Source organism: Neobacillus sp. DZ-9, from assembly GCF_059587065.1.
The window spans coordinates 1-57,671 of the sequence record NZ_JCAIOL010000003.1 but is presented as its reverse complement, the minus strand read 5'-3'; the positions used below and the strand labels follow the sequence as shown (position 1 = coordinate 57,671).

Here is a 57,671-nt window from a genome sequence, read left to right as displayed (position 1 = left end):
CAGAAGTAGTCATTGCATATCTGGATGGAATTACCAATACGGAATATATTCAAACTGTTCGACAGCGATTAAAGAGTATCGATTTTGATGTTATTTTCGATAATTCTCAAATAGATCAAATCATTTCTGACAATTCAAATACTCCCTTTCCTATTTTTTTATCTACTGAGCGGATTGACAGGGTTATATATGCGATGGTATTGGGGCAAGTTGCCATCTTATCGAATGGATCCCCATACATTATTACTGGGCCAACAACGATCTTAGATTTTTTCATTTCTCCCGAAGATTATTATCTTAATTGGGTACTTGGGTCGTTTTTTCGAATCATTCGCATTATTAGTGTTATTTTCTCGTTGTTTGCTACACCAATATATGTTGCAATATTAACCTTTCATTATGAAGTTGTACCTGATGATTTATTGGAGCCCCTTATTAGTTCAAGAGCTCATGTTCCATTTCCTCCGGTATGGGAAGCTATTTTTTTGGAAATTACCATTGAATTGTTGAGAGAGGCGGGGGCACGCTTGCCGACAAAAATTGGGCAAACACTGGGTATTGTAGGTGGTATTGTTATTGGTCAAGCATCTGTACAAGCAGCTCTAACAAGTAATGTTTTACTTATAATTGTTTCATTGTCAGCACTTGCTTCTTTCACAACTCCTATCTTTAAAATGTCAAATGCAATTCGTCTCATCCGGTTTCCTCTTATTTTATTTGCAGCATTTTTGGGCGGCTTTGGAATTATCATAGGGTTCGTTCTTCTGTTAGGACATTTATTAAAGCTTAAATCCTTGGGGAATCCATATATGGTCCCTCTATTTCCTTTTAGAATAAAGAACTTTCGCGACAGTTTTATTCGATCATCATATAAGTTTACCTCTACACGAAGCAGATTTTTAAGACCTCTTTCACTAAAAAGATATACACCAAATCAAGATAAGGATGATATTAATAATGAATAGTCAAAAGCGAAAAAATATAAGGTATTTTTGTGCTCTTTTGCCTTTCATTTTGATTCTTCCTGGCTGCTCTTTTCCGCGGCAAAAAATTATCGATGATGTGCAACTTCCTAAAGTATTAGGTTTTGACAAACTTGATAACCAGTATGTTGGAACTGTACTTTATTCTGATTATACGGGTGATGAAAAAAAAGGTGGGAGCACTATTTTACAGGGGAAAGCAAGGAAATCCCAGTTAATAAAACAATCTTTAAATGCTCAATCTCCTAAACCGATAGAAATTGGAAAGTTGAACCTTTTAATCTTTGGTAAAGAACTAGCTGAAAATGGGGTATCTTATTTTGTTAAGACTGTTTGCAGGGATCCTTTGATTGGAAGCAATATGTTAATAGCTGTTTCAGAAGAGCCAGCAGGAGAATTTTTAATGAAAAATAAAGATAGAAACAGCGACTATTCTTATAAATTGATTGAACAAAATTATCGAAATCAAAATGTACCAATTCCAACTTTGCAAAGTTTTTTATTTGATTTCTATGGAGCGGGAAGAGACCCCTCCATACCTTATATAAAGATCAATCAAAAGGGTGACATTGAGGTAGACGGTCTGGCAGTGTTAAAAAAAGACAGACTTAAACTAATCTTAGATCAAAAAGAAAGCTTTATATATAAAATATTAAGAGGAAGAGTGATTAGAGGGCAAACCGAATTTAAGATACATAAGGGGCAGTCGGAGGATTCAGCAATATTAGCTATTTTATATGGAAAAAACAAAAAATCAATTATTAACAAGGGTTCGAAATCAAAGGTGACCTTCGATATAACAGTAAACGGTATGGTAAAGGATTTTCCAGACTGGTTAGATTTAAGGAAAAAACAAAATAACCTATTATTAAAAAAACAAATGGAAAAACAAATGAAAAAGGATTTTGAAAAGCTATTCGTAAAATTTCAAAAACATCAAGTCGATCCCTTAGGTATAGGTGATTTAGCAAGAGCGTATTCAAAAAAATGGAACGAAAAGGAGTTTTATGAAAAGGTGTACCCAACTATTGCAATGGATATCAATTTAAAAATAGAACTATCTCATGCAGGGATGGGCGAGTAAAAAGAAAAGGTGATTGACCATGAGTAAACAATTAAATGCAAGCTTGACAGTATCTCCCTTTTTTTTGTTTTTTCTCATTCACAGTACCCAAACAGGTGTAGGCTTGTTGAATTTTCAAAGTAAAATAATAAAGGGAGCAGAACAGGATGCATGGGTTTCAATTGTATTAGTTGGAATCAGTTTTCATCTCATTATTTGGCTGCTATATTTTTTATTAAAGAGATCAAATAATGGAGATATTATGTCCTTACATCAACAATTATTTGGGAAACGGCTAGGAAACGTATTAAACATTTTTTTTTATAGCTATATGCTTTTAATTGTTTCCACGATAATTAGGTCCTATTTATCAGTTCTGGTTACTTGGGTTTTTCCTTATACCCCTATTTGGTATTTATCACTTATTATGATTTTGGTGATTTCATATTTAGTTGTTGGAGGCTTTAGGGTTATTACCGGTATTTGTTTTTGGGGGATGTTAATCCCTTCGCTCCTTCTGTTTACGCTATATTTCCCAATCAAATATGCTTATTGGACGAATTTATTACCTGTTTTTAATCACAGCTTAAATGACTATTTTGTATCAGCAAAAGAAAGTATCCTTATGTACTCAGGACCAGAATTTTTACTTATTTATTTTCCTTTTATTAAAAATAATCAAATTTCCCAAAAATGGGCACACATTTCACAAGCTTATACAACCATTTTATATCTATTTATTACAATCATATCATTTGCTTATTTTAGTCATGGGCAGCTTGATCATGTTACTTGGCCAACCCTCATGATGTCAAAAATTATCCGCTTTCCATTTATTGAAAGATTTGAATATATCTATATATTTTTATGGCTCTTGGTGATCCTCCCCCCTTGTTGTATGGCATTGTGGGGGTCGATTCGAGTTTTGAAAGAATCGTTTAAATTTAAACCTAGATTGTCATTAGGGATATCCATTATTATCGTTCATTTCATGGTTATTAATGTCAAAAGTAAAATGGATGTCGAGGAATTAGGGACTTTTATAACAATTGTCTCAACCAGCTTTCTATATATTTATATACCAATATTGTTTATTTTTTTTCTCATCATACAAGCATTTAAAAAAGCAAGAGTGTTGGGATAGATTAGTTTCAATATACTAATAAATTTATAAGATCAAAATGAAAGAGAAAAGGGTATCTGAGTATAAACTCGATACCTTTGTCTCTTTATTGGTAAAATACTGTTTAGAATGATAATCTTCAAAAGCCAAAATAATTGCTGGTTTCAGTTAAACAAATACTACATATTCTTTATTCTTGTTAGTCCGAGAGCCTGATTTTCCCATAAGATATTTTCAACGGTTTTGCATTCATGTTCTTCACAGCGAATCATTAAAACAATTTCTGATGTAATATTTTTGACTCCATGTTTATTTTTTTTAACTAACATCATTTTTATAAGAAACCCTAAAAGCAAACCACTAACAGCACCAATAATTCCCCATATAATTGGACCCCATTTTAAAATATAACCATAAATGGCTCCTAAGAGCATCAAACATGTACCAAGTATTGCTGCTGAATCAAATAGACTTAAGCCATCTGCCCTATGAATGGTATCAAATAGTTTCCTTTGTTCACTTCTTTTATCTAGAGGGGCAGCCAGTATCCTTTTATTTGAAAAATCATTTTGTTCCAGTTCCGAAATGGCCAGCTCAATAAAAATTGAGTTTTCAAAGGAAGCGATGACTAACATAATGTTTACACCTCTTTCAAATGGGAGTTTTAAAATTAATATTTTGGTATTTCTTCCGTAAGTATTTTGACATTTCTTTTTCAAACAATTTGTTGAGCTCAACCGTTGATGAATAGGCATCGTAAATGATAAAAAAATATATGGATGGAAAATAAAGTGCCCATTGCATATTTATAACCTCTTTAGCTTTTACAAAATCACCTAACATTGATAAGTGAATGGCAGACAAAATATGACCATAATAACAGATTGATACTGTATAGAGAAATATAAAAAATCCCGAAATAACATTATGAATATAAAGGTGACCAAGACCAGGAAATAATACGGACCATGCTAAAGCTACCAATGGTTTACGTTTATCCAAGTAGTTCAAGTCCCACGATCCCATTTTTTTATTCATAATAGGTGCGTCCTCTCTATCTGCTAATACATATTGTTTGTTCAGATCCACCGTGGATCTATACCCGTCCCATATTCCAAACATATATATTGCCACGTAAAGAATTAACCATCGTTCATTCAAAGCTACTTTTGCAGCTTCAAAATCACCCAATAAGGAATATAAAATCCCAAGGTTCACATGTGCAATTCCATTAATAAAGGTTTCCCATAAAATTAAAAGAAACCCTGCTGCGTATCTATGCTGCAATAGATGTCCAAATCCCGGATATGAAAATGAAAAAAAGGCTACGACCCACGGATTTTTCAAATGAAGTTGTCCAGTTGTAAATTGCGATAAAAAAGCCCTTTGTCTTCGATAGGGAGGAAATTGATTCATCATTTGTACCTCTTTTGTAGGATAATCCTCATACTTTTTAATAATGTCCAATTGTGGGATATATTGCTATTATGTATTTAGGTAATATTGTGGAATTAGCATCAAAAGAAGACCTACTTAATCAACCCCTGCACCTTATACCAAGGCACTCATTTCAGCTGTACCAATGCCAGATCTTTGTATTTCATCTTCATTAGTTTAACCAGTCATTTCCTTCATATGTAATAGGGAATGAGAAGAATCTGATGGATAAAAAAAGAACCACAAGTTGTTGGTTCTAATCTTACAGGCAATGAATACTTCATTTACAAAAAAACCATCAGAAGCCGGATTATGTAAATAACTAAATAGTGAAATGGCATACTATACGAAACACTGTGATTTAATTAACGTTTAAGAGGAAAAAAGGATGGTGTGTGATGGAACAGCAGCTTCCTCCAGGCCAATTTGAAACAGAAAAATGGCCAATCCTGCACGTAGGGGATGTACCCGAGTTTAATGAAACCACATGGAATTTCAGACTCTTTGGTGAGGTAAAAGAAGAAAAGTTCTTATCCTATAAAGAAATCATGGAGCTTCCGAAGACCATTTCAAGCGTTAACATGCATTGTGTTACCACCTGGTCTAAATTTGATACAACGTTTGAAGGAATTGCACTTAGAGAGTTATTGAAATTTGTCGAAATGAATGAAGAGGTAAAATACATTAAAATTTACGGGTATTACAATGGAGATAAGTTTGGTTATTCAGCAAATCTGCCGCTCGAGCCTTTATTAGGGGACGATTCTTTGTTTGTATATCGTTGGAAAGATAAAAATCATGATTGGCAGGATATTGATCCAAAACATGGTTATCCACTAAGATTTATTCCACCAGAAGTATTTTATCTATGGAAAGGCTCTAAGTGGGTGTCAGGGATTGAGTTTATGAAAGTAAACGAGGCCGGTTTTTGGGAAGAACTTGGCTATTCGATGACAGCCAATCCATTTAAAGAAGAACGCTACCGTTAGCACAGTTTTCCCTACGAAATATCCGTTCGCAGCCTTCCCGGTTATTAAGGGAGGGCTGCATTGTTTTATAAAAGAATTTATCTTGAGGATTTCTAATTAGGTAACATATAAGCCCATTTTATAACCAAGCCATTTCAGATTTAAAGAAAAATCGAATAAGTTTAGGCGCGACTTAAACTAAAATATCCTTTATATGAAGAACCTTGACCGGTAAGCGATGGTGTCTCTATCTTGTAGGGAATTTGATTTTTAAGGAGGTATTCGTTTGGTCTTGCCGAAAGCTGAACGAGGTCCTTTAATGGAAGTACAATCGTTGACTGTCCGATTAAGTCGTCACCTGTGCCAAGTAGACTGTTTATCCCTTTTGCGACAGGTGTTACAAGTGCTTTCAAGATAGGGGCTGCAGCCCCTGCGACAAGTGGACCGCCTAACGCAGCTACTCCTGTAGTTGCGGCTGTGGCAGCAGTAGAAACAGTTGAATGGACTGTCTTATAATACTTATTTGGATCTCCTTCATCGTGTTCCATTAAAACAAATGTTATGTTTAAGCCATAAGGTTTTCCACGATAGAGTTCTATATGATCCGGGAAACTTTCACCTTTGTCAACATCTGTGTAAAGTTTAGTCAGGGATGTTGAAACACTTACAGGTTCATTGTCCCTTCCAGTAGGAGCCGATACGCTAATGGTTGCATAAACCTCATCAGATCCAGGTCCACTAGTCGGACCAAAGCAATGAATCCCTTTATAAGTCAACACCACTTGATCGATTTCGATAGCACCTGTCTCGGGCCACCAATAGATCTCACCCTGCTCAAAACGCATTACTTTGCCTTCGTCATATTTTATTGGTAATTCATCAGTAACAGGCCAACCCAGCCAGCTCTCGACTCCACCTAATGCATGATACTTCTCATTAATTGCACCATAAACCCAATAAGCAGGTCCTTTTGCTTTCTTAGAATAAATAGCACCATTCTGATAGCGGATTCGATAACCTGTCTCTATCTCTTCCACATAAGAAATTGCCGCTCCCGGAGCACCATTTAACGATTTCCATTTATCTTCAATGGTTGTTTTTGCCGTATCTTTCGGATCTTCCATAAAATGCATTGGAGAGAACCACTTAAACGATTCCCAATGGGGTCGAAATGCTTCATAATGTTCGTAAGCACTAGTTTGCGGTGTGGAGTAGATGTGTATTTCGGGGTATCCCGCAAACCCTCTTTGTAGGTTATTGTTATAACATAGCCATATTTCTTCAATTGAACGAGGGTAACATGGTGTATAAGGATAGTAATATGGGATAACGGATATTGTTCTAGGAAGCGAGTAGAGATGGTACATTGGACAGGGACTTGTTGATGAAGATTGATGATAATACAATACTGTCCCTCCTTATTCATTTTCATTTCTTGATAATATATTCGTTAAAAGATGTAATGAGGGTTGTCACTATCTAAATTAGGCTGTTCTGTATAGCATTCTATTACTAGTGTTTTGAATATGATTAATAGCCTCCCCAGTTAAAAAGGGGAGGCTGCTTGGTTTTCTTTAACAATTGTTCAGCAATTCTGTCAATATTTTTATCCTATCCCTTTAAACACACCACGCAAATAGAATAATAGGGGAGTTGACTCAAAAATTCATCTTCGATTGTCCGCCATCGACGTTTATGCTGGCTCCGACAATCCAGGAAGCTTTTTCTGAGGCCAGGAATGCTGCGACATTCGCGATTTCTTCCGGAGTGCCGAAGCGGCCAGCAGGAATATCCTTTTTTACAAATTCTTTGATTCCCTCAGGATCCTCGTTCATACGTCTTATCCAGTTACCAGTCTCGTGCAAAATACTTCCAGGGGCAATGCTGTTGACTCTGATGCCATAAGGAATTACTTCGTCAGCCATCGACTTCGTAAAGCTGATGAGTGCAGATTTTGCATTATTATAGGTAACTTTTCCTCCGCTTTCTCTTCCATAAACAGAGGTAATATTAATGATCGAACCCGAACGCTGATTTTTCATATGTTCAACAACTAATTTGCTTAAATGGACGGCTGAAAAATAATTCAACTCCATTGCTTGATAAAAAAGAACCATTTCGGTATCTGTCGCTTTGGCTCCATTGCTTCCGCCGGCATTGTTGATGAGGACATCAATCGTACCTTTTTGCTCGATAAACGTTTGAATTAAGTTTTCCCGTTCCTCTTCATTGGTTAGATCGGCTTGATAAATAGATACTGTGCCGCCTAAATCTGTTTTTGCTTGTTCTAAAAAATCAAGATCGCGTGCTGTAATGGTGACATTGGCTCCTTCATCAATAAAGGCACTGGCTATGGCTTTCCCAATTCCCTTGGAACCGCCGGTAATGAGGACATTTTTACCTTTTAATTGTAAATCCATTAATACAAACTCCTTTTATGTAGATAGTTGGAAAGCTATGATAATTGTTAATTTTGATTTTACTAATAAAAAAGTGCCAATAATTCTAAATAAAAAAGATTAAACCTGCGATCCATCAAAGCCAATCGCGTCATTGGCCAATCCGATTTCAAATTGGTATTTGTCTACATAAAAACAATAGAAAAAAAGCAAGAAATATGAAATCACTTGCTTATTATGAGCTTTAATCGCTTGAGGTAAGGCTCTCTGCCAACTTCAAGTCGTACTTGTAGGCAGCCATCGCCAGTTCATACCTCAACTTTTTGCCCGCTTCCACGAAATCTGCATCCTTCACAAGACCTGATAATGAATACCTATGTCCCCTGAAATCCACGTTCAGTTCGGTGATTTGGTTGAATTTGAAACTCTCCACGGGAATGTCGTGCTCATCCTTCAACAAGTATTCTCCGTATTTCTCGTTGCAGGTTTGAGCCACTTCCTCCATCACCTTGAAGGCATCGTCCGGATTTTGCCTATAGTTGAGGACTAGGCTTTCGTTCACCCGGCGCCTTCCCCGGTTCCCGTTCTGAAGTTCCATGATGCTGCTATAGGAGACCGTATAGAGGTATCCATCATACTGGCGGATCTTCAGGTGGCGCATGCTGATTTCCTCGATTTTCCCCTGACGGTTTCCATTGATAATGACATAATCCCCATGGTGGATCTGGCGCTCAAACAAGTAGGTCAGCCCCATAATGTAATCACGAATGATATGCTGGAGGATCAATGCTAAGGCACCGGCCACGACTACCGAACCAGTAACTAGCTTTGCCAGGTCGAAGAAATGGCTAAGCACATAAATAAAGAAGAACACAAGTCCCAATACCTTTGTCACCTGATTGGCGAAATGCATTAATGTTTCTTCCCGCTTTACATCCAAGAAGCTCGTTTTGTCAAATAAAAGCTTGATGGATTTGCGGATCAAATAAACCGTAAGTATTATCAGCAATGCCACCGTTAAAATTTTTACGGGCAACTGCTGGAACAGTCCTAAGAAAAACATCCTATCAACTCCCACCTTTTTACACTATACCAAAGTTTTGCGTTAGGAGAAAAAATTAAAAATCATCCTTTCCCAGCAAACCATAACGAAAGCATTGCTCCATTATAAAAAGAAACCCTATCCGGGCTTCTTGAGGAACGATTATTTTGTCAGTAATTTGTTTTCCGCTGCAGTAGGTACAAAAATAAAAAAAATAGAGTTTTTTAAACATCGGTCGTTTTATTGAACAAGAAGGGAATATGTGACTTGGAGCGAATTAATCTATGTAAAGAAATTCATTTTGGAGGTATTTAATGTACCCTATATTAAATCAAATCGGAGCCATTTTTATCCCTGTAAGTAATGTGAAGGAAGCACGTAATTGGTATTGTGACATATTAGGGTTACCTGCAGATGGTGAGATATTATATGGTCATTTATATATCATTCATATGAATGGAACTAGAATTGTTTTAGATAGCAAAATTTATTCAGAGGATAATATTTTCAAAACCCCACCTTTTCATTTTAACACTAACAATATTGAACAAGCATATGAGTATATGAGGGGTAAAAATGTTGAATTAACAACTGGTGTTGAGCATACCCATTGGTTTAAATTCAAAGATCCTGATGGGAATCATCTAATGGTGTGCGAGTGTTAACCTTGTTTCACTAAAGGGTGCAAGAGTTGAAGATTGGGATAGCTGCGGCGATCCTTTTTTTATTGCATTAACTTGGCAGGTTAGCATTCCTGTAGATCGTTAAATATCAGGTTTGAAAAAAATAGAGCCCCTCAGTAAGATACGAGTATAGAGTCCAATCTAACTCAGAGTCTTAAGGAGGAAGCCCTAATATGAATTTTAAAATGCAAGACAAACAAAATCAACTAATAGAAAGAATTTCCGATACACATCTAATTGTAGGTGTGGATATTGCCCAACAATTACACGTTGCTCGAGCTGTTAACTTTCGTGGAATAGTAGTTGGAGATCCTCTTACATTTGAAAATAATGAAGAGGGGTTCGTAAAACTATTAAGGTGGATTCAAAACTTACAAAAACTAAAAAACTTAGATTCAACAATTGTGGGGATGGAACCAACAGGACATTACTGGATTAACCTATCCAAATGGCTGGATAAACAAAACATTGAGGTAGTTACAGTGAATCCCCACTTGGTAAAAAGGAATAAAGAGAATCGTGACAATACTCAATCGAAGAGTGATAAGAAAGATGCCCTCGTTATAGCGGATATGGTGAAAAACGGATATTATTCCTTTGTTCGTCCAGCATCAGAATCATTTGAGAAACTTAGAGTTCTAATTTCTAACCGTGATGTAATTGTTAAACGTCTCGTGATGTCTATTAATCAAATAAATCGATGGGTGGATGTGGTTTTTCCAGAACTCAGACAAGTGTTTAAAGATGTTTCGTGCAAAGGAGCTATCGCAACCCTTCGTTTATTTCCTACACCGGATGAAATATCTTCACTAGAAACTCTAGATGTCATGAGGGGGTGGAAGTCTTTAATGAAACGACAACCAGGACCCAAAAAGGCTCAATTACTAATCAATCTAGCAAAATCCTCTATTGGGATCGGACAAGCTCTTGATGCTTATAAATTCCATTTAGAACAATTATTAGAGGAATATGACCTCGCTGTAAAACAACTCGAAAGAGTTGAACAACAAGTTAAAGAAGTTCTATACACAATACCATTTGCAAAAAAACTACTCATGATTAAGGGAATAAGTGAAATTTCATTAGCCGGGATATTAGGTGAATCAGGCGATCTAAGTGGTTTCTCGCACGGAAACTCTCTATTACGTCATGCGGGATTACATTTAGCTGAAGCAAGTTCAGGCAAATGGAAAGGTCAGATTGTCATTTCAAAGCGTGGAAGGTCCAGACTACGACGATTCCTATACTTAGCAACTAATAAATAATGTTTTAATTCTATGCTGCTAAAGGGATTAATACTTGGACTTTATTTGGACAGTAAGACTCGTTTCGTCGTGCTATTCCTACAAAAATCCTTGCTAGTTTACCTATCAATTTCATGATTGATTTCATTTTCTTTAACTTCTTTACCTTCACATTTTATTAAATGTATCTTTCAAAATAGGTAACTTTAATTTTGAATGTTGTCTTATTCGTAGGATTTCAAATATGTACGGAGTACCAGGTTTATTCAACAAAAGGGCACAGTGACCCATCAGGTTAGCATAACTGGCCTCCACCCCTTGGATAGGCATGACGAAGGAATGAGAGGGCAATTGACCCGTTGAGACATGGGAGGGAAAGCCTCCAGGGGCGGCGTGGAGATGTACATTATATGGTAAAATATGGAGTGGTAGCTGACTCCTTTATTTAACTATGCCTTCACGAATCCAAAATGATCTGAACTCATTTCATTTATCCGAAAATCCAATTAAAAGGGTTATGAAATCCTGCGAATAAGGGAACATTCGAGAGATATTCGTATTAAACTGAGGGAGTTGAATAAAAGTTGCGTATCGTTTATGCAACTTTTATTCAATTTAACCTAGAAAATAGACAAAGATATCAGTCGGGATAAGAGATAATTATAAAGAATCTAACTAATTCATCAGAAGAGTTTATATAAATGTGATCAGTATTTGCATTAAATTTAATAGTCTCATCAGTGTTTAATTCAAACTTCTCACCTTGAATATCGAGTGTAAGTATACCTCGTTGTATTAGTACATATTCCTCACCTGTATGCCTTTCGGATATATGACTAAAACCAGGTTTAAGGTCTACAGTGAAAATTTCAAACTTTTTTTCTGGATGAAATGGGTAAACAGAATATACAAGATAATTTCCATCATCATCAATCAATGGGTTCAGTTGATTGATGTTTATTTTTTCAATTTGTGGCTTATCATTTTCCTTTAAAAAAGCAGAAAAGGATACTTGTAATCCATTTGCAATTTTCCAAAGAGTGGTGACAGTTGGATTTGATTTTCCATTTTCAATTTGGGCTAACATTGCTTTACTAACTCTAGTCAGTTCCGACACATTTTCTAAGCTCAATCCTCGCTTTTTTCTTATTTCTGCAAGATTATTAGCTATAACCCCTTGAATGAATTCCATAAAAAATCTCCTTGACTCTTTTTTGTATTCATTATAACATTCATACAAACAACATAACAGACGTATGTTTAATATAGCAGACGAAAAGGTGGTGCAACTATGAATGAATTAGCAAAAGAAATAAATAGCGAAGAAAATCTCTCTACATTTTCTCAAGGGGTAAAAGATTGCATTCCAACTTTAATTGGCTACATTAGTATTGGAATTGCAATGGGGATTGTTGGAGCATCATCCAATCTAAGTATACTAGAAGTTGCTCTTTTATCGGCATTAGTTTATGCTGGTGCATCACAATTTATTATTTGTGCACTGTTAGTATCAGGTAGTCCAATTTCAGTCATTGTATTTACAACTTTCATTGTGAATTTGCGGCATTTTTTATTAAGTATGACACTGGCTCCGCACTTTACAAAATATACTTTAATGAAAAATATCGGGATTGGAGCTCTTGTAACAGATGAGTCATTTGGTGTTGCCATTAATAAAATTGCTAAAAGAGAAATTATTAATGACCAATGGATGAATGGCTTGAATATAACAGCCTATTTATTCTGGATTTTATCATGTATGTTAGGTGTCATTTTTGGCAAATGGATTTCAAATCCAGAAGTATTTGGATTAGATTTTTCTTTAACAGCTATGTTTTTGGCATTGCTTGTTTTGCAATTACAAAATATTGATAATGGTAAATTGAAGTTTTATCTATCATTAATTGTTTATGTAGTTTTATTAATGTTAGTTCTATGTATGATTGTTCCTTCTTATATAGCTATTATTATATCAACAATAATTGTTGCAACAATTGGGGTGATAAAAGACAAATGAGTATTAATTTATCCATTTTATTAATCATTTTAGGGTGTGCCATTGTGACCTTCATTCCGAGAATTATTCCATTTATAGTTATAAGAAATATTCAGCTCCCGAAAATTGTAGTCAAATGGCTTTCATATATACCTATTTGTATTTTTGCTGCACTTATCGTCGATAGCTTTATCATCGAAGATGAATCGTTATTATCAATTGATTGGAGTGTTCTTACTGCTATTATACCAACTCTTATTGTAGCAATATGGACGAAGAGTTTGTCCGTTACAGTTATAGTGGGCATCGTATGTATGGCTACTGTTAGGTTTTTGTTTTAATGGAAGCCAACGATTGTGAAGAAATGAATATAAACTAACGGGTTGCGATTGTTCAATAAGAGCAGTCGCTTTTTCTTGGTCGCTGCGGTGACTATTGGGTGCTTTAGTAGATTTAGGGTTCCTTGCACACAAATTCAAAAAATGCTATCATAAAAATGGCTTATTTTTGTTCGGTGTAAAGGATAGTATAAGTAATAACTTTTCGTCTTGATGATCACTGAGAGCAAGGATAGTAATACATTGTGTGTGCAAACACACTAGGAGGCAACAAACATGGAAAAAGGTAAAGTAAAATGGTTTAATGGCGAAAAAGGCTTTGGATTCATCGAACGTGAAGGTGGAGAAGACGTATTCGTTCATTTCTCAGCTATTCAAGGCGAAGGGTTCAAAACATTAGAAGAAGGTCAAGAAGTGACTTTTGATGTTGAGCAAGGTCAACGTGGAGCACAAGCAGCTAACGTTCGTAAGGCCTAATTATTATGCTAAACATGGACAGACTCATTTTTAGAGTCTGTTTTTTATTTTTACTAAAAAACAAAAAAAACCACTCATTAATGAGTATATTTATTGCAATATGCTTGGTTAATAACCGAGTAAAATGACTAAAACTAACTAGATAGGTAACTCAACCTAGAATAATAATGGGGTGATTTTATGAGTAAAGCTAAAGGTAAAGGTGGAACAGGGAGAGGAACAGACAAGAAGGGTTGGAATCGTTGGCAAGCTAGTGCAAACAAAAAAAAGAGTGCAAAACCTTATATAAGTAAAGGTACAAAAAAGACGGATGTTGAAAATGACCCCAAAAGCAATAGTTAAGTCACTTTTCCAAAATATAGTGAATGCTGAATAAATACAATTATTTAATGACCCGAACGAACATATTTTACACATCTAATATGTTCGTTCCTTTTTTTATGTGTTTACGTTATTTACCCTAAATATAATAATAATAAAGAATATTTCATTTTCATATAATATTATGCTTTTGTATCTACTTCATTTCTTTTCAAAATCATTTCTTTATACGAAATAATTTTATGTTCTAACATTTTATTCGTTTCTTTCAGTGTTTTTAACTGGTTTTCGATGGAACTTTTATGATCTTCTAATAGTTTTAATCGATTAATGGCTGTATGTTCTCCTTCAGTATACAAGAAAGCATACTCTTTGATTTTTGTGATCGGCATTTGCGTCTCTTTTAATTTTAAAACAAATTTTAGCCATTGAAGATGCGATTCTGTATATTTTCTTTCTCCATGTTCATTCCGGTCTGGAAGAATAATATTTTCTTTTTCATAGTAACGTAATGTATGTGTGCTAACACCTACTAGTTGTGCCACTTCGCCAATTGTATACATAAAACCCTCCACTTTTAACCAATGCTAATCAAGTGTGAAAAATAGTTTGACTTAGAGTTTACTCTAACCACTATAATAAATCCGTAAAAGTTAATAATCAATTTTTGTTAGTATAACAAAATATTAGGAGGCAATAAAATGAAAAAATATACAGTTATTACAGGTGCAAGTTCTGGTATTGGTTATGAAACAGCTCTTGCTTTTGCTGCTCGTGGTAAAAATTTAGTCATTGTGGCACGTAGAATTGAGGAGCTTGAAAAACTAAAATCAGAGATCGTGAAAGTAAATGCAGAATTAGATGTCGTTATAAAAACTGTTGATTTATCAAATACGAAAAATGCTTATACATTATTTGAAGATTTAAAGGAATATGAAATTGAAACGTGGATTAATAACGCAGGATTTGGTAATTTTGCATCAGTTGGAGAACAAAATTTAACTAAAATTGAGAGAATGCTTAATTTAAATATCGAGGCTTTAACTATTTTAACCTCTCTTTATGTGCGTGACTATTCAACAGTTGAAGGAACACAATTAATTAACGTTTCATCAGGTGGGGGTTATACGATTATTGGAAATGCAATCACATACTGTGCTTCTAAATTCTATGTAAGTGCCTTTACTGAAGGGCTTGCACATGAATTAAAAGAGAAGGGTGCAAGCATGAAAGCAAAAGTATTAGCTCCTGCTGCAACTGAAACTGAATTTGCAAAAGTATCGAATGATTTAGAAGAAAATGTTAAGCTTGAAGGACTTCTTCCTAAATACCATACTGCCAAAGAAATGGCTGGATTTATGCTTGATCTTTACGATAGCGAAAAAGTAGTCGGAATTGTAGATGGTCTTACTTATGAATTTCAATTAAAAGATCCAATTTATCCTTATGCAGTAAGAATGAGAAGCTAATAAGGTTGATTTATCATCGTTATTCAAAAATTTCTGGATTATTATCTTAATAATTTTAGGTATATAAAAAGTTCTTTACTAATTGTATTATCGTATCAAAAAGAGGTTCTTCCATTAGGAGAACCTTTCATTTATTTGTACATCTAACGGGGACAAGAGTTTAAGAACTAGCTGCCATTTTTGCGGCTTTTTGTTTATTCAATTAAAGGGGCAGTTTAGCTTAAGAAGTAAGGGGATAATAAATTAAACAAGAGATCGTTGAGATCACTTGTTTAATTTAAATCTAATTTTCTGCCAACTCCTTCCTATTGGGAGCGTGTGGTGGTTCTTCCATCCATCCCCTTTCTATTAAAATGTCGGCGCCCTCCTTGCCATACTGTAATATTTCAGGAATTAGTTTTGAATATTCAATAGCAAGGTCTATTCGTGCTGATGTAGCTAATGCATGACCAATATAGGTTAATCCTTGTGTATTGAGTATAGTTACAAGGTTCATGATAAGCTTTTCTGAAAAAGGAGATACAGTAGAAGTTGTCACTTCTGAGTTAACCATTATAGTGCCAAGCAGATCATCCTTGATTAAAGTTTGGTTTAGGAAATGAATTTGTTTTTGAGCTAAGTCTTTTCCTTTTGTCAAAAATTTTTTTATTTGTTCATCTTTCACACCTTGAATAAATCCAGTTAGTAAGACTACAGCAAAATAGTTCCTTTCAATGTTAAAAAATATTTCAGATAGTTCAAGAACATTTAGAGGGCGTTTCTTTTCGAACCACTTGGATAAAAATGTTTCTTTATTTTTAACAAATTCAACTTTATCGGGATAAGGGATCATTGTTGGGCGATCGTATATCCCTTTTGAAAGCATTAGATTTACTGATGTATTATAAAGGTCCAATGTGGAAGTTAAACACTTAGAGAAGAAAGATCGAATATCTTCGCGGGCAACATTAGAAACTAGCATACTATAGGCCATCAAACCCATACGACTCACTCCGTAGGCGTAGCTTACAGGAAATAAATCGAAAAACAAAGGTGGAGCTGAAAGATCAATGTCTTCATCGGAAAATCCCTTGGGAATAGGGAAATTCTCCTTTTCAAAAATATTCTTGATTTCCTCAATATGTTTTTGTGATATATCTAATGTTAGTTTAATTATGGATTTAACATCTTCATTGTTCGACTGTTGCAGGAAATGCTTAGAGAGACAGATTGATGCGCTATCCATTATATAAGTAGCCCATAATCCTGCAATTTCTGTTGATGATAAACCAACAATATGTTTTGTACTCATTGAAGATCTCCTCTTAATATTGGATTTTCTAATTTAAGTATTACTCATACCAAAACAACTTATTCTTCATTCCATAATTGTGTAGAATAAGCGAAAGGGAAAAGGAGAAAAACGGAATTTTTTGAATTGAAGTGTACAAGAGTGGGAGAAGAAAACCACTCTACAATATTACAAATTCGGTACATGATTGAGATTGAGAAAACGAAGGGAATAAGATTGAAGGTAGTAGTAAAGTTTGTGAAGTAATGTAATTAAACGAACGGGTGCTTAAGTTAACCATGTGGTAGCTACGGCAGATAGTTGAAAAAGGAATGGCTAATAAAAAGAAAACTCACTACTGTTGAGCGAGTTTTGTTTTTTCATGTTCCAACATGAATTAAAGATAGTTTTGCTAAATACACTTATCTTTCTACCAGTTCTAGCTTCTCACCATTTGGACCTTGGAAAAAGGCGATTTTAACTGTATTATTTAAAATGCTTCGAGGTTCTTCATCTACTAATTTGACGCCTGCTTTTTTAAAACGTACGAGCTCAGCTTCAATGTCTTCTACAGTAAAGGCCAAGTGGTTAACGATTCCTTCGTTTTCAACCGGACCGCCGTAGACAAGTTCAACCTCTACACTCGGCTGCTCTGGAAAAAATAAAAATGCAAGCTCAACAGTGTCATTTAACCACTCTCTATTTCTTAAATCTAAACCGAGGATCTTTTGATAGAACTCTAAAGACTCGTCCATGTCATTGACCATTATTCCCACATGTTCCATTTTCACAATGCATTCCTCCAAACGGTAAATAGTATGTATCGTACATTTATATAAAAGTCTATATTTGACTGTTCCAATAGCGAAAAATTCAATTTATATATGTAACGGGTGCAAGATTTTAAGATGAGGTCTGTCATTATTACAGCCTATGCTTATTCGACTATCGGGGCAGGTTTGTTAAAGAATAAATTTTTCACAAATTGCATTTTTATTTTAAGTTATCGCTTTTTCCAGAACAATGCCTTTTCCTAGCAATATCCAAATCCTCCACACAAATTGACCCTCCATTAGGTAGGGGATGCATTTATTTATCGTTAACCACTTACAGAAATTCTACCGTCAAGTGAGAATTCTTGCTAGACCAAACGCAACTCCTGCAGCAAGTCCTCCAGTAATCATTGTTTGAAAAGCACTCTTCACAGGAGAAGTTCCTGTAAACCTTCCTTTTACAAATCCAAAAATCAGTAAGGCAAAAAGTGTGACAATTACAGAAACCATTAATGCTGTTGCAGGTTTATGAAAGATAAAATATGGAAACAAAGGGATTAACCCTCCGACAATATAAGAAATAGCAATGGTAATCGCACTGTTTCTCGCTCTTGTCGGCTCCGGCTTTTCTAGCCCCAATTCAAATTTCATCATAAAATCCACCCATTTTTCAGGGTTCTTTTTCATGGTTTCAGTAATCGATTTGATTTGGTCTTCTTCAAGACCATAGTCTCTGAAAATTTCAGATACTTCCTCTTCTTCACGTTCTGGTAGTTCTATTACTTCGCGCCGTTCACGGGCAAGTTCAGATTCGTAATGTTCCGCATCTGTTTTTCCTGCCAAATATCCGCCAAGTCCCATTGCAATTGAGCCTGCTGCAATTTCAGCGCCTCCGGCAGTGAGAATTAATGTTGTTGTATCAACAGCACCAGACAAACCAGCAGCTAATGCAAACGGTACGGTTAATCCGTCTGACATACCAATGACAACATCTCGAATGAAGTCAGATCCAGAAAAATGTTCTTCTACGTGATGCAAGTGTTGATCCATTTTTTTACCTCCAATTTAACTAATCTAACACCCATATGCGCTAATTTTAGTTGGTTTTATTGTTTTCATAACTCCTCCTAAAAGGAAAAAGGTTTTTATAGTATTTACTGTAGCTTTCATAAAATTCTACTAATAAAATGGAGCATCTTATTGGTCAAATCTATTATCAATAAGTATAACGTCTAGACTTGAAATTACTATATGGGCTATTAAGGTGATCCTTATTTGATGAAGAAAATATTCCAAAGTCATTTATTAAAAACTTTAATTTAGTATTCAGTGAGAAAAAAAGTTAGTGGCCTAAAAGTACTGGCTTCTTTGTCTTATTCATATTAACCTATTTTTTCAATTAATTTATAATTAAGAATTCATTAATATAGAAAATGTATTCATTTTTCGTGCTAAATTGAATTCAAATAAAATTGAAGGTTATTTTAACTAATGGAGGGAAAAATAAAGTGATGGTTTCGTGATTTATAATAAGTGCTTCTGGATAATTCTTTTTTTTGAGAAAAAGATTATGAAGAATTATACTTATAAAAACGGGTGCGATTGTTCAATAAGAGCAGTCGCTTTTCTTGTTCCGCTAACGGGCAGGATAGTTTAATTATAAATGATCTAATTTCTATTGTTAATATTATTGTAGAATCACTTTAAAAGGGGGATAAAAATGCTTCAGATATTGAAAAAATCAGGTAATTTGATAATTGTTATACACGAAATCTATGGCATTAATCAACATATAAAGAATTTTTGTGATTTATTATCAAAACAGGATTTTGATGTTATCTGTCCGAACTTATTAGAACGAGAACAACCATTTGATTATTCTGAAGAGGAGATTGCCTATCTCAATTTTTTGGAGAATGTAGGGTTCTCTCATGCTGTACATAAAATAAAGAATTTATTATTAGGTGTTAAAAATAAATACCAAAAAATATATCTTATTGGATTTAGTGTTGGGGCAACTGTTGCTTGGTTGTGTAGTGAGGAAGAGAACCTTGATGGGGTTGTGGGATACTATGGGTCGAGAATTAGGAATTTCACGCAAATAGTCCCACTATGTCCTACAATTTTATTCTTTCCTCAAGAGGAACAATCCTTTAGTGTGGATGAGTTAATTTCAAATTTAGATAAAAAGAATATCGAGATATATAAATATTATGGACAACACGGATTTAGTGACCCATACTCTACAAGATTTAATGAAAAATCATCCAAAAACGCTTTTAATGAAATGCTAAACTTCTTAAAGAAACATTGATTAATAAACAAGGTTGTTATTCAAAACGGTTGCTTGAGTTTAATAAAGGGATTGCTGCGGCGATCCCTTTTCCTGGTGGGCTCTAACGGAGCAGTTTGGTTGAACAAGCACGGATGATAAACTAATGCAATTGCGGATAAGGCTACGCCAGAGAATGTGAAAGAGATATTTCGAAGAGCTGCAGCTGATGAACAAAACTATACGGTGAAGTTTCTTTACTATTTTACTATACATAATTAACAGTCGAAAGCACCCAGAATAACCTATTGCGGGGTTCTTTTTCATTTCTAAAGGATAAATTTAGAGATTTTTACAGAACATAAATAGAATATTTTAAACATAGGAGTTCATTTATGAAACGACCTTTATTTAATCATGAATCAAATGAACAGCCTTCAGACATCGGAAAATCTGCATTCGAGTCCCGTATAGAGTTTATTAAGAATGCTTTCGGTAACACAGAGGATTTGTTAATGCTTCCTATTCTATATCAACTGGAGAAAGGAATTCTTTTCTATTTAGAAACCATTTCCGATTCGGAGAAAATCCAAGAAAGTATATTAGTTCCTTTAAGTAAAAATCCAGAATTAGACTTTGGTGAAATTCCATATACTGCTGAAACAAAAAGTAAGATTATGCTCGAAGATACCATAAATGCATTGTTACAAGGAAATACCATTTTGATTGTTCAAGGAGAGGATTATCTCTTTTCATTTAATACAAAGAAAGACTTTTCACGAAGTCCCAAAGAACCCGATAGTGAAAAAACAGTAAGGGGATCACATATAGGATTTGTTGAAAGTTTATCGACAAATTTAGGCTTTATCAGGCAAGGGATCGAGAGTAAACATCTAAGAATTAATTATCATCGTACAGGTCAATATACAAACACCCAAATAGGCGTTATTTATATGGAAAGTATTGCAAACCTTACTTTGGTCAAGAGACTTGAAGAAAGACTTCAAACTCTATCCACAGATATGACTTTTAGCCCCGGGTACTTAGAAGAGTTAATTGAGGATCAGCCATTATCTCCATTTCCACATGTTCTTTACACGGAAAGACCAGACCGGGCTATTGCCCAATTAATGGAGGGAAGAATTGTTGTAATGTCTGAAGGAAGTTGTGATGTTCTTGTTCTTCCTGTATCATTTTTTTCCTTCTTTCAAACGACGGATGATTACAACAGCCGGATTCTTACGGGCTCTACTTTTCGGCTTTTAAGAGTAACGGGCTTTATTCTCTCACTTCTATTACCAGCTTTATATATTGCAGTTATCGGATTCCACTTTGAAATTATCCCGAATGAAATTTTAGTTCTTGTAAAAAACTCGGTAGAGAACATTCCATTTCCACCTTTAATCGAGGCAATGATTATGGCGTTCACGATTGAATTAATCAGAGAAGCAGGAATTCGCCTGCCTTCACCAATAGGACAAACCATTGGGATTGTCGGTGGTCTCATCATCGGGGATGCAATTGTTTCTGCCGGATTAGTTTCAAATATTATGGTTATCGTGATTGCCCTTACTGCTATATCATCCTTTTCGATTGCATCCTATGAAATGAGTAATACAGTCCGGCTGTTAACCTTTCCAATTATGCTTTCTGCTGCTACCTTTGGTTTTGTTGGAATCATCTTTTCCTTAATGTTTATCGTTGGTCACCTTTGTAAACTTGAGTCACTTGGAACACCGTATTTTACACCTGTTGCTCCGTTTAATGTTCAAGGGATGAAGGATTCCATCATTCGATTTCCAATTTGGCTTTTGAAGTTCCGACCTAAAGAGTTATTAGTTAAAAATAAAAAACGATTAAATCGTCCAAGAAGATGGGAAAAAAATGAAAAATGAAAATCAAATGACCAAGCTTCAACTCGTTACCTTTTTAATACAGACTCAAGTTGGGGTTGCATTTCTATCTTTACCATACGACATCTACAAAATTGCAAAAGGAGATAGTTGGATATCCCTTCTTCTTACAGGCCTTGGGATGGAGGTTCTTGCTATTTTCTATCTGATTTTATGTAATCGGTTCCCTAAGCAGCATTTATTTCAAATCCTGCAATCCATTTTGGGAAAGGTTTTGGGGAAATGCTTAACCCTTTTTTATGCTTTCTATTTCTTATTAACTGGATCCACCATTCTGATTTTATTTGTCTACATAATAAAAAAATGGATGTTAATTTACACTCCTTATTGGGTGGTCCTTATTTTGATGTGTTCAATCGGAATATACATAGCGGTAGAAAATCTTAAGGTAATTGCGAGGTTTTATTTTATTGCAACTTTAGTTCTATTGGTATTTATATTAATTGTTCCAATCGCATTAAAAGATGGAAATATCCACTATATCATGCCGATTGGTCATTCAGGAATTTTGAACATTATAAAAGGATCTTCACATGGCACATTAGCATGGCAGGGGATGGAAATGTTTTTGATTGTATCACCTTTTGTAATGGCAACAGAAAGGGAGCGGATAAAAGCTGTTACCTTGTCCAATCTTTTTATTACCCTATTATATTCATTCCTAACCTTAGTCTGCCTAATTTGTTTTAGTAATGAAGAAATGATGCTGTTCCCAGAGCCTGTCCTTTATCTTTTAAAGTCTTTTACTTTCAAAATTATCGAAAGACCTGATTTAATCATTATTTCTCTGTGGATTATTTTGGTGGGGACATCCTTTATAAGCTACCTTTACTGTGCATCATTAGCAGGTACTTTTTTAATAAAAAAAATAAATAGAAAGTCTTTCGTTTATTTATCAGCCATCATTTGTTTTACTTTTGCTCTGTTTTTTTATAATCAAAAAGCGATAGAAAAATTAACACAGTTCACTACCTATGTTGGTTTTATCTTTTTAATGGCTGTTCCTATATCTCTTTTAATCATATCCCTTTTATTTAGAAAGCGGCAGAAGGGTGAAGTTAGTGCAAATGACAATTAGATGGTTTATGGTATTTTGTATTCCGTTTTTCTTAACAGGCTGTTGGGATCAGCGGCTTTTGAAAGAGCAAAAAATAATTGAGCTAATTGGATATGATGTTGGCCCAAAGGGGGAAGTAGTTGCTAGTACCTCGTATCCAATCAGTATGGGGAGTTCAGGAAATTTAACTTCTAGCTCAACAACTTCTTCGAAAAGTACCATTCTTACCTCAATTGGGGAAACTGCTGGAGATACGCTGTTACAGGAGGATCTAAAAATTTCTGAAAGAATTGACACTTCGAAAACTCAAGTAATCCTTTTCGGGGAGAGGATTGCAGCAAAGGGCCTCTATGAAGAACTTGATAATATTTATCGGAATCCTAAAGGTGCTCTTTCCGCAAAAGTGGCGATTGTTGAAGGAAGGGCAATGGATGCAATTCGATTAAAACAGGAAGAAGCGGATTTAAATGGACGATATTATGACGAATTTTTAAAAAGCGGAGTAGCAACGGGTTTTTATACAGATTATAATGTTCAATCGGTCTGTCCTTTATTACTTAAGCATACAAAGGACTCCTTGTTACCACTGATCAAAATTCATAGTAAAGCCCATAGAGCGGAATCAGTAGGTATGGCGTTGTTTAATAATGAAAAAATGACTGGAAAACTAACAATTCCGGAATCAAAGATGTTTTTACTTCTTAGTGGGGATATAAAACAGAAGGTTTCCTTCGCGGTGAAAACGAAGCATCGTTATAAACAAAACCAAATTAATTATGTCATTGTTGAAATTCTCAGTTCCCGGCCAAAGACAAAATTAAATGTGAAAAATAATGCAGTTACAGCAAATTTATCCTTAAAGCTCCAATATCGGATTAGAGAATATCCTAAAAATCATTTAGCAAATCCGCTTCTTTTAAAACAGCTTAATAAAGAAATAAATGCAGGATTAACGAATACTACTAAAAAAACGATATTGAAGTTACAAGAAGCGAATTGTGATGGATTTGGAATTGAAGAAGAAATCAGAGTCCATCATCCTAAACTTTGGGAGGAAAAATACAAAAATGTTGCAATTAAAGAGATTCCGATAAAGGCTAACCTGCAATTTGAGCTATTAAATTCTGGAATCATTAATTAAGGGTGAATTATCACTCGGGAGGTTGGAAAGAAGGGCTTGATCCTTTTTTGCCGTCGAATGGATCAGAGTAAATCTGAAATTTACAAGCTCTAAGGGGAAAGTATGTAGCATTGTAGGAATAAGTATTCACGCTCTTCTAATTTTACTTATGATTATGTCAATCAGTGTTTTTTACATTATGAATCCTTAAAGTAAATTAAAAATTACGGAGGCTTTACTTCAAGAGGAGTAGAGCCTTTTTGTTGCTGTTCCACTAACGGGCAGGATAATGAAGGAAGATAGAAAGAATTTTACAAAAAAAAATACTCGTATCGTGTAATATTCATCTATTTTAAAGACAGGAAACAACATATAAATCAGTAAAGAAATCTTAAGGAGGAATTGTAGTGAAACAACACAAATTCATAATAACTCAGTATAATCCTAAGTATGCAAAACAGACAGTGAGAATGTGGCGAGATAGCAAGGAACTGGCTATTGGTCAGAAAGAAATTCATAGCTTTGAAAATCATATAAATTTTTTAAATAATATATTACCAGGACAGTATCAAATAGATTTAGCGTTAATTGATGAAAAAGTAGTTGGAATGATCGCCTATAATGAAAGGGAAATAAGCCAACTTTATATTCATAATGATTATCAAGGAATCGGTATAGGTCAAACATTACTTGATAAGGTAAAAGAACAATCAAATGGGAGATTAACATTATATACATTTGAAGTAAATGAAAACGCACAACGATTTTATGAAAAGAATGGATTTATAATCATTGGTAGAGGAAACGAAAATGAGGAAAATTTACCTGATATTGAATATGAATGGAAATCCAAAAAAATAAATTGAAACGGCCAACCGAGTTGTTATGGACCCTCAATTAAGAAATGTTAGGGCTATTAAATGTTATGAAAAATGCGGGTTTCAAAAAGTTAGAATACTACCCAAACGTGAATTTCACTAAGGAGAATATCAAGATTGCTGGTTGATTAAGTATAAAAAATGATTTAAATAATTTGTTTAATTGAGGATGCGACAAGCAGATGAATGTTTTCTTTTAAAAAGATTATGAAATAATAGACTTAAAGTAACAGGTGCTTGTGTTTAAGAAAGGGATTGCTGCGGCGATCCCTTTTTTTGTTGTGCTAACGGGCAGTTTAGTCGAAGAAGGAATGAAAATAATTAAGAAAAAAATTTACGGATTAACTAAATAACTTGTCCCTTTCAATTAGAGTATTTATTTCATTAACTATAGTGATTGATAAATTCTTTTTGAAAAGAAGTGTATTAATAGCAACTTTACTTTCAGGTTCATTCCTAGCTCTAACGAGCAAATGTAATGAATAATTTCTCACTTTTACCACTCTTAGTAATAGAACTTTAACGCAAGGACTGACATTTGTTTTCAGAGGATCCTAGTATAAATTACGGAAAGGGGAGATTCTGTGCTTGGCTATATAAAGTCACTAGAGTTTTGGATTACCATAGTAATTACAGCTATCCTGCTTAAAGTCATTGGCTTAAGCGACCTAGCTAACTATATTCAAGTATTCTCAGTATTCCAATTCAGCTATATTATCCATAAACTTCATAAACATCACAAGTTATTAAAAAGTTTGACTAAAGACAAATAAGAGGGGACAGAGGGACACCTTTTAAAAATTCCCCTCTATTTCTACTATATTATAGATAAAGGATACAGTGAAGTAATGACGAGATTAGCGACATTTTCATGTGAGCAATGTGGAGGGCAAATGTATCCAGTGCATTATGAAAGTGTTCTCGGATATGAGCACAAACTGCCGGATTTTCTCTAAACAAAAAAGGACCGGGCAGTTTGCCTGGTATTTCTTATGATTTTTATTGTGAATATTAGATTTATTCAGTATATTAAATATAATATCAAAGGAGCGAGGAAGGTAAAATGAATCAATCCTATTTTTATTTAAAACTAGAAACACATCAATTACATATGTCTTATAAAAATGAAAAACGTCGAGTGCGTGTTTTATTGCCGAAAAATTATGATAGTGATGAGGCTGAAAATTATCCAGTTGTCTATATGCATGATGGACAAAATGTTTTCTACAGTAGTGAATCTTATAGCGGGTATTCATGGAAAGTTATTCCGGCAATTAAACAAAACCCCGATTTACCGAAGATGATAGTTGTTGGGATAGATAACGCTGGACAAGATCGAATTAATGAATATACGCCATGGAAAATTACTGAAAGCCCACTTCCTGAAGATATTGAACTAGGCGGAAGAGGCGCGGAGTTTGCTGAGTTTGTTATGACAGTCGTGAAGCCGTTTATCGATAAGCATTACCGAACTAAATCGGATAAATATCATACAGCGATGATTGGCAGTTCACTTGGAGGAAATATTTCGGCTTTTATGGGTATTGAATATAAAAATCAAATTGGTGGTTTAGGCATTTTTTCTTTAGCCAATTGGATTACAAGTAAAGCTTTTGACAGTTATATTGCTAGACATGAGTTGGATCCTGAACAACGCGTGTACATTCAAGTTGGGACTCAGGAAGGCGATGATGCCGATCGACAATTGATGTATGGTAATATGAAGCAGGCATATATCGATTGCTCGCTTAAGTATTATAAACAACTGATAAACGGCTCTGTTCCAATTGATAGCATTCATTTAAATATTTTTGCAGATGAAGAACATAATGAAAAAGCTTGGGCAAAACACTTGCCAGAATGTTTACGTTTCTTAAGTGAGAAGTGGTCTTGAATGAACTGAATAATTATATTTGAGTGAATTTGATCATGGAAGTAATCTATCATTTTTTAATATTTTTGGAAGTTTAGATTGATTTTAAATTGAAATAATTGTACGTTAGTTGTGAAAATAATGAATTTTTTGATTCTGAGAGAGGAGCTTTTTTATGAATTATATTTTGATATCACCCTATTATCCAAGTAATTTTCAGTCATTTGCTCATCGTTTAAAAGACTCAGGTGTCAATGTTTTAGGAATTGGCGAAGAGCCATATGACCAATTAGGTTCCAAATTACAAAACGCTTTAACAGAATATTATCGTGTGAATAATTTAGAAGATATAGATGAAGTGAAACGTGCTGTTGCATTTTTATTTTATAAACATGGTCCAATTGACCGCATTGAATCCAATAACGAATACTGGTTAGAACTTGATGCCCAGTTGCGTGAGCAATTTAACGTGTACGGCAATAAAACAAATGACTTGAAAAAAGTTAAGTATAAATCTGAAATGAAGAAGCTGTTTAAAAAAGCAGGGGTGCCTGTTGTAGAAGGAAGAGTCGTTAAAACTAAAAAGGAGTTATCTAAAGCCATCGATGAATTAGGACTGCCAGTTATCGCTAAACCCGACAATGGAGTTGGATCAGCTGCAACCTTTAAATTAAGTTCAGAAGAGGATGTACGTCATTTTGAAGAAGAATGGGGAGAAGCACAAGTGTACTTCTTAGAACCATATGTCGAAGGAGGCGTGCTTTGTACATTTGATGGTTTAGTGGATCAGAAAGGGAATATTGTTTTCCAAACAAGTTTTACATATAATGTGCCAACTCTGGAACTCGTTAAGGGTCAGTTGGACTTAGCTTATGTGATTCAAAAAGAAATAGATCCAAAGCTCGAAACTTATGGAAAGGCGATTGTGAAAGCTTTTGGCATGAAAGAACGCTTTTTCCATATTGAGTTTTTTAAATTAGAAGATGAGGATTATGTTGCACTTGAATATAATAACCGCTTGGCTGGCGGCTACACGATTGATATGTACAATTTCGCGTACTCCATTGATTTATTTGCTCAGTATGCTTCTCTTGTGACAGGAGGAGAATTTAAGGAGCCCGATGCCGAAAACCAGTTTTGTGTCGGTATAACACAGCGTGATGCGTATGAGTATAAACATGATACGAATGCTATTACTGAACGATTTGGCGACCGTGTGAAGTTTGAACAGCGCATGCCAGATGCGTTTGCGGAACTCCAAGGAAATCAATTTTATGCGATTAATGCAGATTCGCAAGAAGAAGTGGATGACATTATCCGTTTTGTACATGAACGAAAAAATTGCAGCATTGTAAACGTATAGGGATAGGAGATTTTTTTATGCATATAGAACAGTTACACCATTGGAGTGGCGAATTAGGACGTGAAATGCTGTTGAACAGATATGGACACAGTGGCATGCCAATCATAGTTTTTCCTTCATCTGGAGGTACGCATACTGAATACTATGATTTTGGAATGATTGATGTGTGTCATGACTTTATTGAATCCGGAAAAGTTCAGTTTTTTACATTGGCTAGTATAGATAGTGAAAGTTGGCTGCACGACTCAAAACCGGCGCATGACCGTGCATTAGCTCATGAAGCATATGACCGTTATGTGATTTCAGAAGCTATTCCATTTATTAAACATAAAACGGGTTGGTTTGATCCAATGATGACAACAGGGTGTAGTATGGGGGCATATCATGCGTTGAACTTTTTCTTGAGACATCCGGATGTCTTCCAAACAACCGTTGCACTTAGCGGTATATACGATGCGCGTTACTTTTTTGGAGATTACGGAAATGATCCGCTTGTTTACGAAAATTCACCGAGTGATTACATATGGAATCAAAATGACGGCTGGTTTATTGATCGATATCGTTCAGCAGATATCATTATTTGTACCGGGCTGGGTGATTGGGAACAGGATGGGCTGCCTTCATACTTTACATTAAAAGAAGCCTTTGAAGAAAAACAAATTCCAGCGTTGTTTGATGAGTGGGGCGAAGATGTTTCGCATGATTGGATTTGGTGGCGACGCCAAATGCCGTATTATTTAGGAAAATTACTTTAATTAAATGTCAAAAAAACATCAGTACTGTTGAGTTTCTAAAATAACATTTCATTTTGCTTAAATAAAGGCGATCCTTCAAGAAGAAGATCGCCTTTTGTTATTTAGTTCAATTAGCGTTATATAGAAAAATGCTTAGAGTTTGAATGCCCTGAGCATTGTTTTTATGCCGATTTAATTAGGATGACTTTAAAAAATAAATAATTCAAATTTCGTTGCAAGAGACCTAACCTTTTTTGATGTAAGTTTTAATGCTCCATCATGGTCCAAACGATCCCCAAAATAGTAATCACGCATGCTGCCAATTTCGGAATAGTAATTTTCTCTTTAAAGTAAATTCGTGCTAAAAAGAGGACAAAAAGCGGTGAGGTATAAGCCAAAGCTACAACCAATGTCCCATCAGCCCGTTTCAATGCTGTTAAAAGGCACATCCATTGGATAATCGATAGAACCCCACGTACTCCAAGAGAAACGTTTAGTTTGGGAAACCAAAGTTTCGGGCGATAAATGATATAAATAAGTAAGCTAATTCCTGTAGCGCGCATCAGGTATAGAGTAGGAGCATTTGTCCACTCATGGATGAGTAGCTGCTGCGTTGGTACCATGCTAATGCCAATAATCACGGAAGCTAGAATCCCAAGCATGTTTCCAGCTTTTTTTAACTCCATTAAAGGAGCGAAGGGATCACGTCCTTTTAAATTTAATAAATAGATGCCAAGTACAATAAATAATACCGAAATGAAAGTTTTTGTATGAAACCCATTGATAAAGATATTGGGCAGGAATGTAAAGAGAGGTGTGAGTGAAGAATAAACTGCGAGTCTAGAAACCTCAATTCGCTCCATTGATTTAAAAAACAGGATATTAGATATGGTATCAAGAAGGATAACCAATACCAACAAGCTAACCGAAACCAGATTCATATGAAATGAAAATAGTCTCGGCATTGAAAAGGCAAGAAGAATGCTAACAGAGATGAAAGAAGTTACTATAAAACTATGGCTATTCTTCATTTCTACCATAATTTTTTTTGCATATAAAGTAACGGCAGCGTTAAAAAATGAACTCATTAAGGCAAGCAAAAACATTTAGTTTCCTCCAATTTTGCGTTTCATCTATCGTCTATGTAGAATAATAACGGAACAAGGTATATTTTGTCATTATATGAAATTACAAATTTTTTTCGTGATGTTAGTCACCGTAACCAATGATTAAATAGTAGTAGGAGAGGTTTATGGAAATTTTGGATCTCATGCAAATCCCAATTTTTGAAGGGGCAAGCATTGTAGCGGGCAAAAGAGGGTGCCATCGTACCGTTCACACAGTAACCATGATGGATGCTCCAGATATTATACATTTTGTAAAACCGCATGAATTATTAGTGACTACTGCTTTCTGGTTTAAAGAAAATCCGGAAAACCTAGTGACGCTTATTGAGGACATGGCAAGGAAAGGGTGTGCGGGTTTAGGGATTAAAACCAAACGTTATTTACTGGATATCCCCTATTCAGTCATTCGGATGGCTGACGAGTTAGCATTACCTATTATTGATATCCCATTAACACACTCATTAGGGGATATTGTCAATCAAACATTGTCTTTTATCTTAACCCAAAGACCTGGTGGGATGCTCAATCTATTGCAAATTAGGCGTGAAAAAAATAAATTTTTTGAACGTGTTTTGGAAGGAGCCAATATCTCTAAACAAGAAATTTTAGCTCAAGGGAAGGGCTATGGTTTAGTGAATGCGCCATATTATCTGTTTGTTGTAGGTAAGCCTGATGGTATTATTCCACCTGTTGATCATAGGAAAGATGCTATTTTTGAACTCATTGAAGGGGAGGTAGTTAATCAAATGAATAAATATATCTTTTTTACGAAAGAAGATTTATTTATTTTTCTTTGCCCTATTTTCTCCTTGAGTAATAATATAGAATCCCAAATAGGTAATTGGTTGCAACAACTGCAGGATTTGATTGATGACACTTTTAAAATTTCCTTCTCCTTTGGAATGGGAAATTATGTGGAACGTGTGTTAGATATAAAAACAAGCTTTTGGCAAGCGAAGAATGAACTGGATTTGGGCTATCGTTTAGGGAAGAGGAAATTTATCCAGCTTTGCAGAAGCCAATCGGTGGGCGAGCTTCTGAGCTTGATACCTACCACTAATTTGCAGGAATTCTATGTAAAAACATTGAAGGAGCTTGCACAACCAATGGACCAAGATAAAACCGGCTTATTGGAAACACTTAACCTTTATTTTAAAAATAACGGTAATATTGGCGACACAGCCAAGCAACTTTTTGTTCATCGAAATACAGTAATCTATCGTTTACGAAAATGTGAAGATATTTTAGGTGAAAATTTAAAGGACCCTGAAGTGGCATTTAAATTGCGCATTGCTCTACTTATTCATATCCTCATTTGAAAAAGCTCCTACAACACATTTCCGAATTCTTTAATACCACAAAAAATAGTGACAGTATTATTTAAAGTAACGGGTGCTAAAGTTAAAGAATTAAGGTTCCTTGCAAATAATTAAAAAAAATGCTATTTTAAAGAAGAATTATTTTTGTTCGGTGTAAAGGATTGTATTAGTTAAAACTTTTCGTCTTGATGATCACTGAGAGCAAGGATAGTAATACATTGTGTGTGCTAAGCATACTAGGAGGCAACAATCATGGAAAAAGGTAAAGTAAAATGGTTTAATGGCGAAAAAGGCTTCGGATTCATCGAACGTGAAGGTGGAGAAGATGTATTCGTTCATTTCTCAGCTATCCAAGGCGAAGGGTACAAAACATTAGAAGAAGGTCAAGAAGTGACTTTTGATGTTGAGCAAGGTCAACGTGGAGCACAAGCAGCTAACGTTCGTAAGGCTTAATTAAAATGCCAAACATGGACAGACTCTTTTTAGAGTCTGTTTTTTATTTTTCTTAGAAAAACAAATAACCCCACTCAATAATGAGTAGGGTACTTGAAAACAGTAAATCAAATGGTAAACCTAGTGTAGCATATAAATTGTGGATTTCCTAATTTCTTTGTATTTTTTTTCTTGGAGAAAAACGCTGTTGGCAAATTAGAAACATCCTGAAATAAATCAGGTCGATGATTCAATAACGAAGGATCACTTTTTCCTATTCGACAAACGGGAAGTTTAGTGAGAATAGGAGATGAACCCTTTTTAAATTGTTTGTCATTAAAAAATCCTGTATCCAAAGAAAATTAATTTTTTGGAACTGAGTTACTTATGCCTTATTTTGTTGGTTTTTTGAATAAACTTCTTATTATTTCATAAAGAAGGCTTTTCGCTCAGTAGTAATCCAATTCTCTAAATCGTCTTGGCTACGTCGAACAAGTCTATTCACTAGCACATCGTGCCAAACATAATCCTCTAATAAGTAAATATGAATTGGGTCATCTGTATAAAATGCAACACTACGCTCCTCAATTGATGGTCCATAAATCATCTCTTTAGAATCTATGGACAAAATAAACCAATGATCTGTAGACGGTGTTTCAGTAAAAGGTGTAATGCGATGGATTTCTAGATTTCCAATTGGATTTTCAACGTGTAGTGTAATACCTTGTACGGTTGCTTTTTCAGTCGCCTGAACCAGATCCTTCTCCAAAATCTCATACATATCGTCCCACATTGAAATAACAATACGTTTTTCTGCTTTTTTTATTAACGTCTCACAATAGTTAATAATCGTTTTATAGTCCTTTAAAGTAATCACCCGGTTGTCTATTTTTTCACTAGAAGTTTCTAGACTTCTTAACGTGTCAGTTATTACCGAATAAGTCGATTGCCATTCTGATTGAGCCTTCTGCAAAAAGATTTCAACAGGCAGAGGTGAATATCGAGTGGTGTCATTTATTTCTTCCTTCAAGACAATTCCTTTTTCAACAAGATTACCTAACACATCATAAATTCGTGCTCTTGGTATACCTGAGTCCTTGCTAACTTGGTAGGCTGTAACAGGCCCTTGTTTAACGAGAGATACATAAGATTTAGCTTCATATTCGTTAAACCCTAATTTTTTGAGCTGCTGCACTATGTCGTCCACTTTTTTTGCCCTCCAATTATTTTCCTATGTAACAAAATTACAATAACTATTTACAAATTGCAATTAATTAGTTACTATTCCGGTAGTGACTATAAAGGTAGGTTGATTGAAATGCATTTAGACCCATCGTTATTAATTATTTTGATTGTTTTTGGATTTTTAGCTGCATTTATTGATTCAGTTGTAGGTGGAGGTGGACTGATTGCACTTCCTGTATTATTATTTACAGGGTTAAATCCAGCAGGGGCAGTAGCTACCAATAAATTAGCAGGGACTATAGGCTCTTTAACGAGTACATTTATGTTTTATCGTTCTGGTAAACTTGATATAAAATCAGTGTTTAGATTTTTTCCACTCACGTTTATTGGCTCATTATTGGGTGCATACACTGTTCATTTGTTAAACCCTGAAATGCTTAAGCCATTGATGTTGATAATGCTAGCAGCAGTAGCTATTTTTACTATTTTCAAGAAAGATTGGGGAAGCATTTCAACCCCTAAAAAATTGTCCATCCATCACTTCATTATTTTTTTGGTTACAATATTTGCGATTGGTTTCTATGATGGATTCATTGGTCCTGGAACAGGTTCATTTTTAATTTTTTCTTTTTTGTTAATCGGATTTGATTTTTTAAAGGCTGCGGGAAATGCAAAATTTTTAAACTTCGGTAGTAATATTGCTGGGTTGTTGATGTTTATGTTTTTAGGGCAAGTAAACTACACTTATGGATTAATAATGGGAATTGCACAACTTGCTGGTGCGATTTGTGGATCAAAATTTGCAATAAAAAAAGGAAGTGGTTATGTTCGTGCTCTGTTTATTGCAGTAACCTGTTTATTGTTAGCGAAGAATATTTATGATTATATTCAATAAAATTATAATACTGTGCATCCTTCTAAGGTCACAGTATTTTATTTTGCTTTATATATAGTCCTGCAATAATATACTATATGCCAATTAATTTTAAGATGTAAAATTGCATGAGAATACCTTGAAAGGAGTTTTCCTCATGAATATTACATCTTTTTTAATGTACTGTATTATTATTACCTTTACACCAGGACCTACAAATATTGTCATATTATCGACAGTCCATCATTTCGGTGCCAAAAAAGCAATGGAATATACTTATGGAGCAACGATTGCGTTCGGTCTATTACTTGTTATTTCTGCTATGTTGAATACTTTGCTTATAGCAATCATACCGAAAATTTTAATCGTTATGCAGATTATCGGAAGCCTTTATATGTTGCATCTTGCTTATCAAATTTACAAAGCGGATACATCAAAACCAACTGTAAACCAATCTGGTACCTTTCAATCAGGATTCCTTATGCAGTTTTTAAATCCAAAGGTAGTACTTTTTACAATGACTGTTATTCCAAGCTTTATTTTGCCGCACTATACCGCAATGAATGCAGTGTCTATAAGTGTCGTGGCTATCACTCTTATTGGATTTTTGGCATTTATTACATGGGTTCTTTTCGGGACAATCTTTAAGAAGTTTTTACAGAATCATAGTAAGATTGTTAATGTAATGATGGCAATATTTTTAGCTTATTCTGCAGTGATGGTATGGATGTAGATAAAGGGGTGAATGAGTTGGACAAATTTATCTATAAAAAATCAGCAGGTATCACTGCGTTGTCAGCAAGTATTACTAATTTTACGTATAAAAAGCATTCTCACCAGGAGTATGCAATAGGGGTAACATTGCGTGGTATTCAACAATATAACCTGGATGGCAGCTTACAATTATCCTATAAAAATGGTGTTATGCTTTTTAATCCAGAACAGGCACATGACGGTATGGCACATGATCATAAGGCAGGACTTGATTATGTTATGTTATATATCGAACCGCAATTGCTTTTAGAGGTTATGGAGAAAAAGGATATAGTACGTTTTTCAACACCTATTGTCTATGATTATAGACTTGAACAAAGAATTTTAAGTCTTTCTCATGCCATATTAAGCGAAAAAGATCAGGCTTTGTGTAATGAATTACTCGTATCCGTCACAGATAGCCTAATTCAAACGAATCTTTCTACAGACTATAAGAAAGATAACGCTCTAATTAGAAAAGCAAAGGATATGATTCATAGTAACTTAGAAAATGTACTTAAACTTGACGAGATCTGTTTAGAGCTTAATTTATCCAAATTTCAGTTTATCAGATTATTCAAGGCTCATACTGGAATTTCACCCTACCAATACTTTCTTAACTGCAAGATAGAACGTGCAAAGCAGTTAATAGAAAAAAATAGAGATATATATTTAGCCGTAACTGAATGTGGTTTTGTTGATTTAACCCATTTAAATAAACACTTTAAAAGCGTATATGGAATAACAGCATTTGAATATATGTCACATTTATAAATGGATTTACAATTAAGGAGGGGTAAAATTGTCTTTAAAAGTAGGAGATAATATTACATTTGAACGGAGATTCACAATCGAAGATGTTGAATTGTTTACGAAGGTTTCACGTGATGAAGGCTCTCACCATGTTACTCCTGATGAACAGGGAAGACTTGTCATACAGGGATTACTAACCGCTACATTACCGACAAAAATAGGCGGCGATAACAATGTGCTTGCTCGTTCAATGAATTTTGAGTTTTTAAGACCAGTATTTACTGGTGATACGATAACTTGTGTAGTAACTATTGAGCAATTCGAAAAGGAGGATAATAGGACTCGGATTAATGCCTCTTTTGTATGCGAAAATCAACATGGAAAGGAAGTGCTAAGAGGTGATTTTTCAGGAGTAATCCTTTAATTGCTTATTGAGTTATTTTACACTGGCTTTTACAACGAAAGTTTAGAGAACTTGGAAAATTTCCAAGTTCTTTTTATTTTAGATTTTGTCTTGTCTGTAAGGTTTTAAAGCCCTTCCATTATGTACTGAAGCATTATGAAAAGTTCACTTAACTATCACGGGCAAGAGTTAAAGAGTGGGATGGCTTCGGCGATCTGTTTTCTTATTGATCACCAAGAATTATCTTTAAAACAAGCTATTGATTTGGCATTCCCATCTGCTTTAAAATGGAATAAAATGCTATTGGAGGTCAGGACCATGAAAATTAAAGGTTTCGGTGGGGTTTTTTGGAGGACAAAAGACGTTGTTTCATTAAATAAATGGTATCAAGAAACTCTTGGTTTATCGATGGGAGAATGGAATGGTACGATCATCAAGCCAGATGTGGACAACGAAACAATCTTTTCTTTGTTTAAAGAAGATAGTGATTACTTTCCAGAAGAACAATCTGTGATGCTAAATTTTCAAGTAGAAAATATCGAAGCTTTTATGGAACATTTCAATAAAATTGGAGTACCTCTTTTAAAACAACCTGAGAAAAGCGAGTACGGAACATTTATTTGGATTGCTGATCCAGAAGGAAGATGGATTGAAATATGGGAGAAAAGCGAGTAACGGGTTGTTTTAACTGATTTAAGGTCAGTATTGGTATTGGCAGTTCTTACCCATTTTCATTCTTTGTGGTGCAGCTTTGTTGCATAGGTGGCCAAAGAGATCGTTACTTGACGTTCCCTTTTTTGTACCAGATAACTAAACCCTAAAACGTTTAATAGATTGTGAAGAAATGTACTTTAAGATGCGGAGTGCAAGAGTTAAAGATAAGGGCTGTCGTTGCGGCAGCTTTTTCTTATTGTGCTAGCCTGGCAGTTTAGTACAAGAAGGAGTTATAGCTTTTCTTGTTGAAGTACAGGATTAGAATAGGTTTAAAAAAATGAAGTCGGTAAAACAAAATTCATTTTGGAGGGATGGACATGAACCAAAACAACGCAACAAACAAAGCAGTAACGCAAGTAGGTGAACGCGAGATTGTGATTACCCGTGTATTCGATGCTCCACGAGAACTTGTGTTTGATGCTTGGACGAAAGAGGAGCACCTGTCGAAGTGGTGGGGACCTCGAGGTTTTACGACGACTTTTCAGAAGTTTGTTATGGAACCCGGCGGTACCTGGCAATTTATCATGCACGGTCCTGATGGCGTTGATTATCCCAACACCAACGTCTTTGTAGAGGTCGTTAAACCCGAGCGAACCGTCCTCAAACATGCAGTGTTTCCCCATTTTCTGGCGACTGCAATCTTTGAGGATCTGGATGGTAAGACCATACTCACTTATAGAACAGTTTTTGAAGAAAATGCCGCTGTATTCGATAAGGTGAAAACATATGCCGTCCCAGGTGCCGAACAGACCATGGATCGTCTTGAGGAGCATCTGGCAGTTATGTCGAAAAAGTAAGAGAGTTAGCCTCGTATTGATGCCCCCGGTAACAACTCACTATTTACCAGATCAATTAGAATACGGTGGGGAAATTCACATATATTTTTGATTGAAGAGATAGGGGGAATATACCAATGGAAAAGCGAGTAATCGGTCATAACGGTCCACTAGTTTCAGAGATTGGTCTCGGTTGTATGGGGATGTCATGGCTATATGGGAATGCTGACCAAAGGGAAAGCATTGCAACAATCCACGCGGCACTTGAAGAAGGCATTACATTATTTGATACAGGGGATTTCTATGGCGATGGACATAATGAATTACTTCTACGTGAAGCATTCCAAGGAATCCAAAGGGAAAATGTCTTCATTTCAGTGAAATTCGATGGCAAGCTACACTCACAGGGCAAGAGTCATCGTAAGAGTGATAACCACCCTCATTCAGTAAAGAATTTCCTTGAAGATACCCTATTGCGTCTAGGTGTTGAATACATCGATTTATATCAACCAGGCACAGCTTGTGTCGATCCAAGCATTCCAATTGAAGAAACGGTTGGTGCAATTGCCGATTTGGTAAAGAAGGGATATGTACGTTACATTGGTCTTTCTGAAGTAGGAGTGGATACAATTCGTCGCGCACACGCAGTACATTCTATAAGTTGGCTGCAAATGGAATACTCACTATTTAATAGGGGGATTGAGACCAATATTTTGCCTGCTTTACGGGAATTAGGCATTTCGCTTTCGGCTTACGGTGTTCTCTCTAGAGGGTTACTGAGTGGTACATGGTCTAAAGATAGAGTGCTAGGTTCTGATGATAAGCGCGGTAATGGGCCTAGGTTTACCAGCGAAAATCTTGAAAAGAACCTAGCCCTTGTAGAGTCCTTGTGTGAAATTGCGAAAAAAAAGGAAGTAACTGTTGCGCAGCTTGCTATCGCATGGGTTCTATCTCGGGGTGAAGATGTTATCCCATTGGTTGGAGCAAGAAAGAGATCACAACTTCAGGATTCCCTCGGTGCACTTGACCTGAATTTAACTTCAGACGACCTTTTACGAATTGACGAAGCCGTACCTCAAGAACTTGTAGCTGGTGAATACTATCCTATTCCGCGGGAGAGATGGTTTTTCAACTAACGGGTGCTTGAACGAAACAAAGAGTCGTAGCTGCGGCTCTTTGATTTTTGTTCCACTAACGGGCCGGTTAGTTTATGCAGGGAAATTAATGTCTTTTGATGAATATTGTTTTTAAGATACATATTTTCAAAACCTAAATAAGCAAGTGATACATATCATCATAAATATTCCTGTCGAGAAATTAACTTATCTTTGTCATATTGGTAATTCTCAAAAAACATTACTGTGGCTTATACAGGACTACCTTAACCATATGGAACTTCATATTAACAAGCAAATCTTAATTAAAGGAAACAACTAAATCTTAATATTTCTCCATAAGGGAGGAGATGATTTTTATTATTTACAAGATTGTGAAGAGTTGTACTGAAAGTAACGGGTCTCAAGAGTGAAAAATGGAAATCGCTGAATGTTGTCTGACTATAAGGAGGGAAAAACTGTGTTTAATAACGAAAGACCAAGAAGAATACTTTTAGATCTAGCAGTTACGTTAGATGGATTTATTGAGGGCCCAAAAGGGGAAGTAGACTGGTGCATTATGGACCCCGATATGGACTTTAATAATTTCTTAAATCATATTGATACTATTTTTTATGGAAGAAAAAGTTATGATTTATGGGGTCAGTATACCCCTGATATTAGTGTTTCTGATACAGAAAAAGAAATTTGGGATTTGGTACATAGTAAAGAGAAATATGTGTTTTCCAAAACACAAAAAAAGTCTAAAAATAACGTAACATTTATAAATGAAAATTTTGTGGAAGAAGTAATTAAATTAAAGAAAAAGCCTGGAAAAGATATTTGGCTTTATGGTGGGGCAAGTCTTATTACAACCTTTTTAAATCTAGGACTTGTTGATGAATTTAGATTATCTGTTCACCCTATTATTTTGGGAGAAGGTAAACCCTTGTTTATTGACATAAAGCAGCGGGTGAATCTAAAACTGGTTGAAACAAAAAGGTTTTCTTCAGGTGTTGTTCAATTATGTTATCATCTTAATGATAATCTAAAGTGAAAATTAATACCTAATTCATCTTTCGGGTATTAGAGCTAAAGAGGGTGCTGCCAATCAAGGCGGCACTTTTGGTTTTCGACTATAATTATGCTGTTCAAGAGTTTAAGACTGAGGTTGCTGCGGCGACCGCTTTTGTTATTGAACAATCGGTCAGATTATTGAAAAAGGAGTTATTGTAGTTGAAGTAGAATTTAAATGTGTGAATGTCTCTAAGATTTTTAGCTTAAAGGTGGAGAAATGAATGGAATTACTTATTGATAGGGTTGATTCTGAAAGAAAAGAAGTATTAAAAAACTTACTAACATTATTTTTACACGATCTTTCTGAATTTAATAGCACAATTGAATTGAATCCTGAAAACGGATTGTTTGAATTTGATGTTTTAGATTGGTTTTTTGAAAAAGAGGGACTTACACCGTTTTTTCTTATGTTTGATAAGAAACCAGTCGGATTTATTTTGTTGCAAAGTGGACCATTTACAAATCCAGAGCGTGCCGAATATATTATAAATTCATTCTTTATTATAAAGAAATACAGAAGAAAAGGGTTTGGAAGGCTAGCTTGTGATAGATTATTTGAAATGTATCCAGGAAGGTATGCGGTTGGTCAGGTAGTAAATAACATAAAAGCAATAAAATTCTGGAAAAATATCTATGAATCTAAAGGAATTGATGTAATCGAAAAAGAAGAGATTGAGGATGACATAAAGGTAATTTACCAGTATTTCGAAATTTCTTAATTCATTTCTGTTAGGTCACAATGAGCAAAGCAGCATAGCGCCCCAATGTATTTTTAAAATAAAAATATTTCGGAATATTTACGTTGACTTCAGGAAAATTATTGAATAAACTATTGATAATTATTAAATAAAGGCAATGAAGAGAAAAAGTAAAATGATGTTGTTTTTCACCAGAGAGCTTCGGTAGCTGAAAAGAAGCAAAAACGTTCATTTGAACAATGGTCTCTGAGCTGCGTACTGAACGTACTTTTTGTATTAGTAGGATACGACGGGTTTTGGCACTCGTTATCAATGTCACAGTATAAGAGTAGCATTTAATAATACTCCGTACTTGTTGAGGCAAATAGTGTGAGCTATTTGCAAATTAAGGTGGTACCCCGTGGAAATTCAAACCTCGTCCTTAACTATTACAGTTAAGGCGAGGTTTTTTTGTTTTCAAAATAAATATCAAATCGGGAGGTTTTTATTAATGAGTATTTTTATTGGTGGGGCTTGGGCTTATGCGAATGGCTCATTACATTTAGGGCATATTTCAAGTTTGTTACCTGGCGATATTCTTGCGAGATATTACCGTTTAAAGGGAGAAAAAGTTTTATATGTTTCGGGAAGCGATTGTAATGGAACTCCTATTACAATTAGGGCAAAACAAGAAGGTGTAACGCCAAAAGAGATTGCGGACCGTTATCACCAGGAATTTGCAGATTGTTTTGCAAGATTAGGATTCACATATGATACCTATACAAGAACAGACACAGCACATCACCATAAAATCGTACAAGAGATATTTTTAGAGTTGCTTGATAAAGGATACATCTATAAAAAGGAAATTGAACAATCCTATTGTGAATATGATCAGCAATTTTTACCTGATCGTTATGTTGAGGGGATTTGTCCTCATTGTGGTGCAAATGCTCGTGGCGACCAATGCGATGCTTGTTCAAGCGTGTTAGAACCACTTGAATTGATTGATAGAAAATGTAAAATATGCGGGAATCCGCCTACAACAAGGTTCACAGAGCATTTTTACTTTTCTTTAAGCTCTTTCCAAAATGTCTTGGAAAACTATACTAAAGAAGCAGAAGACAAGAACCTATGGAGGGAAAATGCTATTTCTCTTACGAAACGCTATTTAAAGGAAGGATTACAAGATAGAGCCGTTTCGAGGGATTTGCCTATTGGCGTAAGTGTTCCAGTTGCTGGATATGAAGATAAGAAAATCTATGTTTGGATTGAGGCTGTATCAGGATATTATACAGCAAGTAAACTTTGGGCGAAGGAAACAAATAATGATGACTCAACGTTTTGGAATACCTCCGCTCAAACTTATTATGTACACGGGAAAGATAATATCCCTTTCCATTCGATTATTTGGGCTGGAATTCTTGCTGGTCTTGGAAAAGAACCATTGCCAACGCATATTGTTTCAAACGAGTATTTGACTTTAGAAAAGAAAAAATTATCTACAAGTAAAAATTGGGCTGTTTGGGTTCCAGAAATTTTAGAAAGATACGAACCAGATTCTATTAGGTATTTCTTAACAATCAATGCACCAGAGAATCGGGATGCTGATTTTTCTTGGAAAGAGTTCATATATAGCCATAATAGCGAGTTATTAGGGGCTTATGGAAACTTCGTTAATCGGACTTTGAAATTTATTGAAAAGTCATTTGAAGGGGTAATCCCTGAAAAAGAAGTAAATTCGAATATCCAGGATAAAGTTAATCGCGTATATAAAGAAGTGGGTTATTGCATTGAAACTACTTCCTTCAAACAAGGATTGGAAAAAGTATTTGAGCTTGTTAGATTCTCGAACAAATACTTTGATGAACAACAACCTTGGAAACAAATAAAGGCTGATGCCGAGTCTTGTAAACAAACTCTTGCGGATTGTGTTTATCTAATTGCAAATTTAGCTCATATCCTTGCTCCGTTCCTTCCTTTTTCAAGCGAAAAGGTAAAGGAAATGATAAAGACAGCAAAAACCGATTGGAGTGCGTTTTTTGTTAAATCGCAGCATTTGTCAAAAGTAGAACCATTGTTCGAACGAATAGACCCAGTAAGAATGGAAGAAGAGCTTGAAAGATTAAACCACCAAACCTGTATACAATAATTCTTATAGAAGATATGTGCCCATGATATAATAATAGAATTATAGTCATGTAAAAAAATGACTTTATTATTAAATATTGGTGGGGGTAAGTATTTTATGGAACAGAGGATCAAGTTGCCTAAATGGATTTTCACTATTTTTGTTATGTTGATAGCCATTCAACTACATAGTACAAAAGGGGAAGCATCTCCGATAATCATTGAAAATCTCAATGTGGATAAAGCGACTATTAGTCTTGAAGACCCGCTTACTTGGAGTATTAAACTAAACAGCCCGGCAAAAAATATTTTGGTTAAATATGTACCGGAAAAATGGGAAGGCATTTATTTTCCATTTAACATAGGTCCGACAAATGAAAATGGGGAAGCATCAAGTACATTCACCATTCCTATTAAAATGAGCAAAGGCACTTGGATTATTAAAGAAATCATCATTGAAACAGACACATCTACCGAAGTTATAAAGAATAGTGCCTTAGGACAGGATGTGAATGCCATTGATTTAAGTGCAGGTAATTTTACCGTGGTTCCTTCTGAGAAACCAATGCTTAAATCCCTAACGGTCGATAAAAAAGAAGGAACAACAGGGGATACCTTTTTATTTAAGACCCGAGTAGAGGATGGAGCAGGAAACTGCGGTTTAAAAGAAGAGATTGTTTATCGTGATCCTTTAAATAATCGCAACTCCATTATCTTTCCGGGGAACTCTTATTGCCGTACCGCTTATGACCCAATTCGTTACCAAACAGCCCAGCTGGAAGTCAGTCCTTTTACTGAGCCGGGATTGTGGAAGGTTGATCATATTACAGTTATAGATGATATTAATCAAACATCGTTAACGATAAACAATAATGCTTTTTATGAGGGGCCGGATACTTTAGATTTAAGCTTTTTGGACCTGCAGATTAACAGGAAGACAGGCTGGATTTGGTGGTATCACGGGGCTAGATATTATATTGACCCTGTTACAGGTCAGGTGAAAACTGGATTGTTCCAAGATAATGGTTATACGTATCTCTTTCATGATGATGGAAAAATGGCAATCGATGAATGGATTGAAATAAACGGAAAATCATATTATTTTGTTAGATGGGGCCAAGAACAAGGTATGGAAGGTACGATGGCCAAGTATGGCTGGACTTATATTGGCGATGATCTTTACTACTTTTTGAATGATGGTCAGCGTATATCAGCTGGCTGGAAAAAGTTAGATAACAAATGGTATTATTTCGATGATCGTGGTATAGCACAGAAGGGCTGGTTCACCAACGGCGGCAAAAAATACTATTTAAATCATGCTATGGTTGTAGGGCTGCGGCAAATTGACGGCCTTTGGTATTACTTTAATAAAGATGGTGCGTATAGCAGCGAGTTTAAGGATGGCTGGAACCAGGGTGAAGGTAAATGGTATTACATGATAAATGGGAAATTTATCATAAATACATTGAAAAAGATTCAAGGGGTAGAGTATTTTTTTGATAAAAATGGTGTAATGGCATCTGCCGCATGGATTAACTCAGGGGATATTTGGTATTACTTTAATGCCAATGGATCTATGAAGAAATCTAGTTGGTTATTATCCGGCAAGGCATGGTACTATCTGGATGGATCTGGGGCAATGAAGACTGGCTGGCTCCAATTGGGAACCACCTGGTATTATCTTGATAAAACCGGAGTGATGACGACCGGATGGAAATTGGTAGGAAGTAAGTGGTACTACTTCTTGTCTTCAGGAAAGATGGTTACCGGCTGGCAAACCATAAATGGAAAGAAATATTATTTCGATTACTCCGGAGCATGGCTTAAATAGTAAAATCTATTTATTACCCATTATTGAAACTATCGAAAAACAGAGTAGATGTCCTAAAAGCAATAACAAAATTAAAATGTCTTTAGAAGTTTCATGTAATCGGCTTTTCTTTTTGCACTAACAGCTGTGATACTTCAATAACGAAGCGTCGCTTTTTCTTATTTAAATAATAAAACGGGTTCGACGTATAAAGAAACCTTTTAGCCATATAAACCGTATTAATAAAAAAAAGCGAAGCAAACGAGATAGTACATTGAAAAGGGGAACATAGATGAGCCCGATTGATATAATGGCAGTAGGTTTTCCAACGATTATTGTAATATTAGTTCTTGTAGGTTTTTTCAAAGTGTTTGTAAAGAAGAAAAGTGTACCACCTTTCTATACTCCATTTGATGAAATAACAGGGCAATCTGAAGTGCAGTTTCACGAAGAACGAGAAATCCTAGCTGATGATGAAGCCCAAGGAGACAAAAAGACAAAGAATAGAAAAAAACAGTTATAAAGTTAATAACATTAACGCAGTTTAAAAACTATCCGTTGTTGGTTGGTATTTAGTATTTTTATTTCCTATATTAAACCCCTATTACTCTTCATTCTTATTAAACAATAGGGTGCTATAGTTAAAGATTAGAGCTGTCAAATTGACGGCTTTTCTTATTGTGGTGCAAAGCAGGATATCGTAACATATCCGGTCTTATTATTTTTTTATTTGGAATATATTCCTTTTGGGGTTTATTGTATTAACGGGGCAGGTTAATTTAAGAAGAAATGATAAAATAAAGAAAAAAGGAGGAATCTGAAATAGTCATACAATCGAATATGTCACCAGAAGGAATAGCTAATGTTTGGGAAAATACGGCAGATGTTTTTAAAAAATACAATATTCCACTTACAAAACAGACTCTAGAGGAAGTGGTTGAAGTGGAACAACTTATTTTACTTCTCAAAGAATTAAATTCTTATGTTGGAAGTTCCTCTTCAACTTGTATAGAAGGCGGCTGACAAATGCCCTCCAAAAGGGAGTAGGTTACTCCTTTTATACATATTTCTATCAACTTTTTCTAAATTATAAATGGAAAATAACCATTTTTAATTGGAATTCGTGAAACCATTAAATGACTTGACGAACAATTTGCAAACTAATATGCAAATATAAAAGCACTCGATGACCGAGTGCTATTTGGTATCTTGATATAATAAAAGATTGGTCCATTACCAGCAAAAAAACTTTGAATTGTACTACACCGATGAAAAGTAATCAAAAGTTACGTTCTAAGTTTATGGTTAGAATTTCTAGACCCTTTCTTGTTAGATTAATTCCTGCCCTCCCTCTTTTTGTTTGCAAATACCCTCGAGTTTTTAGAAAATTCAATCGGTGTCTAACCTGTGCCTCAGATAATTTCATTTCGACTTCTTGGCTCTTTTCAGAAATAATCCTTCTTCCAATGACCTTTCCCTTTTCTTCATAATTCATGATGAGGTTGAGGATGAAAAGTGATTCTTCATCAAGAGCGATTGAAGCTGAATAAAAGGGCGGTATGCTCTCTATCGGATCACTCTCTGTTTTCCATTGTGGAGGTTTTTGAAAATAATGTTGATTAGGCAAATCATTCTTCGTTATTTGGTTTCCGGTACGGACAGCAAGCATATAATCTATGGTATTTTTAAGTTCTCTTACATTTCCATACCATGGATACCCTTGAAGTTCTTCAATTAATACTTGTTCAATTTTGACCTTACGATCTGATAGAGCAACAAAATGTTTAGCCAATAATTCAATGTCATTTCGACGAGCCCTTAATTCAGGAAGGTGTATAAAGAGGACCTTAAGCCTATGGTATAAGTCCTCTCTAAACACATTTTCTCGAATCATTTTCAGTAGATCCTTATTGGTTGCTGCAATAATCCGAACGTCTATGGGGATAATTTGACTTCCACCAACACGCATGATTTCTTTTTCCTGCAATACTCGAAGTAGTCGAGCTTGAAGTTTAAGACTAATATCTCCAATCTCATCCAAAAAAATAGTGCCACCGTTTGCTTGCTCAAACAATCCCATTTTTCCGCCCTTTTTTGCTCCGGTAAACGCTCCGTCCTCATAACCGAATAGTTCACTCTCGACTAAATCATCCGATAAAGCACTAAAGTTAACGGCAAGAAAAGGGCCGCTATTTCGAAAAGAAGCATTATGAATGGCACTTGCAAACAACTCTTTTCCGGTACCACTTTCACCTTCAATTAAAACAGTTAATTCAGTCTTAGCTAACCTTTTGGCAATTTGTTTCGTTTCTTGGATTGTGGAGCTAATCCCAACGATATCATGAAAGTTGTATTTTGCTACGTATCCTTTTTTAACAAATTCTTTTCTCAATTTACGTTCAAACTCAATGGTCTTAAGGGCATTTCTAAAAGTAACAATAATCGATTGATCATTTATATGCAGCCTTTCCACTATCACGTCCAAGCCGTTAACAACAAATATACTGCTTTCTTGTTGCCTATTTGAAAGGATAAAAGTTACCAAATCAATATTATCAATAATGGTATCAATAGGACGACCAATAGCATTTTTGCTTTCTATTCTAAGCATATTTTCCAGGATTTCATTAAAAACGATAATCCTTCCTTTATAATCAATAGCTAGTATCCCATCACCAACACCATCAATAACTTGGTGAAGCTGTCGATGAGCTTTAGCTAGATTCTTCGTTAAATCTACTATTTTTCGATAGTACCTCTCAGAAACATGGTTACCGTATTCCTCCATTAACCCGAATCGCTCCAGAATGGACATAATAGTAGTAATTTCTATTAGTCTATGACCAATATTAATCACTTTTTCTACAAAGTTTGGGATAATTTTAAGTTCACCAGGTGTAATTGCAAGCTTGATTCTTTGTATATTGGTTTTTCCAGGATAGTATGGGATATATTCAATTTGGTTCAGCCCCAATTGACGCATGGATTCTATCGATTCATATACCGTTTCAGGATTATCATTCACATACAGGGCTTGTGTTCCTTCTGGCAAAAATAAGAGTTGGTCCACGTTTTCATAATTTAATGTTCGTTTTGCTATTATTACTTCGCAGTTGTCCCCAATAAAGCCTTTGACCTCTTCTTTAATCACATTAGAAAGTAAAACGATTAATGATGATTGAAATACTCTTGGAATACTTTCTTCTACAGAAAAACTTTCAATATCAATAAAATCACTTACCATTTCCGCTAATTGTTGATGGAGGACTATTCGTGTTTCTTTGAAGCCGGTAATCAATACAATGTGGTTGTTTTCAAATCTGTTCATAGAACACCTCTTTAGTTGAATTTAATTGGTCTAAAGTTGGTTATTCAATTTGGTTATTATATAGCCAAATAATAACCAATTATAATACATATCAACCTAGCAAACACTAGTACAATCACAAATTATCGAAAACGATGGATATATTCATTTGAATTTAAATGTTGGCACGATATTTGCTTATATAAATAGCGTGTAAGGAAATGATGAAATTTTCAGTAATCCACATATTCGATTTCTTTACCATTTGCTAGAAAAAGGAGGATAGGAATAAACAATCACACAGAGAAAGAAAAAGAAACCATTTATGAGGAGAGAGAATATGAAACCACTAATTGGCGTTACCGGGTATTATCTTGACCATAGTGAAGTAGGGAAGGGGGGCCTTCGAGGGCTACCAGGTCAAGATATGGCTATTTTTTCTTATGACTACATCCGTTCACTTCAACGGGCGGGTGCAACGGTTGTGCTTCTTCCAATCGAAGAAGCTGATCGAATCGATTCCTCACTTAACCAATTAGATGGATTGTTATTGGCTGGTGGCACGGATATCAATCCACTTTATTACGGTGAAATTCCCCAGTCATATTTAGGCACTGTAGAGGAAGAGCGAGATAACTTTGAATTGAATCTGGCAAGGCAGGCTTTAGAAAGAGATATTCCTATTCTAGGAATTTGTCGAGGATTACAGGTGTTGAATGTTGCAGCTGGTGGGACTCTTTATCAAGACTTAGAACATGAGATGGGCCCTGACCATTTCCATGTTCGGGAACAGTTTCGTAAATGGCAAGGCTCCCATCCCATAGATCTTCTTGAAGGGAGAAAAATTTATGAGGCTATTGGCCAAAAATCCTTAATGGTTAATTCTTTTCATCATCAAGCTGTGAAAACGCTGGGAAGAGATTTTGAAGTGAGTGCTTGGTCCTTTGATGGTGTGATAGAGGCCATTGAATCCAAAGCGCATCGTTATGTAGCAGCAGTTCAATGGCATCCAGAAATGATGTCGGAAAAGGATGTGCTACAGCAGCGTCTATTTAACCACTTTGTGAATGAAATTAGTAAAAAGGTGGTTATGTCCTAGATTGTTATAAGTAAAAGAATCGATGGAAATCAGTTACCTCTAAAAGATTTAAAGAGTTATTTGTAATATGACAGCCTGGTACGCTCGGCAGTTAAGGTAACCAGACTGTCGTTTGCCAAAAATTTATTGAAAAGGGGAACGGTATATGAGTCAAATGTCAGAAAAAGTAATTCCATTCGAGACAGAAGAAAAAAAGGAAAAAAGAGAACGAAAAATAAACGTATTTGCACTGTTACTTGTCTTTTTAGTCATTGCAACCTTAATTACACATATAATGGCAGCTGGAGAATATACACATGTTGAAAAAAATGGGTATACAACAGTAAATCCAAATTCATTCAAATGGATTGCATCAACGCCGGTTGGATTCTTTGATATGTTAAAAGCCATTCCTTCAGGTATGGTAGAAGCGGCTAATATTATCTTTTTTGTTCTTATTATCGGAGGGTTTTTTGGTGTATTAAAGGCATCAGGTACGGTTGAGGCTCTTGTTTCAACGATGGCAAAAAAACTCGCGAACCGTGAAAAGTTGATGATTCCTATTATAATGCTATTCTTTGCACTTGGCGGATCACTAATGGGGATGGCTGAAGAAACCTTGGCTTATGTACCTCTGTTTATCCCACTGGCTCTTGCGATTGGATTTGATACTATAACAGGAACTGCGATAGTATTGGTAGGGGCTTCTGTCGGATTTACAACCGCAATTATGAATCCGTTTACAGTGGGGCTTGCGCAAGGAATAGCAGGCCTTCCTATGTATTCGGGGATGGGGTTCCGCCTGGTTTTATTCGTAGTCATATATCTTATTGCTGTTACATTCGTCTATCGTCATGCTATGAAAGTAAAGAAAAATCCATCAACCGGAATTTTCGGTAAATTCAACACAAATAGGTCAGACACTCTATTAACAGCGAAAGTAGAGTTAACAACAAGACATAAATGGATTTTAACTGCATTTTTTATCAATTATGTTATTCTTGTACTCGGTGTTATTAAGTACAAATGGTATATAACAGAAATTGCTTCCTTATTTATTATCTTAACTATAATAATTGCAATCCTTGGCAAGATATCTATTGATGATACCGTAGAATCTTTTACAGAGGGATCGGCATCTTTAATCAGCGGAGCTTTAATCATTGGTGTTTCACGCGCCATTCTGGTCGTATTGAATCAAGGGCATATTATAGACCCCTTACTTCACCAAGTATCGGAAGGAATGAAACATATTCCTGCTTTTTTAAGTGTTGTCGGAATGTACAACTTCCAAGCTGCTATTCATTTCATTTTAGCATCAGGTAGTGGCCATGCGATGTTGACAATGCCTGTAATGGCGCCGCTTGCAGATTTATTGCACATTACACGCCAAACAGCAGTATTATCCTTTTCATTCGCGGATGGTATTGGAAATATTATTTTTCCGACAGGTGGAACGCTAATGGCTGGGTTGGCAATTGCAGGAATTTCCTGGACAAAATGGGCAAAGTGGATTCTCCCTTTGATTCTAATTGAATACTCAATCGGTTTAATAGCGGTTATAATTGCTCATGTTATCGGTTATGGTCCATTCTAATATAGGACAGAAGGTTTTTTAGTGGGGACACCGTCTAAGATAAAGGATGTATATAAATTTAATTGGGATCATAAAAAGTTAATTTATTTGGATCGGCAGATGGAAGGTGAAATTTTGACTGTCGTTGACTTTGACATTAATATTTAAGCAATGGTCTTCAACAATCGGGCGCAATTCTGTAGTAAGAATTGTGCTCTTTCTTTATGTTAAGGGCCAGATTGTGGAGGAACCAGTAGGAGTAAGAATACTGATCAAAGATCTTTTGTGAAGTGTATCACTTAAACTAACAGTTTAGTTAAACAAGAATACCTGAACGTAATATTCCGAATAATTCGAAATTTGATTAAAATGGTAAAAATAGCCATTTTTGAAAAGAGGCGTTTTTGGATGGAACAGACGTTAAATGTAATTGCTTTTATACTGGAACTTGGATTTAATGTCTTATTAATTTTTGCTTTATTTAGCCTCAAAGGTAAGATAATTGGCGTTAAAAAACGGTTATCCATTTTAAGTCTTTTTTTAACTATTATTTTCACAATTATTCCAACAATTGGATATCGAGTTGAAAAAGAATCGGGTACTTATTACTTTGGTTTTCCAGCTGATGGATATGTTTATCGTGGTGGAGAGGACTTAACTTTTGCTTCGTTAGGACTTTTATTTAACTTTTTCTTCTTTTATTGGATATTTAAACTTATTTTAAAAATTTGGAAAGCACGAACCATACACAACTAATTACAAATGAATTTCATTCTGTTTATGTCATTCGGTTGGTAAATTATTTGTCATTCATCAAATCAAATGTGACAAGCATTTGAGTAGAGTGTTATATTGTAAATAGTCGGAATAGTTAATTAATAATGCGAAGTAAGGGAAAGAAGGTATCCGAATTAAAAATCAAATTATTGAGGAGGAATAAAAGTTGGAACAAATGATTATCGAAACGAAGGATGGGATTCGTACTCTGACACTAAACAGACCTGAACGTCTTAATGCCGTCAATGATAAACTTAGCTCCGAGATTATCCAAGCAATTAAGGAGGCTTCTGCTGACGATAATGTCCGTGTCATAGTCATTACCGGAAGTGGCCGAGGATTCTGTGCAGGTCTTGATTTGACCGATTACGCGAAGAGAAATCCAGACGCTCAATCTCGTTATCAAAAATTAGATGAATTGGGTTGGGTTGGTCATCAAGCATTGGGGATTGTTCATTGTGATAAGCCAGTTATTGCTGCAATCAATGGGATTGCGGCTGGTGCAGGACTCGCACTAGCTCTGGCTTGTGACATCCGCTTCATTTCTTCTGATGCAAGGGTAACAGCTGGATACATTCGCCGCGGTCTCAGCCCTGATGCGGGAATGAGTTATTTTTTACCGCGGTTGGTCGGGCAGGCAAAGGCTGCCGAATTGATCTTAACCGGTCGGGACATTTACCCTGAAGAAGCAGAACGAATTGGATTGGTGAACGGGATATTCCCTGATGAAGAATTTCAGGAACAGGTGATGGATTTTGCCAGGGAATTAGCGGCAGGACCGCCGGTAGCAATGACGCTTTCTAAAAGATTGCTTGTTGCAAGCCCTGACACTAATCTTACAACGATTTTAAAACAAGAGTACGCTTTTATTAAACAATGTTTTGTTACCAAAGATGTTCAGGAAGGGGTTCAAGCTTTTGCTGAGAAGAGAAAGCCCGTGTTCAAAGGAGAATAGGTAAATTCTTGTAATCAAGTTTGTGAAGAAATGTACTTAAATTATAGGGTTCAAGAGTTAAGAATGGGATGGCTGCGGCGATCCCCTTTTTATTGCACTAAAGAGGCAGTTTAGTGAAAGAAGGAAATATCAGCTACGAAGTGAAATTTATATAACAGAGGTGAGTTAATGAATAAACCATATGAAATTCAACCATTAAGACTATTGGGAGGATGGACAGTAGAGTTTAATTACTTTTATGAATGCGAACCTGATAACGGTGAGGATTATTGTCCCAATTTGATTCAAGATTTATTGCGACTTTCCAATAGTAAGTTTAACCTTATTCTCGACTTGGGTTGGTATCCTGATGGCGATGAAAACGGTGAGTATGAACTAGTATTAATTAAGGATTATAATTGGGAGAAGCCATTAGAGTATTTTAAAAGTAGAAATACAAAAGCCATTGTAGATAAAATAGAATATTGGACAGAATATGGTTTTTTTCAGAAGTTTCTAAAAGGATAATTTGTAATATTCAGGTGTTTATATAAGTCTACTATATTAACGTTTAGTGAAGAAATGCAATTCAACTAACGGGTGCTTGAGTTTAAGAAGGATGGCTGCAGAGATCCTTTAAGAACTATATAAAAAAATATTTAGAAAAATTATTAAATGAAAGATTCGTACATATGAATTTTCAACACAATTCATTAATGGAGCCTTTGGATAAGGTGTCAATTACATCGATTTGTTAATGATTGAACAATTTTGATTATACAGGAGACCAAATATCAACACTGCTCTTTAACAGAACAAAAAAATAGAACAAAAAATAAAAGCGTGGATAAAACCCACGCTTTTAATATTAGGATCAAATCTGATGGTTCTAAATGTGTTTTAAATATTTTTAAAGAACGTAATATTTCATTCATTTTCCAATCTATCATTAGGCAAAAAGAAGGCAAGAATGGAACCAGCTAATGGAAGTAGGGAAAGGATCGTAAAAACGGTAGCTACGCCAAAGGCATCTGAAATGCCACCCATGAAGACAGAACCAATCCCACCAGCTCCAACACCGAATCCAATGGATAGACCAGAAGCCAACCCAATATTTTCAGGTAACATGTGTTGCATATAAACAACACTTACTGAAAAAGAGGAAAGAACGCAAAATCCGAAAAATAACAAATCTATAATGGAGAGTACCCCATGTAGATAGGGAAAGATAATAGCGAAAGGTGTCGCAAGCAACATAGAGGTTACAAGTATACGCTTCATCCCTATCTTGTCCGTCCAAATCCCACCAATGAAAGTACCGAGCGCTCCTGCGCCAACAAAGACAAAACTAAGTATTTCGGACTGTTGGATGGATAAATCATGCAAATAGAAAGGTAAAAAGATGACAACGCCTATTTGGCACCATGAACGTAAAATGATGACGCCACAAAGTATGGTTGCTCCCATTATATTGTTGGTTCCTTTTAATTCTTTTTTACGAATAACATTGGATGACTGTAATTTTTGTCCTAACCATGGAAGGATTTGTCCAGTTAAAAAGATAGAAAGGATGGCGACAGGGATGAGCCAAAGGAGTCCGTGGATTCCCGAATGTGTGACATAAATGGAAACCAGCAAAGGACCGAAAGCTTGTCCAGAATTACCGCCTACTTGAAAAATGGCTTGAGCCAAGCCCTTTTTAGAACCAGCGGCAAGATGGGTCCCGCGAGAAGCTTCGGGATGAAAGGCACCGGAACCAAGTCCTGAAATAGAAATAAAGAATAGTAGCCATGGAAGTGATGGTGCAAGGCCAGTTAGGGCTAGACCCATAATGGAACAAAAAACGCCTGCTGGAAACAACCAAACTCTAGGTTTGCGATCCGCTAACATCCCGAAAAGAGGTTGTGAAACGGATGATGTTAAATACGACAGTAAAACTACTAAAGTAGACTGGGTGTAATTCAAATGAAAAAAATGTTTGTATAATACCACTAAAGCTGGAACCATTCCTGTGGTCACTAAATCATTCAAAAAGTGTGCTCCAGAGAAAGTATAAACAGCTCGACGATAAAGAGGTTCTTCATTTTTGACCATTGGTTGGGGCGCTGTTGCCAACATAAACATCTCCTCTTGATGTAAATAATTTAATTTATATAAGAAATAGTTATTTTATTGTACCACGAGCTTAATTTGTGATTTTCATCTATTTTCCCATAAAGATTAAAAGAAATATTGATTCTAAGAAATTTTCTTTTCTATTAAACAAGGGAGAAGTGCTGCTACAACTCCTTGATTAAAGTCTGAAAATAAATGACCTAAAGATAAAAAGTTCTCTAATAGCTTCATATTCTATCATTTTTTGAGTATATGTCAGATGAATTTAAGTGTAAAGTTCTAGCTAATATTTGTAAAAGAAAAAATCTTAGATAATAATGCTACTAAATTTTTATAGAAATGTGACTACTCTGCAAAAAAAATGTGAAGAAATGTACTTAAACTATCGGGTGCAAGAGTTAAAGAACCGAAGCTGTGATTTTGGCAGCTTTTTTCTTTCCAAAAAGGTAGGATTTTTTATACTAGTCACGTCAATTGATGATAAATAATTTTTAAGGGATTCTAAAAAATGCGGAAAATACTATATTTGTATGGTGATGGATATGAAGGGGAGTGAGTGGATGAAATTAAAGTGGAGCATACCCATTGTTTTGGTTATTTTCTTTGCTGCAGGATGTGGCGATTCGCAAAATACAAAGGCTGATTTAGAACAACAAAAAATAACAGAAAAAAATCAATCCGAACTAACCAGTAATCAAACGAATAAGCCTGCCGTTAAACCAGAAAAACCTAGCGTTCAACCAAAAAACCCCACAATTAAACCGGGCAATACCGCCAATCAACCGGAAACATCTACTCATCAAACGATAAAGATACATGACGAGTCCATTCAAAAAGAAAGCCCGATTATCAACATTATTTATCCACAAATTGATGGCATAAAAGACAAATTGGCACAAGCAGAAATTAATGATACTTTGAAGAAAAAGGCGAACAATGCAGATGAGAGCCAAATGACCAATGATGATCCAAGTACGCCGTCATCGTTCTATTCAAAATACGAAATCACATTCCAAAATGAACATATCATTAGTTTTGTGTATGATCAATATTATTATCTTAGTGGGGCTGCACATGGAATGCCATCGCGAGTTCCTATATTGGTGGATTTGGATAATGGGAAGATTGTTGAACCAAACCAAATGTTTAATGATTCGGATAAAGCAAAACAAACAATTACACAACTCGTCCTAAAAGAGGATGTTTTGCACACGCTTGAAGCTATGGGTGAGTTTAAACAAATAACCTCAGAGGATTTAAAGCAAATTTATCTAACAAAGGAAGGCTTAATTATTTATTTCCCACCATATGAATACGCTTCCTATGCTGAAGGTACCCTTCAATTTCAACTTCCTTTTTCGGATATAAAAGGCATATTAAATGCTGTATTTTTCAATAGTCATGGGATTGATATTTCAAAACCAAGTAACTTAATAACCATTTATGCTTCCGAAGGGTATCATTTTTCTGTTCCAAAAACATGGATTGATCGTTTGGTATTTGAAAGAGCAGATTACGAGGCAAATAATCCTTGGTTTGATGAGGTCAATATATATTACAATTCTTCTGATAAACCGTTATTGTTTAGTATCCATATGTTTGAAAAACAAGTATGGACTTCGTTAAATCCGGAAACGGAAGTAAAATTGGTGGAAGACCATAATATTATTTATTCCTATTCAGTCGGAAAAACCCCACAGACTGATTTACAAGTCAATAATTTCATAAACAACGTAGTTCCCGAAATAATGAAAACATTCAAAATAGATTTCTAAAGATAGAACAGAATAGTTGAAAATTTTTCCAATTTGGAATAATTTTTTTACATTTTACTACTATTTTTACTACTATAACCATCCGGTACATAAATAACAAAAAGATATCCTTTTTGTCGCGCCGGATCATCTCAAAGAAATAAATATTCCGATAACGGAGCAGGTTATTAAAAAAACACTGCTAATGGGGCTTTTGACAAACGAAAAAGTTCCCGTTGATGGCAAAAGATGTAGAAAATATTAAATAAGACGAATCCTATATGTAGTAGGAATTCGTCTTATGTTTATATTGATTTGCTAAATGTCAACATTCCCTACTAGCAGGCTTTTTTATTAAGTGATAATAAATACAAAACGTGTCTTCTATGATTAAGGGTGTTAATACAGTGCTTGATGTGGTGGCCGCGGTTGAGCTGGAAGATGCACTCCCTGTGGTGGATGTGGTTGAGCTGGAAGATGAACCCCCTGTGGTGGGTGCGGTTGAGCTGGAAGATGCACTCCCTGTGGTGGATGTGGTTGAGCTGGAAGATGCACTCCCTGTGGTGGATGCGGTTGAGCAGGAAGATGCACTCCCTGTGGTGGATGCGGTTGAGCTGGAAGATGCACTCCCTGTGGTGGATGTGGTTGAGCTGGAAGATGCACTCCCTGTGGTGGATGCGGTTGAGCAGGAAGATGCACTCCCTGTGGTGGACGTGGTGGAGCTGGAAAATGTACTGGGTATGGTGGGTATGGAAGTGGAATGCCATGTGCTCCAAAACCGAGACCAGGAAAATAACCATAACCTGAGCCTGGTCCACCCAGACCAAAGCCTGGATAAACTCTTTCATCTGTTGGAAAAGCAATATAATATTCATTTTTATATGGAATCACAATTATCCTCCTCAATTCATTTTACTTTAGAGCATATTCATTCCTAGAAGAAAGGTCTTGGGTGATTGACCTAAATTATTATTATTTGTGTGATATATGCAGATTTTAATAATAATTAATGTATTAATAAAGATTCTCATTGGGTGATGAAAGATGAATGTCATTATTGTTTTTTTTAGCCGTTGTTTTATTTCTTATTGGTTCTTATCTAGGGAAAAAAGGAAATAAGAAAGAACCGTTTTGGGAATCTCTATATGAAGTAATCGGAAATATATTTGTGTGGGAATTACCTGTTTTCTTTACATTGAAGGCTTGGGCAGTTTTTTTGTGGTTGATTGGAATTATTCTGCTAATAATCCTTTTAATTGCAAAAATTAGCAATTGGTTATGATTCTTATTAACGGGTTCTTACTCAACTAACGGGTGCAAGAGTTCAAGATGGATCGCTGCCGCGGTCTTTTTTAACTTGTTGTGCTAACGAAGAAGGATAGTTCAAGAAGGAATATTCGATACTCTAAACGAATGATACAATATATTTATCTATTTTTATTGGAGGGAATGATGGATTGTTTCGTAATAATCGTCCCTTTGTTAATACTGGATTTGAATACAGGATTTTGCAAAATAACAGGAACATAGGAGGTATGAAATTTGAAGATCCAAAGAATAGATCATGTGGGTGTAATCGTAAATGATCTCTCTGCCGCTAAAGAGTTTTTTCTCGATTTTGGACTTGAGGTGAAAGGGGAATGGGAAATGGAAGGAGAGTTGATGGGGTATGCAGTTGGGCTTAATGACGTTAAAGTAGCGTGTGTAGGATTGGGAACGCCAGACGGTCAGACATGGATAGAGCTAATCAAATTTTATTCGCCGTCAGATGAAAAAGATATTCAGCAACCCTTTGCAAATACATTGGGTATCCGACATATTGCATTTACTGTTGAAGATATTGAAGCTCTGGTTGCCAAATTGAAAAAGAAGGGTACGGAAATCTTTAGTGAGATACAGCAATATGAAGAAAGTTATAAATTATGCTACGTTCGCGGTCCAGAGGGAATTATTTTGGAGTTAGCTGAGGAAATTAAATAAGTAATGTTAATTAAAATGAAAGTACGACTCTTTGTTACTTTCTATTTTTTTAGTTTGTGAAGAAATGTACTTAAACTAACAGGTGCTAGAGTTAAAGTTCCAGCTGCCATTTTGGTGGCTTTTTCTTATTCAGCTAATGCTAATGGAGCAGTGTAGCATTCCTGTAGATCGTTAAATATCAGGTTTGAAAAAAATAGAGCCCCTCAGTAAGATACGAGTATAGAGACCAA

57 protein-coding genes, 5 pseudogenes and 1 other annotated feature (1 of these 63 running past the window's edge) are annotated in these 57,671 nt (G+C 35.4%); of the genes and pseudogenes, 47 read left to right on the top strand and 15 right to left on the bottom strand.

The features are described 5' to 3' along the window. The 3 genes in view from AC59HZ_RS08655 to AC59HZ_RS08645 are tightly spaced (at most 19 nt apart) and all read left to right on the top strand, a layout consistent with a single transcriptional unit that may run on beyond the window. Positions 1–965, top strand: partial view of a spore germination protein gene (locus AC59HZ_RS08655; protein ID WP_496546012.1) — the 3' portion only. The gene continues 547 nt to the left of window position 1, outside the view; 965 of the gene's 1,512 nt are visible here — the last part of the coding sequence; its start codon lies beyond the left edge, outside the window; it ends in the stop codon at positions 963–965. Beyond that, positions 958–2,067, top strand: coding sequence for a Ger(x)C family spore germination protein (locus tag AC59HZ_RS08650; RefSeq protein WP_496545414.1), 1,110 nt, complete (start codon positions 958–960; stop codon positions 2,065–2,067). Before AC59HZ_RS08655 ends, AC59HZ_RS08650 begins: the two co-directional genes overlap by 8 nt. 19 nt (positions 2,068–2,086) lie before the next feature. Beyond that, positions 2,087–3,190, top strand: coding sequence for a GerAB/ArcD/ProY family transporter (locus AC59HZ_RS08645; RefSeq protein ID WP_496545413.1), 1,104 nt, complete (start codon positions 2,087–2,089; stop codon positions 3,188–3,190). 158 nt (positions 3,191–3,348) lie between these two features. Here AC59HZ_RS08645 and AC59HZ_RS08640 read toward each other — a convergent pair whose 3' ends face one another. Together AC59HZ_RS08640 and AC59HZ_RS08635 are read right to left on the bottom strand one after the other, a co-directional pair. Then, positions 3,349–3,804, bottom strand: a complete 456-nt coding sequence (locus AC59HZ_RS08640; RefSeq protein ID WP_496545412.1) for a hypothetical protein — start codon at positions 3,802–3,804, stop codon at positions 3,349–3,351. Between the two features lie 16 nt (positions 3,805–3,820). Beyond that, complete coding sequence (locus AC59HZ_RS08635) at positions 3,821–4,588, bottom strand: hypothetical protein (RefSeq protein WP_496545411.1); 768 nt, start codon at positions 4,586–4,588, stop codon at positions 3,821–3,823. 59 nt (positions 4,589–4,647) lie between these two features. Between AC59HZ_RS08635 and AC59HZ_RS08630 the strand changes: the two are divergent. Next, positions 4,648–4,760: pseudogene (locus tag AC59HZ_RS08630) on the top strand (ABC transporter ATP-binding protein); the annotation flags it as partial. 244 nt (positions 4,761–5,004) lie between these two features. Further along, a complete protein-coding gene (locus AC59HZ_RS08625; protein ID WP_496545410.1) occupies positions 5,005–5,595 on the top strand; it encodes a molybdopterin-dependent oxidoreductase in 591 nt (196 codons plus the stop codon). Between the two features lie 161 nt (positions 5,596–5,756). Here the strand turns inward: AC59HZ_RS08625 and AC59HZ_RS08620 are convergent, their stop codons facing one another. The 3 genes from AC59HZ_RS08620 to AC59HZ_RS08610 form a co-directional block, all read right to left on the bottom strand. Continuing rightward, entirely contained in the window at positions 5,757–6,980 is a 1,224-nt protein-coding gene (locus AC59HZ_RS08620; protein ID WP_496545409.1) for an LGFP repeat-containing protein, read from the bottom strand. A 252-nt stretch (positions 6,981–7,232) separates the two neighbouring features. Next, positions 7,233–7,994 (bottom strand): SDR family NAD(P)-dependent oxidoreductase, encoded by a 762-nt coding sequence (locus AC59HZ_RS08615; RefSeq protein WP_496545408.1) that lies wholly within the window; start codon positions 7,992–7,994, stop codon positions 7,233–7,235. 223 nt (positions 7,995–8,217) lie between these two features. Further along, positions 8,218–9,036, bottom strand: coding sequence for a mechanosensitive ion channel family protein (locus AC59HZ_RS08610; protein WP_496545407.1), 819 nt, complete (start codon positions 9,034–9,036; stop codon positions 8,218–8,220). 293 nt (positions 9,037–9,329) lie between these two features. On the opposite strand from AC59HZ_RS08610, the gene AC59HZ_RS08605 reads away from it, so the two are divergent. Further along, positions 9,330–9,680, top strand: coding sequence for a VOC family protein (locus tag AC59HZ_RS08605; RefSeq protein ID WP_496545406.1), 351 nt, complete (start codon positions 9,330–9,332; stop codon positions 9,678–9,680). Between the two features lie 191 nt (positions 9,681–9,871). Next, a pseudogene (locus AC59HZ_RS08600) lies at positions 9,872–10,954 on the top strand (IS110 family RNA-guided transposase); the annotation flags it as partial. A 19-nt stretch (positions 10,955–10,973) separates the two neighbouring features. On the opposite strand, the pseudogene AC59HZ_RS08595 reads toward AC59HZ_RS08600, so the two are convergent. Both AC59HZ_RS08595 and AC59HZ_RS08590 read right to left on the bottom strand, forming a co-directional pair. After that, a pseudogene (locus AC59HZ_RS08595) lies at positions 10,974–11,117 on the bottom strand (IS110 family RNA-guided transposase); the annotation flags it as partial. A gap of 465 nt (positions 11,118–11,582) precedes the next feature. Further along, a complete protein-coding gene (locus tag AC59HZ_RS08590) occupies positions 11,583–12,134 on the bottom strand; it encodes a helix-turn-helix domain-containing protein (RefSeq protein WP_496545405.1) in 552 nt (183 codons plus the stop codon). A gap of 99 nt (positions 12,135–12,233) precedes the next feature. Between AC59HZ_RS08590 and AC59HZ_RS08585 the strand changes: the two genes are divergently transcribed. The 4 genes from AC59HZ_RS08585 (at position 12,234) to AC59HZ_RS08570 (ending at position 14,095) form a co-directional block, all read left to right on the top strand. Continuing rightward, positions 12,234–12,959 (top strand): AzlC family ABC transporter permease, encoded by a 726-nt coding sequence (locus tag AC59HZ_RS08585; protein WP_496545404.1) that lies wholly within the window; start codon positions 12,234–12,236, stop codon positions 12,957–12,959. Then, positions 12,956–13,279, top strand: a complete 324-nt coding sequence (locus AC59HZ_RS08580; protein ID WP_496545403.1) for an AzlD domain-containing protein — start codon at positions 12,956–12,958, stop codon at positions 13,277–13,279. The genes AC59HZ_RS08585 and AC59HZ_RS08580 overlap by 4 nt, the downstream gene beginning before the upstream one ends. A gap of 273 nt (positions 13,280–13,552) precedes the next feature. After that, positions 13,553–13,753, top strand: coding sequence for a cold-shock protein (locus AC59HZ_RS08575; protein ID WP_071358889.1), 201 nt, complete (start codon positions 13,553–13,555; stop codon positions 13,751–13,753). A 180-nt stretch (positions 13,754–13,933) separates the two neighbouring features. Beyond that, positions 13,934–14,095, top strand: coding sequence for a DUF3934 domain-containing protein (locus AC59HZ_RS08570; protein ID WP_496545402.1), 162 nt, complete (start codon positions 13,934–13,936; stop codon positions 14,093–14,095). Between the two features lie 161 nt (positions 14,096–14,256). Here AC59HZ_RS08570 and AC59HZ_RS08565 read toward each other — a convergent pair whose 3' ends face one another. Then, a complete protein-coding gene (locus AC59HZ_RS08565) occupies positions 14,257–14,637 on the bottom strand; it encodes a MerR family transcriptional regulator (protein ID WP_496545401.1) in 381 nt (126 codons plus the stop codon). 138 nt (positions 14,638–14,775) lie between these two features. Here AC59HZ_RS08565 and AC59HZ_RS08560 point away from each other — a divergent pair, with 138 nt between their 5' ends. After that, the gene (locus tag AC59HZ_RS08560) at positions 14,776–15,543 is read left to right on the top strand and encodes an SDR family NAD(P)-dependent oxidoreductase (protein ID WP_496545400.1); all 768 of its coding nucleotides are present in this window, start codon (positions 14,776–14,778) and stop codon (positions 15,541–15,543) included. Between the two features lie 283 nt (positions 15,544–15,826). Here AC59HZ_RS08560 and AC59HZ_RS08555 read toward each other — a convergent pair whose 3' ends face one another. From AC59HZ_RS08555 to AC59HZ_RS08545, 3 genes are all read right to left on the bottom strand, one after another. Continuing rightward, positions 15,827–16,834, bottom strand: coding sequence for a DUF3231 family protein (locus tag AC59HZ_RS08555; protein WP_496545399.1), 1,008 nt, complete (start codon positions 16,832–16,834; stop codon positions 15,827–15,829). A gap of 401 nt (positions 16,835–17,235) precedes the next feature. Then, the gene (locus tag AC59HZ_RS08550; RefSeq protein ID WP_496546011.1) at positions 17,236–17,598 is read right to left on the bottom strand and encodes a VOC family protein; all 363 of its coding nucleotides are present in this window, start codon (positions 17,596–17,598) and stop codon (positions 17,236–17,238) included. Between the two features lie 339 nt (positions 17,599–17,937). Further along, entirely contained in the window at positions 17,938–18,636 is a 699-nt protein-coding gene (locus AC59HZ_RS08545; RefSeq protein ID WP_496545398.1) for a VIT1/CCC1 transporter family protein, read from the bottom strand. Positions 18,637–19,306: 670 nt separating this feature from the next. Between AC59HZ_RS08545 and AC59HZ_RS08540 the strand changes: the two genes are divergently transcribed. The 10 genes and pseudogenes from AC59HZ_RS08540 to AC59HZ_RS08495 all read left to right on the top strand — a co-directional run bounded on the left by AC59HZ_RS08540 (position 19,307) and on the right by AC59HZ_RS08495 (position 28,817). After that, a complete protein-coding gene (locus AC59HZ_RS08540) occupies positions 19,307–19,900 on the top strand; it encodes a dienelactone hydrolase family protein (protein WP_496545397.1) in 594 nt (197 codons plus the stop codon). A gap of 129 nt (positions 19,901–20,029) precedes the next feature. Then, positions 20,030–20,140: pseudogene (locus AC59HZ_RS08535) on the top strand (ferritin-like domain-containing protein); the annotation flags it as partial. Between the two features lie 113 nt (positions 20,141–20,253). Continuing rightward, the gene (locus AC59HZ_RS08530) at positions 20,254–21,753 is read left to right on the top strand and encodes a spore germination protein (protein ID WP_496545396.1); all 1,500 of its coding nucleotides are present in this window, start codon (positions 20,254–20,256) and stop codon (positions 21,751–21,753) included. Then, positions 21,743–22,849: a GerAB/ArcD/ProY family transporter gene (locus AC59HZ_RS08525; RefSeq protein ID WP_496545395.1), complete on the top strand. Its 1,107-nt coding sequence runs from the start codon at positions 21,743–21,745 to the stop codon at positions 22,847–22,849. Before AC59HZ_RS08530 ends, AC59HZ_RS08525 begins: the two co-directional genes overlap by 11 nt. After that, complete coding sequence (locus AC59HZ_RS08520) at positions 22,839–23,969, top strand: Ger(x)C family spore germination protein (protein WP_496545394.1); 1,131 nt, start codon at positions 22,839–22,841, stop codon at positions 23,967–23,969. The genes AC59HZ_RS08525 and AC59HZ_RS08520 overlap by 11 nt, the downstream gene beginning before the upstream one ends. Before the next feature lie 386 nt (positions 23,970–24,355). After that, positions 24,356–24,814, top strand: coding sequence for a GNAT family N-acetyltransferase (locus AC59HZ_RS08515; RefSeq protein WP_496545393.1), 459 nt, complete (start codon positions 24,356–24,358; stop codon positions 24,812–24,814). Next, positions 24,813–24,929: pseudogene (locus AC59HZ_RS08510) on the top strand (GNAT family N-acetyltransferase); the annotation flags it as partial. The gene AC59HZ_RS08515 and the pseudogene AC59HZ_RS08510, both read left to right, overlap by 2 nt. A gap of 960 nt (positions 24,930–25,889) precedes the next feature. Further along, positions 25,890–26,720: an alpha/beta hydrolase gene (locus AC59HZ_RS08505; RefSeq protein ID WP_496545392.1), complete on the top strand. Its 831-nt coding sequence runs from the start codon at positions 25,890–25,892 to the stop codon at positions 26,718–26,720. Positions 26,721–26,874: 154 nt separating this feature from the next. Continuing rightward, positions 26,875–28,062 (top strand): ATP-grasp domain-containing protein, encoded by a 1,188-nt coding sequence (locus AC59HZ_RS08500; RefSeq protein WP_496545391.1) that lies wholly within the window; start codon positions 26,875–26,877, stop codon positions 28,060–28,062. A 17-nt stretch (positions 28,063–28,079) separates the two neighbouring features. After that, positions 28,080–28,817, top strand: a complete 738-nt coding sequence (locus AC59HZ_RS08495) for an esterase family protein (protein WP_496545390.1) — start codon at positions 28,080–28,082, stop codon at positions 28,815–28,817. 245 nt (positions 28,818–29,062) lie between these two features. On the opposite strand, the gene AC59HZ_RS08490 is transcribed toward AC59HZ_RS08495, so the two are convergent. Beyond that, a complete protein-coding gene (locus AC59HZ_RS08490) occupies positions 29,063–29,902 on the bottom strand; it encodes an EamA family transporter (protein WP_496545389.1) in 840 nt (279 codons plus the stop codon). Between the two features lie 146 nt (positions 29,903–30,048). On the opposite strand from AC59HZ_RS08490, the gene AC59HZ_RS08485 reads away from it, so the two are divergent. Both AC59HZ_RS08485 and AC59HZ_RS08480 read left to right on the top strand, forming a co-directional pair. Beyond that, on the top strand, positions 30,049–31,242 hold the full coding sequence (locus AC59HZ_RS08485; protein WP_496545388.1) for a PucR family transcriptional regulator: 1,194 nt from the start codon (positions 30,049–30,051) through the stop codon (positions 31,240–31,242). Positions 31,243–31,494: 252 nt separating this feature from the next. Beyond that, entirely contained in the window at positions 31,495–31,695 is a 201-nt protein-coding gene (locus AC59HZ_RS08480) for a cold-shock protein (RefSeq protein WP_027322326.1), read from the top strand. Positions 31,696–32,098: 403 nt separating this feature from the next. Here the strand turns inward: AC59HZ_RS08480 and AC59HZ_RS08475 are convergent, their stop codons facing one another. Continuing rightward, positions 32,099–32,881 (bottom strand): TrmB family transcriptional regulator, encoded by a 783-nt coding sequence (locus tag AC59HZ_RS08475; protein ID WP_496545387.1) that lies wholly within the window; start codon positions 32,879–32,881, stop codon positions 32,099–32,101. Between the two features lie 105 nt (positions 32,882–32,986). Between AC59HZ_RS08475 and AC59HZ_RS08470 the strand changes: the two genes are divergently transcribed. The 14 genes from AC59HZ_RS08470 (at position 32,987) to AC59HZ_RS08405 (ending at position 44,943) form a co-directional block, all read left to right on the top strand. Further along, a complete protein-coding gene (locus tag AC59HZ_RS08470) occupies positions 32,987–33,754 on the top strand; it encodes a TSUP family transporter (RefSeq protein WP_496546010.1) in 768 nt (255 codons plus the stop codon). A 136-nt stretch (positions 33,755–33,890) separates the two neighbouring features. Next, positions 33,891–34,466 (top strand): LysE family translocator, encoded by a 576-nt coding sequence (locus AC59HZ_RS08465; RefSeq protein WP_496545386.1) that lies wholly within the window; start codon positions 33,891–33,893, stop codon positions 34,464–34,466. Between the two features lie 17 nt (positions 34,467–34,483). Continuing rightward, on the top strand, positions 34,484–35,260 hold the full coding sequence (locus AC59HZ_RS08460; protein WP_496546009.1) for an AraC family ligand binding domain-containing protein: 777 nt from the start codon (positions 34,484–34,486) through the stop codon (positions 35,258–35,260). A gap of 28 nt (positions 35,261–35,288) precedes the next feature. Then, positions 35,289–35,663, top strand: a complete 375-nt coding sequence (locus AC59HZ_RS08455; protein WP_496545385.1) for an FAS1-like dehydratase domain-containing protein — start codon at positions 35,289–35,291, stop codon at positions 35,661–35,663. 297 nt (positions 35,664–35,960) lie between these two features. Further along, entirely contained in the window at positions 35,961–36,317 is a 357-nt protein-coding gene (locus AC59HZ_RS08450; protein ID WP_496546008.1) for a VOC family protein, read from the top strand. Positions 36,318–36,673: 356 nt separating this feature from the next. Next, the gene (locus AC59HZ_RS08445) at positions 36,674–37,153 is read left to right on the top strand and encodes an SRPBCC family protein (protein ID WP_496545384.1); all 480 of its coding nucleotides are present in this window, start codon (positions 36,674–36,676) and stop codon (positions 37,151–37,153) included. A 116-nt stretch (positions 37,154–37,269) separates the two neighbouring features. After that, positions 37,270–38,268 (top strand): aldo/keto reductase, encoded by a 999-nt coding sequence (locus tag AC59HZ_RS08440; RefSeq protein ID WP_496545383.1) that lies wholly within the window; start codon positions 37,270–37,272, stop codon positions 38,266–38,268. A 439-nt stretch (positions 38,269–38,707) separates the two neighbouring features. Then, entirely contained in the window at positions 38,708–39,283 is a 576-nt protein-coding gene (locus AC59HZ_RS08435) for a dihydrofolate reductase family protein (RefSeq protein ID WP_496545382.1), read from the top strand. A 44-nt stretch (positions 39,284–39,327) separates the two neighbouring features. Next, positions 39,328–39,462, top strand: coding sequence for a hypothetical protein (locus tag AC59HZ_RS08430; RefSeq protein ID WP_496545381.1), 135 nt, complete (start codon positions 39,328–39,330; stop codon positions 39,460–39,462). A 62-nt stretch (positions 39,463–39,524) separates the two neighbouring features. Then, on the top strand, positions 39,525–40,022 hold the full coding sequence (locus AC59HZ_RS08425) for a GNAT family N-acetyltransferase (RefSeq protein ID WP_496545380.1): 498 nt from the start codon (positions 39,525–39,527) through the stop codon (positions 40,020–40,022). Positions 40,023–40,149: 127 nt separating this feature from the next. Beyond that, positions 40,150–40,427 (top strand) — a binding site (T-box leader). Between the two features lie 64 nt (positions 40,428–40,491). Next, positions 40,492–42,132 (top strand): methionine--tRNA ligase, encoded by a 1,641-nt coding sequence (gene metG / locus AC59HZ_RS08420; RefSeq protein WP_496545379.1) that lies wholly within the window; start codon positions 40,492–40,494, stop codon positions 42,130–42,132. A 96-nt stretch (positions 42,133–42,228) separates the two neighbouring features. Further along, on the top strand, positions 42,229–43,941 hold the full coding sequence (locus tag AC59HZ_RS08415) for an N-acetylmuramoyl-L-alanine amidase family protein (RefSeq protein WP_496545378.1): 1,713 nt from the start codon (positions 42,229–42,231) through the stop codon (positions 43,939–43,941). A 271-nt stretch (positions 43,942–44,212) separates the two neighbouring features. After that, positions 44,213–44,443 carry a DUF3951 domain-containing protein gene (locus AC59HZ_RS08410; RefSeq protein ID WP_496545377.1) on the top strand — a complete coding sequence of 77 codons (231 nt, stop codon included), beginning with the start codon at positions 44,213–44,215 and terminating at the stop codon, positions 44,441–44,443. A 317-nt stretch (positions 44,444–44,760) separates the two neighbouring features. Continuing rightward, positions 44,761–44,943: a hypothetical protein gene (locus AC59HZ_RS08405; RefSeq protein ID WP_496545376.1), complete on the top strand. Its 183-nt coding sequence runs from the start codon at positions 44,761–44,763 to the stop codon at positions 44,941–44,943. A 256-nt stretch (positions 44,944–45,199) separates the two neighbouring features. Here the strand turns inward: AC59HZ_RS08405 and AC59HZ_RS08400 are convergent, their stop codons facing one another. Continuing rightward, positions 45,200–47,248 carry a sigma 54-interacting transcriptional regulator gene (locus AC59HZ_RS08400; protein ID WP_496545375.1) on the bottom strand — a complete coding sequence of 683 codons (2,049 nt, stop codon included), beginning with the start codon at positions 47,246–47,248 and terminating at the stop codon, positions 45,200–45,202. Positions 47,249–47,567: 319 nt separating this feature from the next. Between AC59HZ_RS08400 and AC59HZ_RS08395 the strand changes: the two genes are divergently transcribed. The 5 genes from AC59HZ_RS08395 to AC59HZ_RS08375 all read left to right on the top strand — a co-directional run bounded on the left by AC59HZ_RS08395 (position 47,568) and on the right by AC59HZ_RS08375 (position 52,120). Next, the gene (locus AC59HZ_RS08395) at positions 47,568–48,326 is read left to right on the top strand and encodes a gamma-glutamyl-gamma-aminobutyrate hydrolase family protein (protein ID WP_496545374.1); all 759 of its coding nucleotides are present in this window, start codon (positions 47,568–47,570) and stop codon (positions 48,324–48,326) included. 145 nt (positions 48,327–48,471) lie between these two features. Beyond that, the gene (locus tag AC59HZ_RS08390) at positions 48,472–49,902 is read left to right on the top strand and encodes a YfcC family protein (protein ID WP_496545373.1); all 1,431 of its coding nucleotides are present in this window, start codon (positions 48,472–48,474) and stop codon (positions 49,900–49,902) included. 387 nt (positions 49,903–50,289) lie between these two features. Then, a complete protein-coding gene (locus AC59HZ_RS08385) occupies positions 50,290–50,637 on the top strand; it encodes a hypothetical protein (protein ID WP_496545372.1) in 348 nt (115 codons plus the stop codon). 196 nt (positions 50,638–50,833) lie between these two features. Then, the gene (locus AC59HZ_RS08380) at positions 50,834–51,613 is read left to right on the top strand and encodes an enoyl-CoA hydratase/isomerase family protein (protein WP_496546007.1); all 780 of its coding nucleotides are present in this window, start codon (positions 50,834–50,836) and stop codon (positions 51,611–51,613) included. Between the two features lie 168 nt (positions 51,614–51,781). Beyond that, complete coding sequence (locus AC59HZ_RS08375) at positions 51,782–52,120, top strand: hypothetical protein (RefSeq protein WP_496545371.1); 339 nt, start codon at positions 51,782–51,784, stop codon at positions 52,118–52,120. Positions 52,121–52,519: 399 nt separating this feature from the next. Here AC59HZ_RS08375 and AC59HZ_RS08370 read toward each other — a convergent pair whose 3' ends face one another. Then, the gene (locus tag AC59HZ_RS08370) at positions 52,520–53,686 is read right to left on the bottom strand and encodes an MFS transporter (protein ID WP_496545370.1); all 1,167 of its coding nucleotides are present in this window, start codon (positions 53,684–53,686) and stop codon (positions 52,520–52,522) included. Positions 53,687–54,267: 581 nt separating this feature from the next. Here AC59HZ_RS08370 and AC59HZ_RS08365 point away from each other — a divergent pair. From AC59HZ_RS08365 to AC59HZ_RS08350, 4 genes are all read left to right on the top strand, one after another. Beyond that, positions 54,268–55,482, top strand: coding sequence for a DUF3298 and DUF4163 domain-containing protein (locus AC59HZ_RS08365; protein ID WP_496545369.1), 1,215 nt, complete (start codon positions 54,268–54,270; stop codon positions 55,480–55,482). A 356-nt stretch (positions 55,483–55,838) separates the two neighbouring features. Beyond that, entirely contained in the window at positions 55,839–56,399 is a 561-nt protein-coding gene (locus AC59HZ_RS08360) for a hypothetical protein (RefSeq protein ID WP_496545368.1), read from the top strand. 110 nt (positions 56,400–56,509) lie between these two features. Further along, the gene (locus AC59HZ_RS08355) at positions 56,510–56,743 is read left to right on the top strand and encodes a hypothetical protein (protein ID WP_496545367.1); all 234 of its coding nucleotides are present in this window, start codon (positions 56,510–56,512) and stop codon (positions 56,741–56,743) included. Positions 56,744–57,003: 260 nt separating this feature from the next. Further along, positions 57,004–57,441, top strand: coding sequence for a VOC family protein (locus AC59HZ_RS08350; protein ID WP_496545366.1), 438 nt, complete (start codon positions 57,004–57,006; stop codon positions 57,439–57,441). Positions 57,442–57,671 lie beyond the last annotated feature (230 nt).

Bases quoted from the DNA above. Each gene is read 5' to 3' on its own strand.
- AC59HZ_RS08410 (WP_496545377.1), top strand. From the start codon at position 44,213: ATGAGCCCGATTGATATAATGGCAGTAGGTTTTCCAACGATTATTGTA.
- AC59HZ_RS08355 (WP_496545367.1), top strand. From the start codon at position 56,510: ATGTCATTATTGTTTTTTTTAGCCGTTGTTTTATTTCTTATTGGTTCT.
- AC59HZ_RS08610 (WP_496545407.1), bottom strand. From the start codon at position 9,036: ATGTTTTTCTTAGGACTGTTCCAGCAGTTGCCCGTAAAAATTTTAACG.
- AC59HZ_RS08465 (WP_496545386.1), top strand. From the start codon at position 33,891: ATGAATATTACATCTTTTTTAATGTACTGTATTATTATTACCTTTACA.
- AC59HZ_RS08400 (WP_496545375.1), bottom strand. From the start codon at position 47,248: ATGAACAGATTTGAAAACAACCACATTGTATTGATTACCGGCTTCAAA.
- AC59HZ_RS08425 (WP_496545380.1), top strand. From the start codon at position 39,525: ATGGAATTACTTATTGATAGGGTTGATTCTGAAAGAAAAGAAGTATTA.
- AC59HZ_RS08390 (WP_496545373.1), top strand. From the start codon at position 48,472: ATGAGTCAAATGTCAGAAAAAGTAATTCCATTCGAGACAGAAGAAAAA.
- AC59HZ_RS08405 (WP_496545376.1), top strand. From the start codon at position 44,761: ATGTCACCAGAAGGAATAGCTAATGTTTGGGAAAATACGGCAGATGTT.
- AC59HZ_RS08365 (WP_496545369.1), top strand. From the start codon at position 54,268: ATGAAATTAAAGTGGAGCATACCCATTGTTTTGGTTATTTTCTTTGCT.
- AC59HZ_RS08545 (WP_496545398.1), bottom strand. From the start codon at position 18,636: ATGGATCAACACTTGCATCACGTAGAAGAACATTTTTCTGGATCTGAC.
- AC59HZ_RS08565 (WP_496545401.1), bottom strand. From the start codon at position 14,637: ATGTATACAATTGGCGAAGTGGCACAACTAGTAGGTGTTAGCACACAT.
- AC59HZ_RS08480 (WP_027322326.1), top strand. From the start codon at position 31,495: ATGGAAAAAGGTAAAGTAAAATGGTTTAATGGCGAAAAAGGCTTCGGA.
- AC59HZ_RS08415 (WP_496545378.1), top strand. From the start codon at position 42,229: ATGGAACAGAGGATCAAGTTGCCTAAATGGATTTTCACTATTTTTGTT.
- AC59HZ_RS08585 (WP_496545404.1), top strand. From the start codon at position 12,234: ATGAATGAATTAGCAAAAGAAATAAATAGCGAAGAAAATCTCTCTACA.
- AC59HZ_RS08375 (WP_496545371.1), top strand. From the start codon at position 51,782: ATGAATAAACCATATGAAATTCAACCATTAAGACTATTGGGAGGATGG.
- AC59HZ_RS08530 (WP_496545396.1), top strand. From the start codon at position 20,254: ATGAAACGACCTTTATTTAATCATGAATCAAATGAACAGCCTTCAGAC.
- AC59HZ_RS08540 (WP_496545397.1), top strand. From the start codon at position 19,307: ATGCTTCAGATATTGAAAAAATCAGGTAATTTGATAATTGTTATACAC.
- AC59HZ_RS08560 (WP_496545400.1), top strand. From the start codon at position 14,776: ATGAAAAAATATACAGTTATTACAGGTGCAAGTTCTGGTATTGGTTAT.
- AC59HZ_RS08590 (WP_496545405.1), bottom strand. From the start codon at position 12,134: ATGGAATTCATTCAAGGGGTTATAGCTAATAATCTTGCAGAAATAAGA.
- AC59HZ_RS08605 (WP_496545406.1), top strand. From the start codon at position 9,330: ATGTACCCTATATTAAATCAAATCGGAGCCATTTTTATCCCTGTAAGT.
- AC59HZ_RS08550 (WP_496546011.1), bottom strand. From the start codon at position 17,598: ATGGAACATGTGGGAATAATGGTCAATGACATGGACGAGTCTTTAGAG.
- metG (WP_496545379.1), top strand. From the start codon at position 40,492: ATGAGTATTTTTATTGGTGGGGCTTGGGCTTATGCGAATGGCTCATTA.
- AC59HZ_RS08625 (WP_496545410.1), top strand. From the start codon at position 5,005: ATGGAACAGCAGCTTCCTCCAGGCCAATTTGAAACAGAAAAATGGCCA.
- AC59HZ_RS08395 (WP_496545374.1), top strand. From the start codon at position 47,568: ATGAAACCACTAATTGGCGTTACCGGGTATTATCTTGACCATAGTGAA.
- AC59HZ_RS08495 (WP_496545390.1), top strand. From the start codon at position 28,080: ATGCATATAGAACAGTTACACCATTGGAGTGGCGAATTAGGACGTGAA.
- AC59HZ_RS08645 (WP_496545413.1), top strand. From the start codon at position 2,087: ATGAGTAAACAATTAAATGCAAGCTTGACAGTATCTCCCTTTTTTTTG.
- AC59HZ_RS08555 (WP_496545399.1), bottom strand. From the start codon at position 16,834: ATGAGTACAAAACATATTGTTGGTTTATCATCAACAGAAATTGCAGGA.
- AC59HZ_RS08505 (WP_496545392.1), top strand. From the start codon at position 25,890: ATGAATCAATCCTATTTTTATTTAAAACTAGAAACACATCAATTACAT.
- AC59HZ_RS08485 (WP_496545388.1), top strand. From the start codon at position 30,049: ATGGAAATTTTGGATCTCATGCAAATCCCAATTTTTGAAGGGGCAAGC.
- AC59HZ_RS08385 (WP_496545372.1), top strand. From the start codon at position 50,290: ATGGAACAGACGTTAAATGTAATTGCTTTTATACTGGAACTTGGATTT.
- AC59HZ_RS08575 (WP_071358889.1), top strand. From the start codon at position 13,553: ATGGAAAAAGGTAAAGTAAAATGGTTTAATGGCGAAAAAGGCTTTGGA.
- AC59HZ_RS08635 (WP_496545411.1), bottom strand. From the start codon at position 4,588: ATGATGAATCAATTTCCTCCCTATCGAAGACAAAGGGCTTTTTTATCG.
- AC59HZ_RS08640 (WP_496545412.1), bottom strand. From the start codon at position 3,804: ATGTTAGTCATCGCTTCCTTTGAAAACTCAATTTTTATTGAGCTGGCC.
- AC59HZ_RS08615 (WP_496545408.1), bottom strand. From the start codon at position 7,994: ATGGATTTACAATTAAAAGGTAAAAATGTCCTCATTACCGGCGGTTCC.
- AC59HZ_RS08445 (WP_496545384.1), top strand. From the start codon at position 36,674: ATGAACCAAAACAACGCAACAAACAAAGCAGTAACGCAAGTAGGTGAA.
- AC59HZ_RS08570 (WP_496545402.1), top strand. From the start codon at position 13,934: ATGAGTAAAGCTAAAGGTAAAGGTGGAACAGGGAGAGGAACAGACAAG.
- AC59HZ_RS08650 (WP_496545414.1), top strand. From the start codon at position 958: ATGAATAGTCAAAAGCGAAAAAATATAAGGTATTTTTGTGCTCTTTTG.
- AC59HZ_RS08370 (WP_496545370.1), bottom strand. From the start codon at position 53,686: ATGGTCAAAAATGAAGAACCTCTTTATCGTCGAGCTGTTTATACTTTC.
- AC59HZ_RS08520 (WP_496545394.1), top strand. From the start codon at position 22,839: ATGACAATTAGATGGTTTATGGTATTTTGTATTCCGTTTTTCTTAACA.
- AC59HZ_RS08525 (WP_496545395.1), top strand. From the start codon at position 21,743: ATGAAAAATGAAAATCAAATGACCAAGCTTCAACTCGTTACCTTTTTA.
- AC59HZ_RS08440 (WP_496545383.1), top strand. From the start codon at position 37,270: ATGGAAAAGCGAGTAATCGGTCATAACGGTCCACTAGTTTCAGAGATT.
- AC59HZ_RS08580 (WP_496545403.1), top strand. From the start codon at position 12,956: ATGAGTATTAATTTATCCATTTTATTAATCATTTTAGGGTGTGCCATT.
- AC59HZ_RS08490 (WP_496545389.1), bottom strand. From the start codon at position 29,902: ATGTTTTTGCTTGCCTTAATGAGTTCATTTTTTAACGCTGCCGTTACT.
- AC59HZ_RS08450 (WP_496546008.1), top strand. From the start codon at position 35,961: ATGAAAATTAAAGGTTTCGGTGGGGTTTTTTGGAGGACAAAAGACGTT.
- AC59HZ_RS08500 (WP_496545391.1), top strand. From the start codon at position 26,875: ATGAATTATATTTTGATATCACCCTATTATCCAAGTAATTTTCAGTCA.
- AC59HZ_RS08380 (WP_496546007.1), top strand. From the start codon at position 50,834: ATGATTATCGAAACGAAGGATGGGATTCGTACTCTGACACTAAACAGA.